51 protein-coding genes, 1 pseudogene and 1 riboswitch (1 of these 53 running past the window's edge) are annotated in these 57,671 nt (G+C 41.8%); of the genes and pseudogenes, 30 read left to right on the top strand and 22 right to left on the bottom strand.

The window, feature by feature from the left end:
- From SJ312_RS21415 to nudC, 4 genes are all read right to left on the bottom strand, one after another.
- A protein-coding gene (locus SJ312_RS21415; protein ID WP_004264521.1) for a YjaG family protein crosses the window boundary here: on the bottom strand, positions 1 to 55 show its start. Its footprint begins 533 nt before the window's first position; only the first 55 of its 588 coding nucleotides appear in the window; its start codon is at positions 53 to 55; its stop codon lies beyond the left edge, outside the window.
- A 74-nt stretch (positions 56 to 129) separates the two neighbouring features.
- On the bottom strand, positions 130 to 801 hold the full coding sequence (gene nfi / locus SJ312_RS21410; protein ID WP_050763795.1) for a deoxyribonuclease V: 672 nt from the start codon (positions 799 to 801) through the stop codon (positions 130 to 132).
- 109 nt (positions 802 to 910) lie between these two features.
- On the bottom strand, positions 911 to 1,975 hold the full coding sequence (gene hemE, locus SJ312_RS21405; protein ID WP_004264519.1) for a uroporphyrinogen decarboxylase: 1,065 nt from the start codon (positions 1,973 to 1,975) through the stop codon (positions 911 to 913).
- Positions 1,976 to 2,067: 92 nt separating this feature from the next.
- A complete protein-coding gene (gene nudC, locus SJ312_RS21400; RefSeq protein WP_004264517.1) occupies positions 2,068 to 2,859 on the bottom strand; it encodes an NAD(+) diphosphatase in 792 nt (263 codons plus the stop codon).
- Positions 2,860 to 3,108: 249 nt separating this feature from the next.
- Here nudC and SJ312_RS21395 point away from each other — a divergent pair, with 249 nt between their 5' ends.
- The 16 genes from SJ312_RS21395 (at position 3,109) to SJ312_RS21320 (ending at position 19,297) form a co-directional block, all read left to right on the top strand.
- Positions 3,109 to 4,161, top strand: a complete 1,053-nt coding sequence (locus SJ312_RS21395) for an ABC transporter substrate-binding protein (protein WP_110592639.1) — start codon at positions 3,109 to 3,111, stop codon at positions 4,159 to 4,161.
- Positions 4,162 to 4,189: 28 nt separating this feature from the next.
- Positions 4,190 to 5,005: an alkaline phosphatase family protein gene (locus SJ312_RS21390; RefSeq protein WP_110592640.1), complete on the top strand. Its 816-nt coding sequence runs from the start codon at positions 4,190 to 4,192 to the stop codon at positions 5,003 to 5,005.
- Positions 5,005 to 5,907: an ABC transporter permease gene (locus SJ312_RS21385; RefSeq protein WP_004264514.1), complete on the top strand. Its 903-nt coding sequence runs from the start codon at positions 5,005 to 5,007 to the stop codon at positions 5,905 to 5,907. The genes SJ312_RS21390 and SJ312_RS21385 overlap by 1 nt, the downstream gene beginning before the upstream one ends.
- On the top strand, positions 5,897 to 6,727 hold the full coding sequence (locus SJ312_RS21380) for an ABC transporter permease (protein ID WP_004264512.1): 831 nt from the start codon (positions 5,897 to 5,899) through the stop codon (positions 6,725 to 6,727). The genes SJ312_RS21385 and SJ312_RS21380 overlap by 11 nt, the downstream gene beginning before the upstream one ends.
- A complete protein-coding gene (locus tag SJ312_RS21375) occupies positions 6,727 to 7,743 on the top strand; it encodes an ABC transporter ATP-binding protein (RefSeq protein WP_094962818.1) in 1,017 nt (338 codons plus the stop codon). The genes SJ312_RS21380 and SJ312_RS21375 overlap by 1 nt, the downstream gene beginning before the upstream one ends.
- Positions 7,744 to 7,761: 18 nt before the next feature.
- Complete coding sequence (locus SJ312_RS21370; RefSeq protein ID WP_319868333.1) at positions 7,762 to 8,424, top strand: HAD family hydrolase; 663 nt, start codon at positions 7,762 to 7,764, stop codon at positions 8,422 to 8,424.
- Between the two features lie 374 nt (positions 8,425 to 8,798).
- Positions 8,799 to 8,910: riboswitch (TPP riboswitch) on the top strand.
- A 144-nt stretch (positions 8,911 to 9,054) separates the two neighbouring features.
- Entirely contained in the window at positions 9,055 to 11,028 is a 1,974-nt protein-coding gene (gene thiC, locus SJ312_RS21365; protein WP_136135115.1) for a phosphomethylpyrimidine synthase ThiC, read from the top strand.
- Positions 11,012 to 11,695, top strand: coding sequence for a thiamine phosphate synthase (gene thiE / locus SJ312_RS21360; protein WP_153674192.1), 684 nt, complete (start codon positions 11,012 to 11,014; stop codon positions 11,693 to 11,695). The genes thiC and thiE overlap by 17 nt, the downstream gene beginning before the upstream one ends.
- Before the next feature lie 75 nt (positions 11,696 to 11,770).
- Positions 11,771 to 12,529 carry a HesA/MoeB/ThiF family protein gene (locus SJ312_RS21355; RefSeq protein WP_319868331.1) on the top strand — a complete coding sequence of 253 codons (759 nt, stop codon included), beginning with the start codon at positions 11,771 to 11,773 and terminating at the stop codon, positions 12,527 to 12,529.
- Complete coding sequence (thiS, locus tag SJ312_RS21350) at positions 12,517 to 12,717, top strand: sulfur carrier protein ThiS (protein WP_004264499.1); 201 nt, start codon at positions 12,517 to 12,519, stop codon at positions 12,715 to 12,717. The genes SJ312_RS21355 and thiS overlap by 13 nt, the downstream gene beginning before the upstream one ends.
- 2 nt (positions 12,718 to 12,719) lie before the next feature.
- Positions 12,720 to 13,490, top strand: a complete 771-nt coding sequence (locus tag SJ312_RS21345; protein ID WP_004264496.1) for a thiazole synthase — start codon at positions 12,720 to 12,722, stop codon at positions 13,488 to 13,490.
- A complete protein-coding gene (gene thiH, locus SJ312_RS21340) occupies positions 13,487 to 14,608 on the top strand; it encodes a 2-iminoacetate synthase ThiH (RefSeq protein ID WP_112307482.1) in 1,122 nt (373 codons plus the stop codon). Before SJ312_RS21345 ends, thiH begins: the two co-directional genes overlap by 4 nt.
- 331 nt (positions 14,609 to 14,939) lie before the next feature.
- The gene (locus tag SJ312_RS21335) at positions 14,940 to 16,742 is read left to right on the top strand and encodes an arylsulfotransferase family protein (protein WP_319868330.1); all 1,803 of its coding nucleotides are present in this window, start codon (positions 14,940 to 14,942) and stop codon (positions 16,740 to 16,742) included.
- Between the two features lie 12 nt (positions 16,743 to 16,754).
- Positions 16,755 to 17,513 carry an ABC transporter permease gene (locus SJ312_RS21330; RefSeq protein ID WP_319868329.1) on the top strand — a complete coding sequence of 253 codons (759 nt, stop codon included), beginning with the start codon at positions 16,755 to 16,757 and terminating at the stop codon, positions 17,511 to 17,513.
- 2 nt (positions 17,514 to 17,515) lie between these two features.
- Positions 17,516 to 18,283 (top strand): ABC transporter ATP-binding protein, encoded by a 768-nt coding sequence (locus SJ312_RS21325; protein ID WP_228677527.1) that lies wholly within the window; start codon positions 17,516 to 17,518, stop codon positions 18,281 to 18,283.
- A 12-nt stretch (positions 18,284 to 18,295) separates the two neighbouring features.
- Positions 18,296 to 19,297, top strand: coding sequence for an ABC transporter substrate-binding protein (locus SJ312_RS21320; protein ID WP_319868328.1), 1,002 nt, complete (start codon positions 18,296 to 18,298; stop codon positions 19,295 to 19,297).
- A gap of 80 nt (positions 19,298 to 19,377) precedes the next feature.
- Here SJ312_RS21320 and SJ312_RS21315 read toward each other — a convergent pair whose 3' ends face one another.
- The 6 genes from SJ312_RS21315 to SJ312_RS21290 all read right to left on the bottom strand — a co-directional run bounded on the left by SJ312_RS21315 (position 19,378) and on the right by SJ312_RS21290 (position 26,951).
- Positions 19,378 to 20,679: a uracil/xanthine transporter gene (locus SJ312_RS21315; protein WP_165880437.1), complete on the bottom strand. Its 1,302-nt coding sequence runs from the start codon at positions 20,677 to 20,679 to the stop codon at positions 19,378 to 19,380.
- 236 nt (positions 20,680 to 20,915) lie between these two features.
- Positions 20,916 to 21,497, bottom strand: a complete 582-nt coding sequence (locus SJ312_RS21310; protein ID WP_110592648.1) for a DJ-1/PfpI family protein — start codon at positions 21,495 to 21,497, stop codon at positions 20,916 to 20,918.
- A gap of 87 nt (positions 21,498 to 21,584) precedes the next feature.
- Positions 21,585 to 22,439 carry a tagatose bisphosphate family class II aldolase gene (locus tag SJ312_RS21305; RefSeq protein WP_036958871.1) on the bottom strand — a complete coding sequence of 285 codons (855 nt, stop codon included), beginning with the start codon at positions 22,437 to 22,439 and terminating at the stop codon, positions 21,585 to 21,587.
- A gap of 115 nt (positions 22,440 to 22,554) precedes the next feature.
- The gene (locus SJ312_RS21300; protein WP_004264467.1) at positions 22,555 to 24,021 is read right to left on the bottom strand and encodes a DUF2264 domain-containing protein; all 1,467 of its coding nucleotides are present in this window, start codon (positions 24,019 to 24,021) and stop codon (positions 22,555 to 22,557) included.
- Between the two features lie 63 nt (positions 24,022 to 24,084).
- Positions 24,085 to 25,692 (bottom strand): sulfatase, encoded by a 1,608-nt coding sequence (locus SJ312_RS21295; protein WP_094962829.1) that lies wholly within the window; start codon positions 25,690 to 25,692, stop codon positions 24,085 to 24,087.
- Between the two features lie 23 nt (positions 25,693 to 25,715).
- Positions 25,716 to 26,951 carry an anaerobic sulfatase maturase gene (locus SJ312_RS21290; protein ID WP_319868326.1) on the bottom strand — a complete coding sequence of 412 codons (1,236 nt, stop codon included), beginning with the start codon at positions 26,949 to 26,951 and terminating at the stop codon, positions 25,716 to 25,718.
- A 527-nt stretch (positions 26,952 to 27,478) separates the two neighbouring features.
- On the opposite strand from SJ312_RS21290, the gene agaR reads away from it, so the two are divergent.
- From agaR to SJ312_RS21235, 11 genes are all read left to right on the top strand, one after another.
- Positions 27,479 to 28,255 carry a transcriptional repressor AgaR gene (gene agaR / locus SJ312_RS21285; protein ID WP_036958927.1) on the top strand — a complete coding sequence of 259 codons (777 nt, stop codon included), beginning with the start codon at positions 27,479 to 27,481 and terminating at the stop codon, positions 28,253 to 28,255.
- Between the two features lie 51 nt (positions 28,256 to 28,306).
- Positions 28,307 to 29,590, top strand: coding sequence for a tagatose-bisphosphate aldolase subunit KbaZ (gene kbaZ, locus SJ312_RS21280; RefSeq protein ID WP_004264449.1), 1,284 nt, complete (start codon positions 28,307 to 28,309; stop codon positions 29,588 to 29,590).
- 8 nt (positions 29,591 to 29,598) lie between these two features.
- Positions 29,599 to 30,783, top strand: coding sequence for an SIS domain-containing protein (locus SJ312_RS21275; protein ID WP_004264442.1), 1,185 nt, complete (start codon positions 29,599 to 29,601; stop codon positions 30,781 to 30,783).
- Between the two features lie 34 nt (positions 30,784 to 30,817).
- A complete protein-coding gene (gene agaV, locus SJ312_RS21270; RefSeq protein WP_110592652.1) occupies positions 30,818 to 31,312 on the top strand; it encodes a PTS N-acetylgalactosamine transporter subunit IIB in 495 nt (164 codons plus the stop codon).
- A gap of 48 nt (positions 31,313 to 31,360) precedes the next feature.
- Entirely contained in the window at positions 31,361 to 32,128 is a 768-nt protein-coding gene (agaW, locus tag SJ312_RS21265; RefSeq protein WP_110592653.1) for a PTS N-acetylgalactosamine transporter subunit IIC, read from the top strand.
- Positions 32,118 to 33,005 carry a PTS system mannose/fructose/sorbose family transporter subunit IID gene (locus SJ312_RS21260; protein ID WP_036958865.1) on the top strand — a complete coding sequence of 296 codons (888 nt, stop codon included), beginning with the start codon at positions 32,118 to 32,120 and terminating at the stop codon, positions 33,003 to 33,005. Before agaW ends, SJ312_RS21260 begins: the two co-directional genes overlap by 11 nt.
- Before the next feature lie 62 nt (positions 33,006 to 33,067).
- Entirely contained in the window at positions 33,068 to 33,499 is a 432-nt protein-coding gene (agaF, locus tag SJ312_RS21255) for a PTS galactosamine/N-acetylgalactosamine transporter subunit IIA (RefSeq protein WP_096865040.1), read from the top strand.
- The gene (nagA, locus tag SJ312_RS21250; RefSeq protein WP_153674196.1) at positions 33,496 to 34,668 is read left to right on the top strand and encodes an N-acetylglucosamine-6-phosphate deacetylase; all 1,173 of its coding nucleotides are present in this window, start codon (positions 33,496 to 33,498) and stop codon (positions 34,666 to 34,668) included. Before agaF ends, nagA begins: the two co-directional genes overlap by 4 nt.
- A 37-nt stretch (positions 34,669 to 34,705) precedes the next feature.
- Positions 34,706 to 35,536: a 5-dehydro-4-deoxy-D-glucuronate isomerase gene (kduI, locus tag SJ312_RS21245; protein ID WP_096865042.1), complete on the top strand. Its 831-nt coding sequence runs from the start codon at positions 34,706 to 34,708 to the stop codon at positions 35,534 to 35,536.
- Between the two features lie 68 nt (positions 35,537 to 35,604).
- Complete coding sequence (gene kduD / locus SJ312_RS21240; protein WP_165880430.1) at positions 35,605 to 36,360, top strand: 2-dehydro-3-deoxy-D-gluconate 5-dehydrogenase KduD; 756 nt, start codon at positions 35,605 to 35,607, stop codon at positions 36,358 to 36,360.
- 17 nt (positions 36,361 to 36,377) lie between these two features.
- The gene (locus tag SJ312_RS21235) at positions 36,378 to 37,445 is read left to right on the top strand and encodes a glycoside hydrolase family 105 protein (RefSeq protein ID WP_165880428.1); all 1,068 of its coding nucleotides are present in this window, start codon (positions 36,378 to 36,380) and stop codon (positions 37,443 to 37,445) included.
- A gap of 174 nt (positions 37,446 to 37,619) precedes the next feature.
- On the opposite strand, the gene SJ312_RS21230 is transcribed toward SJ312_RS21235, so the two are convergent.
- Complete coding sequence (locus SJ312_RS21230) at positions 37,620 to 38,339, bottom strand: oligogalacturonate-specific porin KdgM family protein (RefSeq protein WP_004264412.1); 720 nt, start codon at positions 38,337 to 38,339, stop codon at positions 37,620 to 37,622.
- A gap of 124 nt (positions 38,340 to 38,463) precedes the next feature.
- On the bottom strand, positions 38,464 to 40,023 hold the full coding sequence (locus SJ312_RS21225) for a sulfatase-like hydrolase/transferase (RefSeq protein WP_004264409.1): 1,560 nt from the start codon (positions 40,021 to 40,023) through the stop codon (positions 38,464 to 38,466).
- A gap of 901 nt (positions 40,024 to 40,924) precedes the next feature.
- On the opposite strand from SJ312_RS21225, the gene pepT reads away from it, so the two are divergent.
- Positions 40,925 to 42,178 (top strand): peptidase T, encoded by a 1,254-nt coding sequence (gene pepT / locus SJ312_RS21220; RefSeq protein WP_110592656.1) that lies wholly within the window; start codon positions 40,925 to 40,927, stop codon positions 42,176 to 42,178.
- A complete protein-coding gene (gene dcuC / locus SJ312_RS21215; protein ID WP_004264398.1) occupies positions 42,175 to 43,548 on the top strand; it encodes a C4-dicarboxylate transporter DcuC in 1,374 nt (457 codons plus the stop codon). Before pepT ends, dcuC begins: the two co-directional genes overlap by 4 nt.
- A 71-nt stretch (positions 43,549 to 43,619) precedes the next feature.
- On the opposite strand, the gene SJ312_RS21210 is transcribed toward dcuC, so the two are convergent.
- The 9 genes from SJ312_RS21210 to secE form a co-directional block, all read right to left on the bottom strand.
- Positions 43,620 to 44,570: a VWA domain-containing protein gene (locus tag SJ312_RS21210; protein WP_110592657.1), complete on the bottom strand. Its 951-nt coding sequence runs from the start codon at positions 44,568 to 44,570 to the stop codon at positions 43,620 to 43,622.
- Positions 44,571 to 44,773: 203 nt separating this feature from the next.
- Complete coding sequence (gene rpoC, locus SJ312_RS21205) at positions 44,774 to 48,997, bottom strand: DNA-directed RNA polymerase subunit beta' (RefSeq protein WP_004264390.1); 4,224 nt, start codon at positions 48,995 to 48,997, stop codon at positions 44,774 to 44,776.
- A 108-nt stretch (positions 48,998 to 49,105) separates the two neighbouring features.
- On the bottom strand, positions 49,106 to 53,134 hold the full coding sequence (gene rpoB / locus SJ312_RS21200) for a DNA-directed RNA polymerase subunit beta (RefSeq protein ID WP_004264386.1): 4,029 nt from the start codon (positions 53,132 to 53,134) through the stop codon (positions 49,106 to 49,108).
- A 359-nt stretch (positions 53,135 to 53,493) separates the two neighbouring features.
- The gene (rplL, locus tag SJ312_RS21195) at positions 53,494 to 53,859 is read right to left on the bottom strand and encodes a 50S ribosomal protein L7/L12 (RefSeq protein WP_004264384.1); all 366 of its coding nucleotides are present in this window, start codon (positions 53,857 to 53,859) and stop codon (positions 53,494 to 53,496) included.
- Positions 53,860 to 53,919: 60 nt separating this feature from the next.
- The gene (rplJ, locus tag SJ312_RS21190) at positions 53,920 to 54,417 is read right to left on the bottom strand and encodes a 50S ribosomal protein L10 (protein WP_004264381.1); all 498 of its coding nucleotides are present in this window, start codon (positions 54,415 to 54,417) and stop codon (positions 53,920 to 53,922) included.
- A gap of 334 nt (positions 54,418 to 54,751) precedes the next feature.
- Positions 54,752 to 55,453, bottom strand: a complete 702-nt coding sequence (gene rplA / locus SJ312_RS21185) for a 50S ribosomal protein L1 (RefSeq protein WP_004264380.1) — start codon at positions 55,451 to 55,453, stop codon at positions 54,752 to 54,754.
- Positions 55,454 to 55,457: 4 nt separating this feature from the next.
- The gene (gene rplK, locus SJ312_RS21180; protein ID WP_004264379.1) at positions 55,458 to 55,886 is read right to left on the bottom strand and encodes a 50S ribosomal protein L11; all 429 of its coding nucleotides are present in this window, start codon (positions 55,884 to 55,886) and stop codon (positions 55,458 to 55,460) included.
- A 158-nt stretch (positions 55,887 to 56,044) separates the two neighbouring features.
- Positions 56,045 to 56,590 (bottom strand): transcription termination/antitermination protein NusG, encoded by a 546-nt coding sequence (gene nusG, locus SJ312_RS21175; protein ID WP_004264378.1) that lies wholly within the window; start codon positions 56,588 to 56,590, stop codon positions 56,045 to 56,047.
- Complete coding sequence (secE, locus tag SJ312_RS21170; RefSeq protein ID WP_004264377.1) at positions 56,591 to 56,977, bottom strand: preprotein translocase subunit SecE; 387 nt, start codon at positions 56,975 to 56,977, stop codon at positions 56,591 to 56,593.
- Positions 56,978 to 57,302: 325 nt separating this feature from the next.
- Between secE and SJ312_RS21165 the strand changes: the two genes are divergently transcribed.
- Positions 57,303 to 57,503, top strand: a complete 201-nt coding sequence (locus tag SJ312_RS21165) for a hypothetical protein (RefSeq protein WP_036958857.1) — start codon at positions 57,303 to 57,305, stop codon at positions 57,501 to 57,503.
- Positions 57,504 to 57,597: 94 nt separating this feature from the next.
- On the opposite strand, the pseudogene SJ312_RS21160 reads toward SJ312_RS21165, so the two are convergent.
- A pseudogene (locus SJ312_RS21160) lies at positions 57,598 to 57,671 on the bottom strand (elongation factor Tu); the annotation flags it as partial.

Below are 57,671 nucleotides of genomic sequence, written 5' to 3'. Positions count from 1 at the left end.
TATGTTGCCAGCTTTCTAATTTTTCCAACCTCAAATGAATGGGATTTCTTAACATAATTTCTGACTCATCAATCTTAATACTTCGCAGTTTACCTGAAAATCTGTCAATGCCACATATTTTGCTGATAATTAGCTGATTTTCTCATTCATTCGCTTAAAAAACGTTCGATTTGATGCAATTCCGTCAGCAAAACGCGTCGGTTCTGGCAACCGATAACCTTTTAGACACTGCTTTACCCACTCTAAGGAAGAGGAAAAACCTACTTTATGACCAGGTGAAACATATAATGGTTTGCAGCGTTTTTTGCTCCGCAATACCCAACCGAGTTGATTTTCACCTGCCATTAATGGCTGAACACTTTCGGGTTCTTCACTTAACTCAACCGCATCACCACATAAACGGCTTTTTGCAACGCCAATTGTGGCTATATTAGCTTGTAACCCAAAATGGCAGGCAACACCAAAGCGCCGTGGGTGTGCAATCCCTTGTCCATCTACGAGTACTAATTCAGGTTTATTTTGTATTTTTTCCCACGCCGCCATTAACCCAGGGACTTCACGAAAAGAAAGTAACCCCGGTATATAAGGCAATTGAGTCGGTATTCGTGCTATTTGATACTCAACAAGTTCTAACTGTGGCCAAGATAATACAGCTACCACTGCACGCGTAATAGCGCCTTGCTGTTCAAAGCCCACATCCGCTCCACCAATCAGTTTGAGTGGTGGAAGTTCATCATGCAAAATGATTTTTGAAGCTTGCCTAGTTTGTTCTTTTCGTAACAATTGAGTATCTAAAACCATCATGCGTCCATTGCTTATGAGATTAAATTATTCTTAATCATAGATGATAATGGTGTACTTACAAGATTCTATAAATACACCACAAACCTAGAAGATCAATAAACGATAATTATTGATGATATTGGCGGGATAAACGGTGAACTGCATCCACAAATGCACCTGCATGCTCAGGTGGAACATCCTGATGAATACCATGGCCTAAATTGAATACGTGCCCTTCACCTTGGCCGAAGCCAGATAGAATATTTTGCACTTCTTCTTCTATACGCGCAGGTGGTGCATATAACATGGATGGATCCATATTACCTTGTAAAGCGACTTTATCACCAACACGACGACGAGCATCAGCAATTTCAGTCGTCCAATCAAGGCCTAATGCATCGCAACCCGTTGCCGCCATTTCCTCTAACCACTGACCGCCACCTTTAGTAAATAAGGTGACAGGAACACGGCGACCATCATTTTCACGAATTAAGCCATCAATAATTTTATGCATATAATTCAGTGAAAACTGTAAATAATCACGCTTAGTTAACACCCCACCCCATGTATCAAAAATCATCACGGACTGTGCGCCTGCACGAATTTGAGCATTCAAGTATAAAATGACACTGTCCGCCAGTTTATCCAATAACAAATGTAATGTGTTCGGGTCTTCGTACATCATCTTTTTGATTTTAGTGAATGCTTTGCTACTGCCGCCTTCCACCATATAAGTCGCCAGTGTCCACGGGCTACCAGAGAAACCAATCAGTGGCACATTACCTTCAAGGGCTTTACGGATGGCACGAACGGCATCCATTACATAACCAAGTTCCATTTCAGGATCAGGAATAGGGATGTTTTTTACATCTGCCGCGCTCATAATCGGTTTATGAAAACGTGGGCCTTCACCCGTTTCGAAATATAACCCAAGCCCCATTGCATCGGGGATAGTGAGAATATCAGAAAATAAAATTGCAGCGTCTAATGGAAAACGACGTAATGGCTGTAATGTCACTTCACAAGCCAATTCGGTGTTTTTGCACAGAGCAATAAAATCACCAGCTTCAGCGCGAGTTGCTTTATATTCAGGCAGGTAACGCCCTGCTTGACGCATCATCCATACAGGGGTCACATCTACAGGCTGACGTAGCAAAGCACGTAGATAGCGGTCATTTTTTAACTCAGTCATTATTTACTCCATTATTATAAGTGGCCGCCGCAAATGGCTAAGAGCGAAGTTCATTATTGTATCATGTTAATGATAACAATATCAGCGCTGTGCTATTTTCCCGTTTCATAATCACTTTGACGACACAATGCGACCGTATCTTCAATCAAACGCCTAGCTATGGTGTCCGCGGGTGGGATCAAAGGCAGTTCATTGTAATGATACCAATTTGCGCTCACCAACTCCTTCGGGTCTACTTTAATATCACCACTCTCATAATCCGCGAGAAAGCCCATCATTAAAGAATGAGGAAAAGGCCATGGCTGTGAAGATACGTAACGAATATTCTTCACTTTTATATTGCTCTCTTCCATGACTTCGCGCATAACAGCCTCTTCTAGTGTTTCACCCACTTCAACAAAACCCGCTAATACGGTAAATAATGGATTTTGCGAATGGCGCCGGTGCTGAGCTAATAGAATATGGTCATCACGTCGGATCCCCACGATAATACAAGGGGCAATCTGCGGGTAATAGCGCTCATGGCAATGGTCACACAAACACGCCCATTCTGTTTCACTATGGCGCATTGCAGTACCACAATAGCCGCAATAACGATGAGAACGATAAAATTCCGCCAATTGCACACCTCGCCCAGCGAGACGAAATAAACCCTCATCTTGCGCAGCAACAATACGGGGAGATGCCATATCTGATGGCATTTTTTCGGCTATCAACCAGACAATTTCCCCTTGCCACTCACCAATTGGTGTCGCTATTTTTCCTTCTAACAAATAGTCCTTTGCCATGCCTCGTGGAATATCTCCATGAGGTAGCCACAAACGCCCGGAAAAACAGATAAACCACCAACCACTTTCAGTTCCTGATAATTTTAACTTATTCATTTTTCATATCTTTTGTTAGTTTTTATTGTCGAAAAAATAAATCTATTAATGACACAATACACTTCTTTGGCGCAATGTCATTCAAACGTTTGTTTCATTATTTTTCATTATCAATTTTGACACTTTTTAGACGTTCCATTCCATAAAATGTCTAAAAACTGTCATAAAAGGGTCAACTAACTGTCACCTCTTAAAATTAGGATGCTAAGTAACCAATACGGTTCACCGTTCTTCAAAAGTGAGAAAATAATGAAAACTATCGTTCCTGCGATTTTACTATCATTGACTGCATCCAGTGTGACATTAGCTGCTGATGCTAATTTAGCAGAGTTAATCGATGCAGCGAAAAAAGAAGGGCAAGTTTACAGCGTTGGAATGCCTGACTCTTGGGCTAATTGGAAAGGAACTTGGCAAGACTTAGCGACGCAATATGGGTTGAAGCATCAAGATACCGATATGAGCTCCGCCCAAGAAATTGCCAAATTTGCCGCAGAAAAAAATAATGCGACCGCAGATATTGGTGATGTAGGTGCCTCTTTTGGGCCTGTTGCCGTGCAAAAAGGTGTGACTCAACCTTATAAACCAACAACTTGGGCACAAATTCCTGATTGGGCAAAAGACAAAGACGGCCATTGGGCTTTAGCCTATACAGGGTCAATTGCTTTTATGATTAATAATGATCTAGTGAAAGATGCGCCGAAAAGCTGGGATGACCTATTAAAAGGAAAATATAAAGTCACCGTTGGGGATGTTGGAATCGCTGCACAAGCCAATAATGCTGTACTGGCCGCCGCATTTGCCCGTGGTGGTGACGAAAATAACCTAAAACCTGCCATTGAATTTTTTGCTGAACTCGCCAAACAAAAACGCCTATCCGTTAATGACCCAACTGTCGCAAATATCGAAAAAGGTGAAGTCGAAGTTGGCATCTTATGGGACTTTAACGCACTGAATTACCGTGATCAAATCAACCGCGATCGCTTTACGGTTGTGATCCCATCTGACGGTTCTGTCATTTCAGGTTACACCACTATCATCAATAAATTTGCCAAAAACCCAAATGCAGCAAAATTAGCTCGTGAATTTATTTTCAGTGACAAAGGCCAATTAAACCTTGCTGAAGGCTACGCTCGGCCAATTCGTGCACAATATCTAACATTACCTGACGATATTAAAGCCAAATTATTACCAGAAGAACAATATAAAAATGTTCAACCCATTAAGAATGCAGAAGGTTGGGAAAAATCGTCCCGTAATCTCCCTAAAATGTGGCAACAGCAAGTTTTGATCCACCAGCAGTAATTTAATGTATTGATTTTAGGAAAAGTTAATGTCTGAGAAAGTCATACTTGTTGTCCTAGACGGTTTAAGTTATTCAGTAGCCCATCATTGTATGGGCTATCTTAACGGCTTAATTAAAGCCGACAGTGCAACACTTTACCAATTAGAGTGCGAGCTTCCTTCGATGTCTCGCCCTTTATATGAGTGCATACTAACGGGAGTTCCTCCTGTCAAAAGCGGTATTGTAAATAACCAAATTATCCGTTTATCCCATTTTGACAGCATATTCTCTCTTGCGCGCCTTGCCGGCAAAACGACCGCCGCCGCCGCTTATTATTGGGTGAGTGAGCTGTATAACCGAGCGCCTTTCGTCGCAACAAGAGACCGTTTTACTCACGATGAATCGCTAGCTATCCAGCATGGCTGCTTTTATCAAGCAGACCATTACCCTGATGATCACTTATTTGTCGATGCGGAATATTTACGCACTCAATTTAACCCTGATTTTTTATTGATTCACCCTATGAATATAGACGACACCGGGCACAAGTTCGGTTTTGATTCGCCGCAATATCGTAATGCAGCACGCCATGCAGATATCATCCTGTCGAATTATATTCCTACATGGATTGAGCAAGGTTATCAAATCCTGATCACTAGTGATCATGGGATGAATAATGATCGTAGCCACGGAGGGACACTTCCTGAAGAGTGTTTAGTCCCATTGTTTGTCGTCGGTTCGCAATTTTCTCATCAACCCTGCGATATTGAGCAAACCGCGATTTGTGGAACCATCTGTCGTTTACTTGGTGCCAACTCTCTGGATAAACCTGTTTGTGATGCACTATTACGAGGAGGTTTGTAATGGCTGATATCCCTGCTTCCTGTGAGCAGACATTCCAACCACAGGGAAAAATTGCCATGTTAAAAAAACGCTTTGCTCGTTTTCATTGGCGCGCTGCACTGCTACTGCTACCATTCTTTGTACTATTTAGTTTATTCCAAATCGCCCCAATGATTTGGGTGCTCATTAATAGCTTTATCTACGAAGAAGCATGGTCATTAGGCAACTATCTTGAAGTATTCAATAATGATTTTTACTTGCAAGCGTTTGAAAATACCTTATGGCTTTCCATTATTTGCAGTGTAATTGGCTTATTCATTTCCAGTATCACGGCATTTTCCATTTATAAAATGCAAGGGAAAATTCGCCGGATAATGATTTCCTTCACCACCATGGCCAGTAATTTCAGCGGTGTTCCTCTTGCTTTCGCATTCATTATTATTTTGGGCTTCAATGGGGCGATTACCTTGCAGCTCAAGTCATGGGGGATTATCGAAGATTTCAATATATACAGCGCCAGCGGGTTAATGCTGTTGTATGTATATTTTCAGATCCCATTAGGTGTTCTGTTGCTTTATCCCGCCTTTGACGCACTAAAACCTGAATGGGAAGACGCAGCAAAAACGATGGGAGCAAGCAAACTAACCTATTGGCTAAAAGTTGCTATTCCGGTGCTTTCCCCTGCTCTACTTGGCACCTTTATTATCCTAATTGCTAATGCAATGGGCGCATACGCCAGTACCTATGCGTTAACAAGTGGTAATTACAACCTTGTGACTATCCGAATTGCCAGTTTAGTTTCCGGTGATTTATTTCTCGAGCCGAATATGGCTGCGGCTTTATCAATGTTACTTATCGCTATCTTAGCTTTTATCACGGCTATCCATCATTGGTTAATCAAGCGGAGCTACCATGCAAAATAATAATGCGATTAGCCCAGTTATAACCAATAGCAATAAACCCTCTGGATTATTGCTTCATAAGTTAGTTCTAATCAGTGTTGCTAGCCTATTAGCGCTACCTATTATTGCCACATTTTTGTATTCCATCGCCAGCTCTTGGGGAGCCACTGTGCTACCTGATGCCTTGTCGATTAAATGGTATCTACAATTGTGGCAAGACCCGCGTTTTCTCATGGCATTTGGTCGTTCATTAATAATTTGCTTTGGTACGTTACTGGTTAGCACATTAATTATTTTACCCATGACGTTTGCGGTATTTTATCGGTTCCCTAAACTCAAAGGGATGATGGATTTACTCATTATTTTGCCTTTTGCGATCCCGCCTGTGGTCTCATCGGTGGGCTTGCTGCAAATATTTGCTGATGAACCATTCATGTTGGTTGGTACACCTTGGATCCTGATTGGTACTTATTTCACCATCACGTTACCTTTTATGTATCGTGCTCTTGCGAATAGCTTTCAAGGCATTAATTTACATGACTTAATGGATGCCGCGCATTTACTCGGTGCCAGTACCTTCCAAGCCTTTATGATGATTGTGTTACCCAATATTCGCAAAGGTATGTTGGTCTCATTATTAATTTCATTTTCATTTTTAATGGGTGAATTTGTGTTTGCCAATATCCTTGTAGGAACACGTTATGAAACCTTGCAAATCTATCTTTTCAATATGCGACAAACCAGCGGGCATTTCACTTCTGCTCTGGTGATGTCATATTTTCTGTTTACCTTATTGCTGACATGGTTAGCAATGCGATTAAATCGTTCAGGAGATGAATGATGAGTTATGTTATTGCGGAAAATTTAGCCAAGTCTTTTGGCACTAATCAAGTATTTGCTGATATTCAATTTACTATCGAAAAAGGCGAATTTATTACCCTACTTGGGCCAAGTGGTTGCGGCAAATCGACTTTATTACGTTGTATCGCAGGGCTTGAACAACTTAATCATGGTGAACTTTATATCAATCGCCAGAATGTAACCCACCAAGCCGCACAACAACGCGGTGTTGGCATGGTGTTCCAAAGTTATGCGTTATTTCCCAATATGACTGTGGTTGACAATATCGCGTTTGGTTTAAAAATGCGTAAATTTGATAGCCAAGCCAGATCTAAAGCGGTCGCTGAAGTGATTGAATTAGTTGAGTTACAAGGAAAAGAACAACAATTTCCCCATCAACTATCAGGGGGACAGCGCCAACGAGTAGCACTTGCAAGAGCATTAGTGATGAAACCGCAAATTTTGTTACTTGATGAGCCGCTTTCAGCTCTTGATGCACGGATTCGCAAACACTTACGCCAGCAAATTCGCCAAATTCAACGTGAATTAAGCTTAACTACCATTTTTGTTACTCATGACCAAGACGAAGCGATGATCATGTCCGATAGGATCTTTTTGATGAATAAAGGGCAGATCGTGCAAAGTGATACGGCAGAGAATATTTATACCCAACCAGCAACAGAATTTGTCGCTCGGTTTATGGGGCATTACAACCTTGTTGATTCCGAAAAGGCCAATACGATGTTAGGCCTTAATTTACAAGGTACACTTGCTATCCGCCCTGAGTCTATATATGTCAAAGAAGCGGGGCGCCAATACGGTAGCCATATTTCTCACCCTGTTGATGCCGTGATATTGGACCATCAGTTGCTTGGCAATATTATTCGTTATAGTGTGAATACCCCTGCAGGTGATATGACGGTGGATTTACTTAACCGCTCATCTGAGCGTTTATTTGAACCTGGAACTCGCCTTGAACTTATGTTTAATAAAAATGAAATTCGCACACTTAGTTAATAAGTAGATAGGAATATAATGCAAAACCGACTGGCCATTTTTGACTTAGATGATACGTTAATTCAAGGTGATAGCAGTGTATTGTGGACACAATATTTGTGGGACAAGCAAATCATTAGCGACCCACAATTTGTGGAGGCAGATAAAGCCATGATGGCGCAGTATAATGCAGGCACTTTGGATATGCCGACTTACCTGCATTTTAACCTACAAACCCTCGCCAATGTAAAAGCTGAGCAAGTGGATATCTGGTTGGATGATTTCGTACAAAACGTGATTTTACCGCGAGTCTACCCTGACGCCATTAGAACGATCGCAAATTATCGAGCTAAGGGGCTGCCAATTATTGTGATCTCCGCAACCGTTTCATTTATTGTGAAAAAAATTGCTGCGAAACTAGGTGCGGATGTCGCGATGGGGATCGATATCAAACAACAAGATGGTTGCTACACCACAGAGATCGACGGTATTCCAACCTTTAAGGAAGGTAAAGTCAAACGCCTATTAGCTTGGGTCCGTCACCAACCGATCACTGATGCCTATGTGTATTTCTACACCGATTCCGCCAACGATCTCCCGATGTGCCAATTTGCCGATGAAGTATTTATTATCAACGGTGACGAACGCCTAACGCAAGCCGCACTCGAACACAATTGGCCACAATATACTTGGGGTTTGTAAGCCCAATTTTAATTTCAAACTTGGTTTTAATTTTGGTTTTAACTAACTAATCTTTTCAAAGGTTCCTCTAAATTATTCGTGCTAGAGGAAGGAGATAAATAGAATTATCCCGATGAGCATACATAAGTATGTGACTTGGGTAGCCGAGAGCAGCCAACGCACTTATCGCTTGAAGAATGACGAGGAAGCACTTATTCCTTGAAAAATAACAAGGAAATAACCTTATTCCATTTTACTTTCCTCTAAATTATTCAAGTGAGAAGAAGGCGGCAAATGAGGATATCCCAAGGAGCATACATAAGTATGTGACTTGGGTAGCCGAGAGCAGCCAACGCACTTATCGCTTGAAGAATAACGAGGAAAGCTTATACTGAAATCTCTTGTCGGAGTGCCTAGTATGCAATGCATCAGGCTGAGACCGTTAATTCGGGATCCGCGGAACCTGATCGGGTTAATACCCGCGAAGGGAACAAGAGTAATCACTCAGCGTTAGTTTATCACCTCACATTTGGTGAAAAATTAGCCGCAACGTCTTTTTATTACTCCTCCGAACTCCTGACAAGCAACTTTCTTTCGATAAACCCGCTACACATAAAACTGTGATAGCCGTGACAATGTCAGGAAATTGCTATGTCCAATAATACAGAACAAAATATCATCCCTACTGCTGATTTATCGCCACAAGCAGCCCCCGCTCGTACCCGTAAAGCTCAACGTGATGCCGCTGAAAATTTTATTAATACCGTTTCTGGCGTTTCGTTTCCTAATTCACAGCGCATTTATTTACAAGGTTCTAGAGACGATATCCAAGTCCCGATGCGAGAAATCCAACTCTCTCAAACCTTGATTGGTGGCGATAAAGATAACCCACAATTTGAAGATAACGAACCTGTTCCTATCTATGATACATCTGGCCCTTACGGCGACCCAGTTTCTGAATTAAATGTGCATAAAGGCCTTAAAAAAATTCGTGCGCCATGGATAAGTGAACGAGCTGATACCGTACCTGTCGAAAATTTAAGTTCCGATTTTACCCAACAACGCCTTGCTGATGCAGGTCTTGATCATCTGCGCTTTAACAACCGCCCCCACCCATTAAAAGCCCAAACTAACAAGTGTGTTACTCAATTACACTATGCACGTAAAGGCATCGTAACCCCTGAAATGGAGTTTATTGCAATCCGCGAAAATATGGGGCGTGAACGTATTCGTGGTGAAGTTTTATTGCAACAACACCCAGGCCAAGGCTTTGGCGCAAATTTACCGGAGAATATTACCCCTGAATTTGTTCGCCAAGAAGTGGCGGCAGGTCGCGCCATTATCCCAGCCAATATCAACCATCCTGAATCAGAACCAATGATTATTGGCCGTAATTTCTTGGTTAAAGTTAATGCTAATATTGGTAATTCATCGGTCACCTCATCTATTGAAGAAGAAGTCGAAAAACTGATTTGGTCAACACGCTGGGGGGCAGATACCGTCATGGATTTATCCACTGGGCGTTATATCCACGAAACCCGCGAATGGATTTTACGTAACAGCCCAGTGCCTATTGGCACGGTTCCGATTTATCAAGCGCTCGAAAAAGTAAACGGTGTCGCCGAAAATCTCACGTGGGAAATGTTCCGTGACACATTATTAGAGCAAGCAGAGCAAGGCGTCGATTACTTCACTATCCATGCCGGCGTATTACTACGCTATGTACCGATGACCGCCAAGCGCCTAACAGGGATCGTCTCTCGCGGTGGCTCCATCATGGCCAAATGGTGCTTGTCTCATCACCAAGAAAACTTCCTGTATGAGCACTTCCGTGAAATCTGTGAAATTTGTGCCGCTTACGACGTTTCCTTATCATTAGGGGATGGCCTGCGCCCAGGTTCAATCCAAGACGCCAACGATGAAGCACAATTTGCCGAATTACATACCCTTGGTGAGTTAACCAAAATTGCGTGGGAATATGATGTCCAAGTCATGATCGAAGGCCCTGGCCACGTACCAATGCAAATGATCCGCCGTAATATGACGGAAGAATTGGAACATTGCCACGAAGCGCCATTCTATACCTTAGGCCCACTCACAACCGATATTGCTCCGGGTTATGACCACTTTACTTCTGGTATTGGTGCCGCCATGATCGGCTGGTTTGGCTGTGCAATGTTATGCTATGTCACCCCGAAAGAACACTTGGGATTGCCGAATAAAGACGATGTTAAACAAGGGCTAATCACTTATAAGATTGCAGCCCACGCCGCTGACCTTGCTAAAGGGCACCCTGGTGCACAGATCCGTGATAACGCCATGTCCAAAGCCCGTTTTGAATTTCGCTGGGAAGACCAATTTAACTTGGCATTAGACCCTGAAACTGCTCGCAAATATCACGATGAAACCTTACCACAAGCCTCTGGGAAAATTGCCCATTTCTGTTCTATGTGCGGACCGAAATTCTGTTCAATGAAGATTTCCCAAGAAGTTCGTGACTACGCGGCACAAAAAGAAGCCGGTATGGAACAGATGTCAGAAGCCTTCCGTGCTCATGGCAGCGAGCTCTACCATGGTGCTGAAATTGTGAACGCAGAGGTGGATGAAAATGCCAAAATTGCCTAGTGCTATATCTATTCCAAATACTATATCTATCCCAAATAGTCCTTTTCCTGCGACCGAGCAACGCCTTGGGCTTTACCCCGTTGTGGATTCCGTTGAATGGATTGAACGCTTGCTTAATGCAGGTGTTTCCACCATCCAATTGCGCATCAAAGACAAACCTGATGCCGATGTTCGTGATGATATTCAACAAGCGATTGCGCTAGGAAAAAAACATAACGCACGTTTATTTATTAATGATTACTGGCGCTTAGCGGTCGAGTTGGGTGCTTATGGCGTACATTTGGGCCAAGAAGATTTGGAAACTACCGATTTATTAGCAATCCACCAAGCGGGCTTACGGTTAGGAATATCAACGCACGATGAGCACGAACTGGCTATCGCGAAATCCGTGCGTCCTTCTTACATTGCTATGGGGCATATCTTTCCAACACAAACGAAAGAAATGCCTTCTTCGCCTCAGGGTTTAGAAACGCTTAAAGCCATGGTGGAAGCAACGCCTGATTACCCAACTGTCGCCATTGGTGGAATTTCTATTGATAAAGTCCCCGCAGTGCTAGCAACTGGGGTAGGTAGTGTTGCGCTGGTCAGTGCGATTACCAAAGCCGATGATTGGCGCGCTGCAACAGAAACGTTGTTGGATTTAATTGAGCGAAATACTGCCAACTAGCCAATTTTTAATCACATAACTCGCCCTGCTTTATCATCATAAAACAGGGTGAGTGATGATTTAAGGAATTCAATCATGTTAGGTGACCAAGAATTCATGCGTTACAGCCGTCAGCTACTACTCGAAGACATTAGTCCCGAGGGGCAACAAAAACTCAAAAATAGCAAAGTCCTCATTGTCGGCTTAGGGGGGTTAGGCTCCCCCGCGTCCCTTTATTTAACGGGGGCTGGTGTCGGCGAATTGTGGCTAGCTGACCACGATGACTTGCACGTTTCTAACTTACAACGGCAGGTACTTTACGATACCGATGATATCGGCCAGCCAAAAGCCCAGCTTGCCGCAGATAGGCTGCATCGGCTCAATCCATTGGTAAGAACCCATGTTGTCGCACAGAAGTTGGATGTCGAGACTTTAATTCCTTTAGCTGAACAAGTCGATTTAGTGCTTGATTGCTGCGATAACATGGCCACTCGCCATGCGGTCAATACCGCTTGTGTCATGACCAATACAACCTTAGTTAGCGGTAGTGCGGTTGGGTTTGGCGGCCAATTAATGGTACTTGAGCCGCCATTTAGCACCGGTTGCTATGCCTGTTTATATCCAGACCAAGATGAACCTGAGCGCAACTGCCGCACTGCCGGGGTATTAGGGCCTGTAGTTGGAATTATCGGCACGTTGCAAGCACTAGAAGCCATTAAATTACTTGTCGGCCTTCCCTCTTCACTGAGCGGTAAATTGCGTTTATTTGATGGGAAACAGCAACAATGGAATACATTGCAATTAACGCCGTCATTGCAATGTCCAATCTGTCGGGAAGAAACATGCATATCATAATTAACGACCAACCTATGGAATTCGACGCCCCACTGACGGTTAATCAATTATTTTCCACTCTCAACCGGCCAATAGTGGGAACTGCACTTGCTATCAACCAAGTGATCATTCCGAAGAGTCAGTGGGATTCACATCTCATTAATGACCAAGACAATATCTTGTTATTTCAAGCTATCGCTGGGGGCTAATAATGTTAAAAATCGCAGATTTAACTTTTCACTCACGCCTGTTTACTGGAACAGGTAAATTTGCCAGCGCCAACCTAATGCAAGACGCCATTGAAGCATCCGGCAGTCAATTGGTGACAATGGCAATGAAACGTATTGACTTACGTGGGCAAGATGATGGTATTTTACAGCCACTGCAAGAATTGGGTGTGAAGCTATTACCGAATACCTCCGGTGCGAAAAATGCCCAAGAGGCGGTATTTGCAGCGCGCCTAGCTCGAGAAGCCCTCGGTACCAATTGGGTCAAACTTGAGATCCATCCAGATATGCGTTATTTGCTACCCGATCCCATCGAGACATTACTCGCCGCTGAGCAGCTCGTTAAAGAGGGATTTGTTGTATTGCCTTATTGCAGCGCAGATCCAGTACTTTGTCGTCGTTTGGAAGAAGTAGGCTGTGCCGCTGTGATGCCATTAGGCTCACCGATTGGCACAAACAAAGGCTTAGCAACTAAAGAAATGCTCCGTATCATTATTGAACAAGCTTCTGTGCCTGTCGTCGTAGATGCCGGAATTGGTGCGCCAAGCCATGCGGCAGAAGCCATCGAAATGGGTGCCGATGCCGTTTTAGTCAATACCGCAATCGCGGTAGCGAAGCAACCTGCACTTATGGCAAAAGCGTTTAAACTCGCGGTCGAAGCCGCTGAGTTAGCTTATCAAAGCGGGTTAGCTGCGCCGAAGCAACAGGCGCAAGCGTCCAGCCCATTGACCCGTTTTTTAGGAGCCTTATCATGATCCCAAGTTTCCAAGAACGCTTACAAGCACTGGATTGGGACGATACGACACTACGGATAAACAGTAAAACACCTGTCGATGTGGAACACGCTTTGGCGACAGATATGCTCACACTCGATGATTTTATGGCGCTGCTTTCCCCTGCTGCCCGTCCCTATATTGAGCTGATGGCACAAAAAGCCCAGAAACTCACCCGCCAACGCTTTGGCCATGCTGTTGGCTTTTACGTGCCACTTTATTTATCGAACCTATGCGCAAACGATTGTACTTATTGCGGTTTCTCGATGAGTAATAAAATTAAGCGAAAAACGCTAAATGACGCTGAAATCATCAATGAGTGCGAAACCATTCGCAAAATTGGTTTTGATAGCTTATTACTGGTTACAGGGGAGCACCAAAGTAAAGTGGGTATGGACTACTTCCGCCACACATTCCCCATCATTCGCCCTTATTTCAGTTCGTTAATGATGGAAGTGCAGCCACTAAGCACAGATGAATATAAGGAGTTGAAAACTTTGGGGTTAGACGGTGTGATGGTTTATCAAGAAACCTACCATGAGCCCACGTATCAACTACATCATCTCAAAGGTAAAAAGCAGGATTTTCACTGGCGCCTAGCCACTCCAGAACGTTTAGGAGAAGCAGGTATAGATAAAATCGGCCTTGGCGCGTTAATTGGTTTATCAAACAGTTGGCGTACCGATTGCTATATGGTTGCAGAACATTTGTTGTACTTACAGCAATACTACTGGCAAAGTCGTTATTCTATCTCTTTTCCTCGCTTGCGCCCTTGTGCAGGTGGCGTTGAACCAGCATCACTGATGAATGAAGCCGAATTAGTGCAATTGATTTGTGCTTTTCGCCTACTGGCGCCGAATGTCGAGCTTTCACTCTCAACCCGTGAATCACCTTATTTCCGTGATCACGTGGTGCCATTGGCAATTAACAACGTCAGTGCCGGCTCAAAAACCCAACCGGGTGGCTATGCAGATACCAAAGAAGAGCTAGAACAGTTTTCCCCAAATGATAACCGCAGTGCCGCTCAAGTCGCACATGCCCTTGTGCAAGCCGGTTTACAGCCCGTTTGGAAAGATTGGGATAGTTATTTAGGCCGTTAAATTTTACGGGCTAACGCAATGTTAGCCCGTAAATAACGATCAGTAAATGAATTAACATAATGTATAGTTTAATATCATTCATACTGTGTTACTGATCATAAGATATGAACAATACTCATACCATCACTAGGAAAAAATCAATTATATTTTTAACTTTTTGTATTAATTACGTATTATATTCTTATCACTTAATATTATAAATATAAGCACTTAATAGAACATTACTGTATTGTTCTATTAAGTTATAACACCATAATAAAAAATATTTCAAAAGCCATTACCTTTACACCATTATTCCACATAGAAAAAATTTACTATAGGAATATTTAATATGGGGCATCCAAGTATTTATCCTTCAGGAACTACTATTTTCAATAAAGAAAAAACATTTAGTGGTTATACCCTTTTTAACGCACCAGGAAAAGGTGCGCTATTAATTGATATGAATGGTCGAGAAGTGCATTTATGGCAAGGAGTTGATGGTTTCCCTAATAAAATTTTACCTGGTGGATATTTATTTGGTAGTCATGGTTTGCGATCACCTAAATATGGTGTTCAAGATCAAGTTGATTTAGTTCAATTTGATTGGGATGGTAACATTATATGGTCATTCAATAAATTAGAAAAAATACAAGATCCTAATCAAGAAATAATATGGATGGCAAGACAACATCATGATTTTCAACGTGATGGAAACCCTGTTGGTTATTATTCTCCTACATTAACATCACAAACCCATAGCGGAAATACTCTAATACTATGCCATCAAAATATTTACAAACCTGAAATATCAGATAAATGGCTACTTGATGATATTTTTATCGAAGTAGATTGGCAAGGTAATATTATCTGGCAATGGGCATTTAGCGATCACTTTTCAGAATTAAATTTCAGCGAAGAAGCTAGAAATGTTTTATATCGTGATCCAAATATGCGTAATGCTGGTGGAGGCATGGGAGATTATCTACATATTAATACCATGTCTCGTATAGGGCCAAATCTACATTATGATAATGGAGACGAACGTTTTCATCCTGATAACATTATTTGGGATTCTAGAGAAGCAAATATAATCGGAATAACTAGTCGAAAAACTGGAAAAATAGTTTGGCAATTAGGACCAGATTATAACGACAAACAAGTTCATCATCTTGGTTGGATTATCGGACCTCATCATGCTCATATTATACCTCATGGCCTCCCAGGTGCAGGAAATCTGTTAATTTTTGATAATGGAGGTTGGGCTGGTTATGGAGCACCAAACCCTTCATCTGTATATGGCTTAAAAAATGCATGGCGAGATAGTTCTCGAGTATTAGAAATAAACCCAGTTACTCTCGAAATTATTTGGCAACATGATGCAGAAAAACTAGGTTTTGCATCTCCCATGGATTCGAGTCGATTCTATAGCCCATATGTAAGTAGCGCTCAGCGTCTACCAAATGGTAATACTTTAATTACCGAAGGCTCAAATGGGCGATTGATTGAAATAACAGCTGAACATGAGATTGTGTGGGAATATGTCTCACCTTACTGGCGAGAAGGGAAAAAACGCAATAATATGATCTATCGTGCCTATAGAATCCCTTATGATTGGATCCCTCAATTAGATATACCTGAAGAAAATAGCATAGCACCTCTGGATGTCTCTCAATTTCGATTACCAAATGCAGCCCCTAAAGATACAATTACAAGAGTGTATATCGAAGGGATAATAAAACATAAAATTCCAGATGATGATATCTTATGTATTGCTCGCACTGGAGATAATCATTCCTCCAAAAAATCTGACATATTTTTCTTTTCCGATAAAATATATGAAATAGATAGTGAAACATTCTATTCAATTATTAATGAAAATAAAAATAATTTGATTTTCTTCGGTGCTAATTGGTGCAATAAATGTAAAGTATTGAATGAGTTATTACCTTCATTAGTGAAACTTTACTCAATAAATAAAATCAATTATCTCTCTGTAGATAATTCTGTTGAAATTCTTCAAAAGTATTCACTTAGAAGTATACCTATTATTGCAGTCTCAAATAATGGGAAATTAGTGGATAAACTCGTTGGATTACAGGATACAAAAACATATGTGAGCTTCCTCAATCAATATTTCGATAAAATAAGTTGAGGTTTATATATCATGTTGAAAAACAGTTTTTATTTACTTCTACTTCCAGTCATTATTTTTACAATTTGGTATATTACAACAACAATTGGAGGTGTTTCTCCTGTTATTTTTCCATCTATTCCGCAAGCATGGCATTCTTTGAATTTCCAATTATATTCTGGGCAATTATGGCAAGATTTATCAATTAGTTTATCCCGAGTATTAATAGCCTTTGCTATCGCTGCTATTTTTGCTTTTTTTCTTGGTATTATCATGGCATTGTCGCTACGAACAAACCAAATTTTCAACCTGGCATTAAATGCTATACGTCAAATTCCTCCACTAGCATGGATACCATTATTAATTTTATGGTTTGGGATTGGTGAAGTAACTAAAATTATTCTTATTATAAAAAGTGCCTTTTTCCCTATATTACTAAGTACCATCAATGGAATACAAACGACACCTATGACTTATATTGAATTAGGTAATCTTTATCAATTCAATATCTGGCAAAAATTACGAAAAATTTATATTCCATCACTACTTCCCAACCTATTTACAGGTTTAAGGCTTGCAATGGGGTTATCTTGGGCAACAGTCGTTGCAGCAGAAATGATCGCAGCTAACTCAGGTATTGGCTATCGCATCAATGATGCCCGAATTATGCTAGATTCTCCAGTCGTTATAGTGGGTATTCTTGTTATCGGTATAGTCGGTTTATTATTAGATAAGATTTTATTAATTATATCTTATTACCTGCTGCCATGGTTAAGAACAGAAAGGAAATAAATATGCTGTCAATCAAAAATGGATTTAAAAACTTTACTATCAATAATAAGTTACTTCCTGTTTTAGAAGATATTAACCTTCAAGTTCAACAAGGTGAATTTATTGCTATCGTTGGCCATAGTGGTTGTGGGAAAAGTACTTTACTACGCATAATTGCAGGCTTAAACCAATTCAATAGTGGAAGTGTATTATTTAAAAATAAAGAGATAACCGAACCAAATATAGAAAGAGGAATGGTTTTTCAAGAAAATAGGCTTCTACCTTGGTTAACAATTGCTGATAATATCGCTTTCGGATTAGACCATATAGATAAAAAAACGAAGAAAATTTTAGTTGAAAATTATTTAAAACTCGTAAACTTGACTGAGTTTGCTAATGCTTATCCTAAACAACTCTCAGGAGGAATGGCACAACGTGCAGCAATTGCCCGTACAATAATCACCCAACCTGAACTATTGTTATTGGATGAACCGCTTGGCGCACTTGATGCTTTAACCAAAATTGAAATGCAACGAGAGATTTTATCTATCAAACAAGAAAAGCAACTGACGATGATTTTAGTTACCCATGATATTGAAGAGGCAATATATTTGGGAAATCGAGTAATTATAATGTCATCCCGCCCTGGAAACATAAAAAAAATAATTGATATTAATCTTCCTTATCCACGAAATCGAGGTAGTTCTGATTTCGCATATTATAAGAGAATTATTCTTCAAGAATTTTTTGATAATTCTGCAGAACTTTTTTCAAGTGAATATGAAATCTAGAAGGAACATATCATGACATTATTAAATTATATCAAATTTCCTATCATAGTATTAATTTCCTTCATTTTAGTTGGTTGTGGGGATGAAAGGCTACCTGACAGTAAAAATAATGAAAAAATTGTTCGTATTGGTACAGCAGATAATAATGGTCGTTTAAGTGGTTTGCTCGGTTTAGCAAAACAGCTAGGATATCTTGAAGAAGAGCTACAAAAAGTTGATTACCAATATTCCATTTCTGGTTTTGCAGGAGCAGGTCCAGCCGTCAATGAAGGCCTAGCGACAAATGCTATTGATATTGCTGTTTATGCTGATTTTCCGGGAATTATAGCCACATCGAGAGGTGTTCCCTTAAAATTAATCATGTCAGAGGATTCTTCCATCAATGCTAATATCGCAGTAAGAAAAGAGAGCAATATTCACTCGTTAGCTGACCTTAAAGGCAAGAAAGTTGCATTACCACGAGGAACGTATATGCAACGGTATTTCACGCTATTTATTGAACAACAAGGATATAAATTATCTGACTTCAATATTATTCAAATGACAAATGATGCTGAATCCGCATTATTAAACGGAGCAATTGATGCGATGGTATGGACTGAGCAAAGTACCGCCCGTTTAGAAAATAAATCTCCGACGATTACAACACTTTATTCAACCCGTACTGAACCTGAACTCTCAGGTATTTCTGTTATCGTAGGGCGAGAAGCATTCATAAATCAAAATGAGAAGGTGATTAAAGCAATGAATATTGCTTTATTAAAAGCAAGTAAATATGCGCAAAATGACCCCGATCAGGCAGAAATTTTACTTGCTAAAGAAAGCGATACTAATATTGAAATCATAAAAAAAATACATGATTTTCATAGTATAGATAGTTTTTCTAAACGCTATTCCGTTAATATTACTGATAATGACATCCGTAAGTTAAAGCAAACTCAACAATTTTTGATTGATAACAAAATTATCACTAAGCCTATTGATATAAAAAATTGGGTTTATACTAAAAAATAAACGCCCAAATGAAATCACATCCCTTTTAATTTCTTTTCTAGCAAAGATTTTCCTTCATCTTTGCTTTTTTTATCAAAACATTAAGCAATGTTATCCCACTTGATCGTATTTTCTAAAATAAGTGCCAATATAATGCCCATGAGTAACCCATTACCTAGTAAAGAACTAAACATTGTTGGCAAAGAATTTAATACCGCAGCAGGTGCTGACATCAAAAAGATGCCAATAAAAATAGGTAATGCGAGGCGATAAATATTACGTGCATTCAGTTTCATATCCGCAAGAAATGAAAATGAAGAAAATAGCAGCGGCAAATAAGTCGCTAACATAACCGCGCTACCAATGGCTAACGGCAAAGAGCGGAAAAATTGAGTCAATACCGCAATGCCCCCCACACATAAGAAAATAAGGCTGCCAATAGTAAAAGAGATACGTGAACTGTCTTTTGTTTGAGTAATTAGACCAATAGATGAGACAAACGGTGAAAAAGGCACTACGCCTATCGGCGCTGCTAATATTGTTACAACCCCTGACATCATAAAACTACGCCGATATAAGGATTTAACGGGTAATGAATTGGGATAAAAAACATCAGTTCCTCGCATCGCTCCAAACGTATTGGATGTGTTTAATATTCCAGCCAAAATCGCTGTCAGCACAATACTTATATTGATTTCATCGGATCTACCTAATGGAAATAACACCCATTGCCCTGATGAAACAGGTGATATCGTGCTGCCAAATAACCCACTATAAGCAAGCCATCCGGTAATTGTTCCAATCAATAATGCATATTTACTGATACTCATAGGTAAATAAATGATCATTGCGATGACAAATATCAGTACTGCGAGGGCTAAAAAGAAGACAGGATAATTAACTGTAATATTTTCACTGCCAACACCAAATGGTAGTCCTAACATCCCTTTTAAAAAAATAGTGACCAGTTGAGCACCAAGTAAAAACATAAACACCACAAGCACTCCCGGCTTGAACAAACCAGCTAACCAACCACCAAGACCGCTTAAACCAATAAAAATGGTAATAATCCCAGACAGAAAAATCCCTATAGCCAAGCTCCATCCTATCGTCTCAAGAGAAGTTCCTTGCATAGATTCTGACAAGGTTACGGTTAAAATTGTTGCCCACCACAGCCCAGTTGGCCCTTCCATCACAGAGCGTTTATGGCCTATAAACGCTTGCAACAAGCAAGCCAGAGCCGTTAATAAAAAAGCATATTGGGTTATAACAAACGTGGTTTGTGGTGATAAATGAAACGCAGATTGTAAAGTCGGGGGAATAACAACCGTATTACAAAAGATAAAAAAGAACCATTGAAAACCAGAAATAATATTATTTTTTGTAATAGCAATATTCCGCATATTCATTCCTTACCGGCGATTATGTATCTGACCAGCTTAATGTTTATAACGAAAAATTTCTAATTTAAATCCAGCTGTTATAATACTGATAAATTACAATTAATTCTTATCATGATGAGAACTAGCTTCATACACTATTAACTCTGATTTTTGATCATTATTCTGCTATCTAATATTAATAAAGCGGGAAAAAATATCATTCCCGCTTTATTTTTTATCTTGATCACCGATAAAAGTTATAGATAGGGAAGTGGCCAATGTTTAAAATATATATGCTTAGCTTGCCAATCCACTTTATCAACATTGTCAGCCAGCAAATGTTTTGCGACGGTAAATGCAAATTCAAAGCTTACACCAAGCCCTTTTGCACTGATAAATTTTCCGTCAATAACAACATCTTGGTCAACATAAATGCCATCACCAAATTTCTCAGCCAACTTGTCCCCTGTACTATAATGCCTTCCTTCCAGTAACCCATGAGCTGCTAATACTTTCGCACCTGAAGAACATAGCGCACAAATATACTTATCCTCATTTATATGCCGCCGAAGGAAATCAACTACTTTTTCATTCGCATACAAACGGTCAGTTCCTTTTGGCCCACCAGGCATCATCACTGCATCATAAGTATGGGATAACTTTTCGACTAACAGATAATCTGCACTAATTTTAGTACCAAAATACGTATTTAAAATAAGCGAATCCATGCAAGATAAGACATCGACATGAATATCTAACCGACGCATGATATCAATGAAAACGACCGCTTCCCCTTCCTCGAAGCCATCTGCGAGCAAAACAGCAACTTGTTTCATAATATTCCTTTTATTTTCAAAACAATTTATTGCGGACTATCAACAATAAATTTGGGTTATACCCCAGCAAATCTAGATGATTTTTACTTGTTAAAGTGTTCCATCACTTTTGCAAACACGAATTTTATCCATCACCACCGCTTTCATCGCTGCCTTTCCTGGAACCAGATAATGGCGAGGGTCAGTAGCTTCTGGGTTCTCAATGAAATACTGCTTGATTGCATCAGAAAACGCGATTTTTAGCTCTGTCGCGACATTGACTTTACAAATTCCAAGCTCAATACAATGCCTGACATCTGCATCAGGGATCCCCGAAGCACCATGAAGAACTAAAGGCAAATTCGTTTTCTTACGGATTGCGTCCAGCCTAGCAAAATCCAAATGAGGCTCACTTTTATACATGCCGTGAGCGGTTCCAATTGCAACAGCTAAGGAATCAATACCAGTTCTTTGAATAAAAGTAATCGCAGCGTCAGGGTCAGTGAAAAGTGCATCTGCGGCATCAACAACTAAGTCATCTTCTTGCCCCCCTAGACGCCCCAGCTCAGCCTCAACTGTGCAGTCCCATTGATGGCAAAAATCAACAACCCGTTTAACTATTTGAATATTTTCTTCAAACGGAAAATGAGAAGCATCAATCATCGCAGAGCGCACACCCGCGGAGACTTTCTGGAAAATATCTGGAATATCTTCATGATGATCTAGATGCAAAGCCACTGGGACTTTATAGCGCTCAGCCGCTTGCTGGCAAATAGCTATCAAGTAGTCACTTCCTGCATAAGAAAACGTACTCGGGGTTCCTGCTAAAATAACAGGAGATGCCATTTCTGCAGCAGTTTCCATAACAACTTGAATGGTTTCTAAATTATGAATATTAAATGCAGGAACTGCATAGCCTCCCAGTTGGGCTCTGTTCAACATATTACGGGTAGATACCAAGTACATAATCGCCTCTAAACTTTCGATTGATTTCGAATAATATTAAACGAAAGAAACAGAAAGGTAAAAGATCTAAATCACATTTCTATTCCTTTCGTACTGAAAGCAAATGAAAGGAAGATTAGAAGTAGTGAGTCATTTTAGAGCTATAACTTGTCACTCCTTTACGTAACAAGTTGTTTTTAGGTCGTTTTGATTGGCCTAGTAGCGTTTCAATTACTTTCTGAGAGCATAATTGTTTCTCTAAGCGGCGCGTCAATGGGGATTGCTGTTTGAGGTAATCTTCACGAAATATCACGGTGACCTCTTGTGTTTCTTTCACACCAATAACCGTTACCGCAATTGATGGTATTTCGAAATGAAAGTCTGAGCTTTCAACTGGCAGTGGGCTACAAGGGCTATCCCAAAGTTGAATTCGATTACCACAATACAAAGCAATAATTACAGCACGTAATGACCAAAAACTACTCGCAGGACCACTGTAATTATCGACTAGGCGGGCATCATAGCTAAATAAACCTTGAGTTGGCGCTCCCGCTTTTAAGGCACCATGACCAATAAAATAACGCAAAGTACTTTCTAGTGCGTTTTTAGCCTCCCCCACACTCACAGCATCCCCACCTAAATCAACACCGGCTAATAAAGGCGCGGACACCGCGAGGCGATAACATGCACTGCGGCCAAAAAATGGAATGCCTTGCGGTGTCATAAAATAACGATAATGATGGTTAAACTGATTTAATGAACTACGAATGAATTCATCATCGAAGTGGGGGCAAATTTGGTTCAGCCAATATAATGAATAGTAAAAGCCCCATGCATTATAGTAATCAAAGTTACCTTTCGCGCCATCCCGAAACCAGCCATCACCCACGTAAAATTGTTTCACTCTTTCATACCGCCACATTGCAATGGTATCTCGACCTGTGAGAGCTCGGATCACAAATTGCACGGTAAGAGGGAAAAGGTGCCAGTTGTTATCAACGATATCGCAATGATTAACCTGTTCGAACCACTCAATAATGCGTTGTTGCGCAGAGTTATCCAATTTATCCCATACCCACTCACGACTCAACCAGAGAGTCAGCGCTAAATCTGCAGATTCACAAATTTTTTGGTCATAATTTTCAAGCCTTCCCCAATAGCCTTTATGAGCAGGGTCTGTACCATGTAAAAATGCATTTTTGATGATTTCAGAAAGGTCAATTGATGCTAAATTTAACCCATTCAATATTGCTTTTTGGCTGTGAACTAGCCATGAAGCAAGTAAAGGCAGTACCCTACTAACCCCTTCTAGGGCATCTGTCCGCACCGTTTGCTGGCCTGGGCTGCCAGGATAGTATGCGTGAGAGTAACCCCATGTTTGATAATGAACAAAAGCTTCCGTGGTATAGCGCACTAATAATTCGCAAAGAACTGAAAGTGGCTGATTTTCATCTTGAAAGGCTTTGATGATGTGGTTATCGTTACATTGATAGGCTGACTTTCTAATTAATCTTCGAATGATATTCTCTTTGAATAACTTCTGATAAATTTTTATATCTGGGTGCTCATAAGGCAGCTTTGGGCGTTCAGTCGGTATTGTCATACGTGTTTCTCTATGATGCAAACTGGCGCATCCTTGCGCGCAGATTAGAACAAAAGTTTGTATTTATTTTGCTGATTCAATCAGGACTTGGTAACGGTCTTGTCCCCATACGACAGGTTTTGGTTTATCTTTAATCCATTGATAATAAGCAGATTTCAACTCTTTTACTTTTTCTGGGTATTGAGCTGCTAAATTATTCGATTCGGCTGGATTTTGTTTATCATTGAATAATTGGAGCTGGTTAGAACCATCATCATAAAAATAAAGCGCCCATTCCCCATCACGGATAGCCCATGAGCCTTTCGATAGTTTTTCTAAATTAGGGTTGTTTGGAATTTCTTTGCGTTGATAAGTGATCCATTCATGGTAGCCATGCCAAAAATCTTGGTTTTCTTCGCTGTAATGTTTCGTCCCTGGACCTGTCCAATACAGATAGTCATGTGGTGACTTTTCTGTTTTACCCGTTAATAGTGGCATAATATTTTTGCCTTCTACTTTCATGCTATCGGGTATGGTGATCCCTGCACTTTGTAATGCAGTTGGTAAGATATCAATCGCAGAAACCATCGCATCACTGTGTTTACCTGCGGGAATATGCCCCGGCCAATAAGCAACAAATGGAACGCGTACGCCACCATTAAACATTTGCCCTTTAAAGCCTTTATCCATCGCATTCATTGGCATTGGCGACTCATGCACCGCACCATTGTCAGAAATAAAGAAAATTAGCGTATTATCTAATTCACCATTTTCCTTTAGTGTATTGATAATTTTACCTATTCCCTCATCGGCCGCATTTAGCGCAGCAAAATATTTGTCGGCTTCAACATTACCAGTATTGAATTTATCCATGTATTTCGCTGGTGAAGCTTCTTCTAATGGGATGTGTGGTACGCTGTATGAAAGATTGATAAAGAAAGGTTTGTCTTTGTGCCCATCAATGAAATTAATGGCTTCATCCGTTAACAAATGCGTGGTATAGCCAGGAGCTGGCACATTTTCACCATTTCGCCACATTGCGGGGGAGTTCCAAAGTGCCGCCCCTGATGCATAGAAACTATATGCATAATCGAAACCTCTTTCATGAGGTGCGAAACCTGGCTCCGGTGTCGAAATCATATTATCGTGATAATCGCGAGTTTGCTTTTCTGGTGCAATTTTAGGTTTTTTCAATACCTTCGCATTATGCCATTTTCCAATACTGGCGGTGGCATAGCCATTTTCTTGGAATAATGCGGGTAATAGTTTGATATCTTGAGGAATACCTAACATCGCATCATCGTTACTGTAAGTGCCAAAACTTGCAGGAGAGCGCCCAGTAAAAATACCCGCTCGTGATGGGCCACAAACAGGATGAGCCACAAATGCATTGGTCATCTTAATTCCGCCTGCAGCCATGTCCGCAACATTTGGCATCGCCGTTCTGGCCGCTTCCACCATCTTATTAATATCACCTTGATAACGCTGTGGTGATGGGCGCTGCGCAAGCTCTTTGACATCAAGGCTATCAAGCACAAAATCGAGCTGCCCTGTTCCTAAGTCATCCATAATAATCAGTAAAACATTCGGCTTTTCCGGTGTACCACCTGCATTCGCTGCAATGGGAGGTACTAAGCTACTTGCTGCTATCAGCCCTGCCAATAGGCTTTTCTTCATAGAAGGTAATCTCACAAAAATATCTCCAGATAATATTATTATTGCTTATAAGCACGCTGTATTGTGCCAAGTGCATCACTAGCTAAAGCACCACCAGATATCGCTTGACGCATTAACTGCATACCTAAAGCGGTATGATGAAAAATCTTTTTATATGAACGACATAAATAGTTATGGCGATATTTTTCACCTTCTATCGCCGTGATCCGGTGCTTAGGGCAGCCGCCATAACAAAGGCTTTGAACCTCACAGCGCTGGCAAAGACTCGTTAGCTTGTCATATTTATTTTGCCCAAAACGGACTTGCTGCTTAGAAGAAACAATACGGGAAAGGGAGTGTTGTTGTACGTTACCTAACCGATTGGCAGGATACACATAGTGATCACAGGAGTAGACATCCCCATTAGATTCAATAATCAGCGCTTGCCCACACGTTTTAGATTGCACACAGGTTGATGCCGGATAGCCCATCCAAGTGCCTAATAAGCTATCAAATAGACGAATATAAATTTTGCCAATGTCTCCTTGGTGGATCCATTCATCAAAAACATCAGCCATAAACTGCCCATATCCCTCAGCGGGTACTGAAAATGGTGCCATCGCGGCATTTGGCCCAGGGGCATAATGGCCACCTTGAGTATGTGGAAAGCGCCTATCCACCTCAACAATGGGGATGAACTGAAAGAAAGTGGAACCCAATGCTTTCAAAGCTCGATACGTTTCTTTTCCTTTTCGCCAATTTTGGTCATTAACAACGGTTAAGGTATTAAATTCAACACCATATTCAATCAGGAGCTGAATCGCTTTCTTCACACGCTCAAAAGTTGGGTTACCATTAACGGAAATTCGATATTTATCATGAACAGCTTCTAAGCCATCAATAGATACACCGATTAAAAAACCGTGGTCTGCAAAAAACTGCGCCCATTGTCGGTTAATCGCAATAGCATTAGTTTGCACACTATTCGTGATGATTTTTCCTTGGGCATATTGCTTTTGGTACTTAACAACACGCTCAAAAAATTCTAGCCCTGCAAGGGTTGGCTCCCCACCTTGCCATGAAAAGTCTACCTGTTCACCAGCATGGGACTGGATATAGTCTTTGATATAACGACGTAGTACGTTATCAGGCATAACGTCATGCTGGTCTTCCTTTGGTTGCTCGTGAAACACATTTTCTTTTTCAAGATAAAAACAGTATTCGCATTTAATATTGCAGCGATAACTGGTGGGTTTCGCCATCATATGAAAATAAGTGGGTTGGTTTGCAGGCATTTAAATTAATCCGAAACAGTCAGGTTATTTTTATAGCATTACGCAAAACACGAAAAACCAAAAGAGATTGAAATCACAAAATCAAAAAATGAAAGAATTTGAAAGCGTTTAATTTGAGTCAGAAACGTTGAAAAGCATATAAATAACACACAGTAGCCCAGTAACTTTTGTTTTTGCTTTAAAGAAACTTCTATTCCTTTCGAACTTCAATTACCACCATCGCACTTTATGCCAATTTTTGAGCTTATATTTAGCGAATTTTTTGCAAATATTGCTAATATTTATGCAAAACACAGGGGTTGCTTAGTAAAAGTACAATTATTGCTACTTTATTGATTGGATACTTTCTTATTCGAAGATATGATATTTAAAATTTGAAAATATCCGTAAGCAAACAACACACAAATCGAAACTTTGTGAAAGAGATCAAAAGTTTTGTTTTTTTTCGTTGTCGGTATTTTTTAGCGTAGTAAACTTAATTCGAAATCAAATGAAAGAAAATCATTTGATTTCGTAAGGAGATGAAAGTGAAAGCGGCAGTTGAACGGCGCATGGAAATCCTCGACATGATTAACCAACAAGGTAAAGCACGAGTCGAAGATTTAGCCGAAATATTTAAAGTTTCAAGTGTCACCATCCGTAGCGATTTAAGCTTTCTTGAAAAGAATGGTTATGTGGTCCGCTCCCATGGGGCAGCAATTCCAAATACTGGGTTTATTGCTGAACTTAGCATCCATGAAAAACGTGGGCAGAATGCGGGCACAAAAACATTAATAGGGAAAGCAGCCGCCGCGCTCATTAATGATGGCGATACGATCATTTTAGACTCGGGGACAACGACACGAGAAATTGCGACACACTTAAAGTCGCGGGATAGCGTCGTTGTCATGACTAACGGTTTAGATGTCGCAATGGAGTTAGCAACAGCCGCTGGCGTTGATGTACTAATGACTGGCGGCGCATTGCGCAAAAATGCTTTATCGTTTTCTGGCTCACAAGCAGAAAATAGCCTCAGAAATTATCGTTTTGACAAGGTTTTTCTTGGGGTTGATGGGTTCGATTTACGCGTTGGTATCACGACACACAATGAACAGGAAGCTAGCCTTAACCGGTTAATGTGTGAAATCTCGGAAACTGTTATTGCGGTTGCTGATTCTACGAAATTTGGTAAGCGCAGCTGTCATATGATCCGTGAATTCGCTGATATTGATGTTTTGGTGACAGACTCTGGGATCCCTGATGAATATGTCCAAGAGTTGAAAAACCATAAAATTGAAGTAATCATCGTCGATAAAGAGCAATAATTCGCTAACTCCATTAACAATACAACCGTGTTGATTGTGGAGTTAGTATTAATGCATCCTTTAGAAAAGATTGTTCAGCAAAATAAACTTGGTAAACAGAATGGCATTTATTCTGTTTGCTCAGCCCACCCATTTGTTATTGAAGCTTCATTGCACCAAGCGCTGGATAATGATTCCTTTCTTTTAATTGAAGCCACATCCAATCAAGTTGACCAATTTGGTGGCTATACGGGTATGACTCCGGCTGACTTTTTCAATTATGTGGTTGAGAAAGCAGAAAAAATCAATTTTCCTCTAAATAAGCTAATTCTTGGTGGTGACCATTTAGGTCCTAACCGTTGGCAAGGGCTTAATGCCGCTGACGCCATGGATAATGCCGATATCCTAATTGAACATTACGTTGCCGCAGGGTTCAAAAAAATCCACCTTGATTGCAGTATGTCCTGTGCAGATGACCCTGTTCCACTCACGGATGAAATCGTTGCACAACGTGCCGCCCGACTCGCAGTTATTGCAGAAAAAACCGCCAAAGAAAAATTTGGCTACAGCGATATCGTTTATGTTATTGGTACGGAAGTCCCCGTACCAGGTGGAGCAACTGAAGCGCTTGAAGGTGTTGAAGTCACAGACCCACAAGCCGCGAGAAAAACCTTAGACTGCCATGCGAAAGCGTTCGAAAAAGCAGGTGTCGGTGACTGCTGGACACGTGTTATTGGCCTCGTCGTCCAACCTGGCGTGGAATTTGACCATACCGGTGTTATTGATTATCAACCCGAAAAAGCACAAGCATTAAGTAAAGTTGTTGATGACTACCCTCATCTTGTTTTTGAAGCACACTCAACCGATTACCAAACACCAGATGCTTATAAGCAACTCGTTCAAGACCACTTTGCTATTTTAAAAGTGGGCCCGGCTTTAACATTTGCTATGCGAGAAGCCCTCTATTCTCTGTGTGAAATTGAGAATGAAATGTTCCCAGCAGAACAGTGTTCTCACTTAAAAGAGAAAATGGAACAGTTGATGTGCCGTGAGCCCGAATTTTGGCAAAAATACTACCATGGTGATGCCCAGCAGCAAGCTTTTGCACGCGTTTATAGTTTTAGTGACCGTATTCGTTATTACTGGCCTGATAAAGAAATTAACCAAGCCATAGAAACGCTGATGGCTAACTTATCTTCAAAACCGATCCCGTTACCACTTTTAAGCCAATACATGCCACATCAATTCCAACAATTAAGAGAAGGCATGATCGATGGCTCAGCGAAATCCTTTATTTTTGCAAAAATTCGCGACGTACTTTCGGTATATGCCGATGCATGTAAATTTAGTCACTGAGGTTTGACATGGAATATTTAAGCTATCAAACACCTGAACTCGAAAAGCTAAACGCATTCTGGACAGCAAAAGAAATTGAGCAACAACCTGAATGCTGGGAAAAAACAAACCAGCTAATACAAGAACAACGTGCTGAAATTGATACATTTTTAGCTAAAGTGCTTCAGGCACCAGACGCACGCATTATCATGACGGGAGCTGGAACATCGGCTTTCGCAGGCCGCGCCCTTGCCCCCGTTCTAACAGGCCATTTAAAACGCCGTATTGATGCCATTGCCACCACGGATCTAGTCGCCGACCCAAAAGAATATTTAGCGGAAAACGTACCAACGTTACTAATTTCTTTTGCTCGCTCTGGCAATAGTCCCGAGAGTGTTGCTGCTCTTAATGTGGCAGAAAAATGCCTAACTCAGTGTTACCACTTAGTTTTAACCTGCAACGAGCAAGGGCAGCTATATCGTTATTGCCAAAATAATACCAATGCATTAGCCATTTTAATGCCAGAAGAATCAAATGACCGTTCATTAGCAATGACGTCAAGCTTTTCATCCATGATGATGGCTGCGCTGTGTATTTTCTTAACCGAATCCTTCTATTTGAATGAAATTAAACCCTATTTCCAAGATTATCACGACAGTTACACTCAGTTTAACCGCCGTATCCGTGAAGATTATGCAGGTAAATTTAAACGAGTCATTTATTTAGGTAGTGGTGGCTTACAAGGCCTTGCACAAGAAGCTGCCCTAAAAATGTTGGAATTAACGGCTGGTAAGGTCGTTGCTAACTTTGACACGCCTTTAGGGTTTCGCCATGGACCGAAATCTATCGTCAATAAAGAAACGTTAGTCGTGCTGTTTCTGTCAAACGATAAATACACCAGACAGTATGAGACTGACTTATTAAGAGAGGTAATTCACGATAATGCTTCAGCAAAAGTGATCGCGGTCACCTCCTCTTCTGATGACACACAAATAGAGGAAAGTTTCGTTTATATTAAAAAAATGGAGCAGTGCTCAGACTCAGCCCTATTTTTTCCTTATTTAATGTTAGCGCAGGCCTTTGCATTCCATAGTTCCATTGCACTGGGGAATACACCAGATAACCCATCTCCAACTGGAGAAATTAATCGGGTTGTTCAAGGTGTCACTATTTACCCGTTCTCATATCAAGAAGATGGCTTCATGCCTTCTTAATGATAAATATAGCTAATAATAAGAGAGCAATTATATGCACGCACCAAATATTGTCTGGACCCGAATCGATGAGCGTTTATTACATGGGCAAATTCGAATCACTTGGGGTAAACACACTGAAGCAAATTTAATTCTTGTCGCTAATGATGATGCTGCGGAAGGTCCTAATTCTGCTTTTATGCAAGCAGGGATGAAAGCGTCCGCAGGTGGAGAATATGCCGTCCGATTTTTCTCTATCGAAAAAACCATCGATGTCATTCACAAAGCGTCTCCTCGTCAAAAAATCTTTATTCTTTGCAATAACCCAACAGATGTTGCTCGCCTTGTCGAAGGTGGAGTTCCTATCACTCACTGCAACGTTGGCAATATGCATTTCCATGAAGGAAAACGCCAAATTGCCAAAACAGTGTCTGTGGATGAGCGCGACTTAGAAGCATTTCGTCGGCTTGTCGACAAAGGAGTAGCTTGCACAATTCAAAATACTCCAGACCAAACCCCCGTTAATGTTCTTACTCTCGCAACAGCATAAGCAGATTGAGATAACAACTTAACACTAAGGCGTTTAAGGAAAACTATTATGATTTATGAAGCTTCTCTCGTGGCTTTATGGGCCTTCTTTTGCGGTATAGATAAGTATGACGTTGCACTCAATATCCATCGTCCACTGATCACAGGGCCTGTTGTCGGCCTGATTATGGGTGATATGCAAGTCGGTTTAATTGCGGGTGCAACATTAGAATTAGCTTGGCTGGGGCTTGTTCCAAATGCAGGGGCTCAGCCACCTGATGTTACCTTAGGCACTATCGCCGCCGTTGCATTCGCCATTATGACCAATCAATCACCAGCGGTAGCAATGGGAATTGGTATGCCAATTGCCGTTCTCATGCAAATGATCATTATCGGCTTTTTTGCAATCACCGCATTCACTATGGGGAAAGCTGATCGCTACGCTGAAAAAGCCGATGCGGCGGGGATCTCCCGGTTACTAATCGCCACAATTACCGTTCGTTCTTTACTCTACGCGATCGTCGCCTTTGTAACGGTTTACTTCGGTGAACACGCGGCACAGTGGATTGATGAAAATACACCAAAAGTACTCCTCGAAGGCTTAGGTATTGGCGCCAAAATGGTTCCAGCAATTGGCTTCGCGATGTTGTTGAAAATCATGTGGTCAAAAGAAGTGGCTGGTGTGTTCTTTGTTGGTTTCGTTATGACCACTTATCTCAAACTGCCAATTATGGCAGTAGCAATACTCGGCGCATCTGCGGCAGCCCTGTATTACTTCTTCAGCGGTAACAACAAGAATAACTCACAACAAAATGAGGATTTTGAAGATGGTATCTGATAACAAGACAGCAGTAGAAACCAAAAACTTACCAGTGGAATCCTACGTTGATGGCATTGATGAGTACCAAGATACCACTGTCCGCAAAGTCATCACGAAAGGCGATCTATGGCGTTGTGCATTTCGCGGGCTATTTATGGAAGGTAACTTTAACTTTGAACGTATGCAGGGGGGAGGCTTTGCATTCTCCATCATCCCAGCCCTACGCAAAATTCATGGTAATAACAAACGCGATTATGCAACTGCACTGAAAAATCACTTACAGTTTTTCAATGCGAGTCCAAAATTATTTACTTTCTTACTTGGTACTGCCGTTGCCATGGAAGAGAACAAAGAGAAGCCTTCTACTGTCAACGTCATGAAAGTAGCAGGTATGGGGCCAACAGGTGGAATCGGCGATGCTATCGACCATATGACATTGATGCCACTGACTTTAGCATTAGGTGCATCTATCGCAATGGAAGGCTCAATTGCCGGCCCATTTGTTTTCTTCTTTTTGTACCAAATTGTTCACTTTTTTGTCTATTTTGGCTTGATGTTCATGGGATATCGCGCAGGTACTGCGGCGATGGTTAACATGAGCGACGCAACAGAAAAATTAGCGAAAGCCGCCAACATCATGGGGATTTTTGTGATTGGGGCACTTTCCGCCACTTTCATAAAAGTACAAACCACCGCTGCTGTTGAGGTAGGTGGCAAGGTGGTCGAACTACAAACCGCCTTGTTCGACAAAATCATGCCTAACTTACTCCCTCTGTGCCTTGTCTTTTTGATGTTCAAAATGGTGAAAGGGACAGGTTTCTGGGCAAAACCGCCGGTGCTTATCTTCTCTGTCTTGGCCTTCGGTGTTATTGGCCATGTACTCGGTGTGATGTAACAGAATCGTATTAAATTGTTTTTAGGTGGGTAGCCAAGTTACCCACCAGCAAGGAGTTATCAATGATTGGTTTGATTGTTTCTGGGCACATTAATTTTGCGAGCGGTATGGCTTCCGCTGTCAAAGCCATCGCAGGTGAACAGGAAAATATGGTGTTTATTGATTTTGTTGAAACCCTTTCTCCCGACGAATTGGAACAACAAATGCGAGCAGCAATGAGTGCCATGAATTGTGAACAAATACTTTTTCTCACCGACCTTCCTGGTGGAACCCCTTGTAACCGCGCTATGGCAATTATGATGGAAGATAAATCCGTTGAAGTTTTAGCTGGCGTTAATCTACCGATGATTGTCAATGCGGCATTGGAACGTGAAGGGGTTGGTGCAAAAGAACTTCTTTCTATCTTACACGATATTGGCACGAGTAGTATTCAAGATCTACGCCAACAACTGGCTATGATGTCAGAGCCTGAATGTGAAGAAGATGGCCTATGAAACAGCAATATGCCATTTTAGCGGATCGTACCTTTACACCTGAGGGAATTCGCTATCAGCAGTATGTTCGAGTGTGCAACGGTGTTATACAGGAAATTACGGATACCGCCCCCGAACACTGCCCAGTCATCCGTCTTGAAGGGCGCTCCTTACTACCGGGGTTTGTTGATATCCATATTCATGGTCGTGCTGGCGCAGACGTCATGGATGCAAGCCAACAAGGGTTGCAAACCATCGCTGATGCATTAGTCAAAACTGGTGTTGTGGCTTGGGTGGGAACCACCGTCACCGCACCAATGGATGATATCAAACGCGCACTCACCCAAGTGAGTGACTTTATCGCCAAGCCGCAAACATCAGGAGCCCAGTTAGTCGGCAGTTTTTTAGAAGGCCCTTACTTCACTGAACGTCATCGAGGCTCACATCCTGTTAAGTACTTAAAATCGCCGACCATTCATGAATTGGAAGACCTTGTGCAATGTGCTAATCACACACTTTTGCGAGTTGCTGTTGCACCTGAAGCAGAAGGTGCCATTGAGGCTATTGATTGGTTAGTACAACACAATATTAAGACCAGTGTTGCACATACTGCCGCTGATTTCATACAAACCAGTCTCGCATTTTCACATGGTGCAGATTGTGGCGTACATCTTTATAACGGCATGACGGGTTTACATCATAGAGAGCCCGGTTGCTGTGGTTCAGTGTTGTACCACGATGTCCTTGCGGAGCTGATTGCCGATGGCATTCATGTTCACCCCGTCATGATGCAGCTAGCTTATCGAATGAAAGGTTATCAGCAGCTCGCTTTAATTACGGATTGTATGCGAGCTGGTGGGCTACCGGATGGTGATTATGCCCTTGGGGCACAGACGGTGAAGGTCACTCAAGGGCAAGCTCGCACAGCTGATGGCTCTCTTGCGGGTAGTACATGTAGCCTTGATAACGCATTGCGCAACATGGTGCAACTCGCGCATGTTCCTGAATGGGAAGCCGTACAAATGGCTACTTCGGTTCCCGCTCAATACCTTGGAATCGATGACCAATTTGGTTACATCCGAGTTGGGGCTCAAGCTAATTTTGCCGTTGTTGATAACAATTTTTATCTAACAGACACATTCATCAGAGGTGAACACGTTCACTCTGTATTCGGGGATACCGACCATTAAAGTCGGTTACCTATCAGTAAATCATGAGGTATTTATAATGGAAATTCGTCAACCAATTCACAGTGAGCATGCAAAAACACTTGATACTGAAGGCTTACGCAAACAGTTCCTGATCGAGAATTTGTTCCGTGAAGGGGAAATGAATCTCACTTATAGCCATATCGACCGCATTATTGTGGGTGGCATTGTTCCAACACAAAAGCCACTCGCTCTAATGGCAGGAAAAGCATTAGGCGTTGAGTTCTTTCTTGAGCGTCGTGAGCTGGGTGCAATTAATATTGGGGGCGCAGGTCAAGTTATCGTTGATGGCCAATCCTATGATATCGCACCAAAAGAAGCTATTTATATTGGTATGGGAGCCAAATCTGTCGAGTTTATCAGTACTGATGCGATTACCCCTGCACGTTTTTATATGAACTGTGCACCTGCACACCATACCTACCCAACACGCAAAATTACTATCGAACAAGCTTCACCAGAAAAATTAGGTAATGTAGAGAATTGTAACGTTCGTACCATCTATAAATTCTTACACCCATCTATTTTACCAACCTGCCAATTATCAATGGGCATGACAGTACTCGAGCCCGGTAGCTTATGGAATACCATGCCATGCCATACCCATGAACGTCGCATGGAAGTGTATCTGTATTTCAATATGAAAGAAGACAACGTTGTTTTCCATTATATGGGTGAGCCTTCGGAAACACGCCACATTGTTGTTCGTAATGAACAAGCCGTCATTAGCCCAAGTTGGTCTATTCACTCAGGCGTGGGAACTGCTGCTTATACATTTATTTGGGGAATGGTTGGCGAAAATCAGGTGTTCCACGATATGGATCATGTCGCCATGAAAGATCTGAAATAACCCTTTTATCTTTTTTAACATAATAAAAAACGATGTGGCAGTACTGTCACATCGTAAGTGAGGTACAGATGAACTTATTTGATTTAACAGGAAAAATTGCGATTGTCACTGGATGTAATACCGGTTTAGGTCAAGGAATGGCAATTGGTTTAGCCCAAGCAGGCGCAGATATTGTTGGAGTTGGCATCCAAGATGCTCCTGATACACGCGCTCAAGTCGAAGCTTTAGGCCGTAAGTTTCACTACATTATTATGAATTTAATGGAACAAGACGGGTTACAAACTTTGGTTGATGATGCGGTATCCGCCATGGGCCATATTGATATCCTTGTCAATAATGCGGGTATTATTCGCCGTGAAGACTTATTAGAGTTTAGTGAAAAAGATTGGGACGATGTGATTAATATTAATCAAAAAACCTTATTCTTTTTATCTCAACGTGTTGCACGCCAATTCGTGAAGCAAGGTAATGGTGGGAAAATTATTAATATTGCCTCAATGCTCTCGTTCCAAGGTGGTATTCGGGTTCCATCTTACACTGCAAGTAAGTCAGCCGTCATGGGACTCACTCGTGCTCTCGCTACTGAGCTTTCCCAATACAACATTAATGTGAATGCGATTGCCCCAGGTTACATGGCAACAGACAACACGGCAGCACTGCGCGCTGATGCGGATCGCAACGCAGCTATCTTAGAGCGCATTCCTGCGGGCCGTTGGGGAACTCCTGAGGATTTAGCAGGGCCAGCCATCTTTTTAGCCTCCAAAGCAAGTGACTATATTAATGGTTATACCATTGCTGTTGATGGTGGCTGGTTAGCTCGCTAACTCATCTGGAGAAAATAATGGAACAATCATCATTACCAAAACCATTACAACGTAATACGGTTTTAGATGATATGAAACGGGTTTACCGTTATCAATCAAAAAACCAAGTACGCAGTGTACTTCGTCGTAGTGGCAAAACCCGTTTTATTAAAGATACGGACTGGGAACGTGGTGTTCTGTGGTCTTGTGTTGCTGCTGCATGGCAAGCAACACAGGATAACGAATATCTCGCTGGTGTATTGGATTACACATTACATACTGGATTTCGTACAGGACCTAACCCACGTTTTGCCGATGACCATGTCTGTACTCAAGCCTATTTAGCTGTAAGTTCGCAATTTGATCATCCAGAAGTCCTTGAACCCACTATTAATGCATTCAACCTTATGTTAGTAGAGCCAAAACCAGGTCGAGAAGACTGGTGGTGGTGTGATGCACTCTTCATGGCTCCCCCTGCTTTTGCCGCGTTATCAGCTAAAACAAATGACAATCGCTACTTAGACTACATGCATACCGCTTATTGGGATGCGATAGAACATTTGCGTGATCCTGAAACTGGCTTAATTTATCGCGATTATCGCTACATTCCTGATGGCAAGGGTGGTGAATTACGTGAAAAAAATGGTGAAAAAGTATTTTGGAGCCGAGGTATTGGTTGGGTCATTGCGTCTATCCCACGTATTTTACAATCGTTACCTAAAGAGTTCCCTGCCCGCCAGCAATATGTAAATTTATTTACCGAGCTAATGGAAACTGTCATTCAATACCAACAAGAAGATGGTTTCTGGCGCACTAGTTTACTTGATCCCCAAAGCTTCCCTGCCCCTGAAAGTAGTGCCACTGCATTATTTTGCTATGGATTAGCGTGGGGCTTAAACCAAGGTTTACTGGAAGAAGCACGCTACCTGCCTCTGCTCGAAAAATCATGGTGTGCACTACAAAGCTGTATTCACCCCAATGGAATGCTAGGTTGGGTACAGCTTCCGGCGTTCAACCCACGAGATGTCAAATATGACCATAATATGGATTATGGAGCTGGAGCCTATTTATTAGCAGCAAGTGAAGTTATTAAACTCAAAATTTAATTCATTACAGCCCGATTTACCATTGCTCAAGTTGTCATTTCATTACTTTCTTTTGGCCAATTTATTGGCCATTTTTCTTATTTTTCAGTATTTATTCTTTTCTCTTCTTTGCAAACCGGCAATAAAAAACCCACGATCACTCGTGGGCAAATATATATTTATATGAAAATGATATTACCAAGTATATTGAATACCCACACGGAATCGTGTTTGACGGTCACTTGAAAACCTATTTTCTTTCACATTGCCCACTTCAACAAATGGGCGCCATAACGCACCATCATCTGCTTTAATATCATAACGAAGGCGAACGTTGTGTTGATAATCGAATTTTTTATCATTGTAAAGAGGTTGAGCGTTGTCAGCCATTTCCCACATTAAATCCAATTGATACTGTAAATCTAAGTTACCCCATTTGTAACCTATCCAGCTATCAAACTCTTGGATTTTAGAGTGATAATTACTGCCATTTTCTCCTACTTGACCATAATCCCACACTTTCCATTTATAACGGCCTTGTAAACGAATACCATTATCGAATGTATAATTTAAACGGACATAAGGAACATAAACTAAACCTAATTTATCGAAATCAAGAGAAGCACCGACAAGCCCCACTAAATTTGGATTCAATTTTGTATAATAAAAAGCTGAAAATTCCGAACCATCAATTTTCATTGCGTCATAAGCACCATCTTTATTTCCATAGCGTGCATCTAACTCAAATCCAATATTTTTCCCTGTATCCAAAAAAGCTTTAATTCTATCTCCGCTTTTCCCTGATGCGTCTAAATATTGATGACGATATTCAATTGTTGTTTTATAGTTATTTGCGAGAGCATATTGTGATGAAATTGAAAATAATACTGCACTAGCAATAATTAATTTTTTCATTATCTTTATTCCAAAGCTGTGTACTATTTAAGCACGAGGATAGTGATTCCCTGTTTTATTAGAGAATAATATTTTCATTTTTTTTATTAATGCCACCTAGTTTATTAGGTGGCAAAAAAATGATTTATTTAACTTCACAAGCTGAAACTTTTTTATTTAATTTATTTGTTGTTGCTGTAATAAACTCTGTTGGTCTCCAAGAATCACCGGTTTTTTCTAACCACGGTATAAGCTCTTCTTTAATTAATTTATCAATAATGGGTTTGTTCTCATCTGCCACATTTTTCATTTGATAAGGATCATTTACATTATCATAAAGCGTATATTTCAGTGGTTGCCCATCCTGACGGTCAATAACCAATGTATGTGTTTTCGTTCTCACGCCACGTTTACCAAACGAAGGTTCACCATACGGAATAAATAAATAAAGTTGAGAGTTAGCGACTTCCCCCTCACCAGTGACTACACGTTCAGCTAAATTACTTCCTTCAACTGAGCCAGGGATCCATTGCTCTAACCCCAACAAACCTAGAATCGTTGGGTAGATATCCGGCGCTGACATTAATGCATCATCTTGCCCTGGTTGAATTTTACCCGGTAACCGAAACATCATCGGAACACGCATCGACTCATCATAAGGGTTATTTTTTGTCGGCTGGCCATTTGCACCAAGACAACTACCATGATCAGAGAAAAAAACAACCAATGTATTATCCGCAAGACCTTGTTTTTCAAGCTCATCAACGATGCGACCAAATTGTTCATCAACGCCGTTTACCATCGCCAGATATTCTTTGAAATATTGAGGTCCATAGCCTTCTTGGTATTCCACATCCCATTTAACATTTGGCCGAGTATTTAACTCTTGCGAGGTTTTTCCTTTATAGGCATCGAGATACTTTTGTGGAACTTGGTCATACGGTGAATGCGGAGGGTTCATAGAAACAACCAGCGCAAATGGCTTGGTATTATCACGGTACTGCCCATTTTTATTTTGTAAGAATTTTATGGCCATATCCGCTTCGTGCTCTGGTCCCCATTGGTCTACATAAATCGGTTTTTCCCGTGGTGTATTATTGGCCCAATACATCGGTTTCATATGCAGATCATATGTGCCGTAGGAGTACCAAAAATCAAAGCCATGGCGGCGGTTTGGAGCAGCCCATTCATTCCAATAACGACCTTCCATTGGGTTATTATAGCTTTCAATAAAAGGTGCATATGGCGCATCTAAATGCCATTTACCAATATACCCCGTGCTGTAATCCAATGATTTCAAAACATCAGACCAACAATTGGCATAAGGTGATAAATCAATCCCTACCTTTCCACCATAATCATGTGCGTTGCCTGTAATACCGTTACGAACAGGATATTGCCCAGTCATAAACATGCCACGGAATGGGGAACATAATGGGTAATTGGATGCCATCTGCGTCATGACTTTCGCTTGTTTGGCAAACTTATTTAAATTAGGGGTAATTGACGGATCTTCTCCCATAAATTGTAATGCGTGGGCACGCATCTCATCAGGGAATACTATCAATAAGTTAGGAGCGTTATCGGGTCGGTAAGGCTTAATATTTGAAGGTTTTCCATCATTGGCTAAAATGGGACTAGAAACCGACATTGCTGCACCGCTGGCTGCTAATCCTTTTATAAAGGTTCTGCGCGAAACAGTCATTGCTTCATCCTCTTTTATTTACGTTTTCTTTCGTTTTTGATTAATACATATTATTTATACTTTTGCATAATATCAAAAAGTAAGTGATCGAAAATATCAAAATTCAAGTGGAGATCACAAAAAGTAATCAATTCGTAGAAAATAAGTCAATTGCCCCACAATAAAGATATGATGAAAACTTATGACAATCAAAAGTAACATGCTGATTTTTAATAAAAATAAATAATTCAGAGATGCTGGGCACAGAAGTGGGATTTTGCTTGAGAATTACATATCAAATGACGAAGAAACACCTGCAATCAAATCTTCATTTGCTTTCAATGAAAAAAGTAGAGGTAATACGAAACAAGACAAAAGAAAATTTTTATCACCATCCTGCAAAAAACAGTTAGTATAAGAGTCATTATAAAATTGATTCAATTATCTAAATGAAAGGCAAAGAAATAAAATATCAAAATATGATTTTAAGCATTCATTCCATCTAATTTTCTATTAATTTTGCTAATTAAAATTTTTTATTTCTAGGAAAAATTATCTTTTGAACATCTAACAGCAATATATATTAATTAAATTTAAGATAGGATAAGCTTAAAATAAGGTGTTAAATAAAAAACACATCACGAAAGAATATTCTTACGATTTAATATCAATAATTTAACAATATTATTTAAGATGAAAAATAAGGCAGGAGTAAAGTCGTCCATTTTAATTCATTATTCGAATAATGCCACTATTAATTATCAATTTTATATTCTCACTAGCATTTCTTAGAAAAATTCAACAGGTCTGATATTCAGAATATCTTTAATTGTGATACAAGAATAATACTGTGAAATTAAATTACAGCCACAGATATAACTAATGTAAAATGCATTCTATAAGATGCTGGGGAATAAAAAGAATGAATATTGTTGAGCGGTTTATTTCTTATACCAAAATTAACACCACCACTGATAGGGAAAAGGGTGCGGCAGGAATTATGCCTTCCTCAGAAGGACAACGCGTCCTTGCGAAACAGCTGGTCCAAGAGTTAGAAGCTCTGGGCGTTGAAGATATTAAGCTGCGTGACACAGCTATTGTCACCGCAACTTTGCCTTCCAATCTTGATTATGATGTCCCAACCGTCGCTTTCTTCGGCCATTTAGACACTAGCGCAGAACAAACCAATGATACTAAAGCACAAATTTTGCCATACACCGGTGAAGATTTATGCATGAATAAAGAACTTAATATTTATCTACGTAAGAGTGAGTTCCCTGAATTAGTGAATTACATTGGTGATGACATAATTGTCACTGATGGAACTAGCCTATTAGGTGCTGACGATAAAGCGGCAATTGCCTCTATCATGGATATGCTGCAATACTTTAAGCAAAATCCAGAAATTAAGCACGGCACCATTAAAATTGGTTTCGTTCCAGATGAAGAGCAAGGCCTCCGTGGCGCAAAAGTCTTTGATGTTAAAGAGTTTGGTGCTGATTTTGCCTATACTTTGGACTGCTGCGGTATCGGTGAACTGGTGTATGAAAACTGGAACGCAGGTGATGCCGAAATCATCTTTACGGGTAAATCGGCTCATCCAATGTCCGCAAAAGGCAAACTGGTTAACTCATTATTAATGGCACAAAAATTTATTACCATGTTACCGGGTGGTGAAGCTCCTGAGTATACCGATGGACGCGAAGGCTATTATTGGGTGAAACAAATGTCAGGTAACAGCGCCCGTACTGTTTTAAAAATGGATGTGCGTGATTTTACCGAAGACGGCTATCGCAAACGTATGGCTTTCTTAAAACAATTAGCAGAGAGCTGCGAAAGCCTTTGGGGAAGCGAAAGTGTTGTTTGTAAGCTATCAGACCGCTACTCTAACGTTTACAATAGCCTACAAGGTGATAACCGTTACCCTATTGATATTGCCGTTGATGCCTACCAAGCTTGTGGTATCACACCAAAAGTCATTCCTATGCGTGGGGGTTATGATGGAGCTGCATTATCGCAAAATGGATTGCCTTGCCCTAATATCTTCACAGGCGCACATAACTTCCATTCAATCTATGAATATTTACCCGTTAAATCCCTACATGCCGCCAGCGATGTATTAAAACAAGTGGTACAAATCACCGCAGAACGCTTCAAACCAGGAGCTAAAGCATGATCCCAATTCTAACGGTTCTGATTATCGTTGTTTTGGTTGCGCGATTTATTTTAAAGGGGTACAAAGCTGAGCCAGTACTATTAATCGCTGGCTTAGTATTGATGATATTCACCCTAGCCCTTGGCTGGGGTCCAATCCTCCCTAAAAATGTCGCCACCACTGGTATCACTTGGCTCGACCCATTTGAAGTCATGCGAGATTTATTCAGTAGCCGCGCAGCGGATCTCGGTTTAATGATCATGGCATTGATGGGCTTTGCGCACTATATGGACCATATCGGTGCCAATGAAGCGGTAGTACGTGTTGCAACTAAACCACTGAAAAATATGCGTTCACCTTATGTACTGCTATTTTTCTCTTTCTTGCTGGCAAGTATCTTGCAATTAGCTATCCCATCAGCAACAGGCTTAGCCGTATTATTAATGGGAACCATGTTCCCAATTATGATTGGTTTGGGATTATCACCTGCTTCTGCGGCTGGGGTTATCGCAACTTCTCTTGGGGTGGCTTATACACCAACCGCGATTGATGCCATTCGTGGTGCGAAAGCGGTCGATATGTCTGTCGTTGAGTATGTGCTTTACTATCAAGGGCCAGCGGCATTAGCCACTGTATTGGTCGTCGGTATTACCCATATTTTCTGGCAACGTCACTGTGACCGAAAACAAGGTTTCGTACCTGAAATTGGTAAAGCCGTTCAGTCACATGAAAAAGAAGAAATTACTAAGTCAGTTCCTGGATATTATGCACTTCTTCCTATGCTCCCCATTATTATGGCGGTGGGAACGTCCAATTTGTTCTTTTCCGGTATTCACTTAGATGTTGTGACTATCGTGCTGATTGCGATGGCCATTTGCATGGTGATTGAAACACTTCGCGTACGTAATTTTAAAGCGGTTTGTAATGGCTTCCAAACATTTCTAAATGGTATGGGTCATGCATTCAGTAATGTGGTTGGCTTATTGGTTGCCGCTGGAGTGTTCGCTCATGGTATTAAAGTCAGTGGAGCAATTGACCAACTGATTTTAGGTGCTGAATCCGTCGGCTTGCCACCATTTGCCATGGCGATTGTGTTCGCACTCGTCACACTTGCCGCTGCTATTATTATGGGTTCAGGTAATGCGCCATTCCTCGCGTTCGTTGAGTTAATCCCACAAATTGCACATAGTATGGGCGTTAACCCTATTGCAATGATTTTACCAATGCAACAAGCCTCACACATGGGCCGAGGTATGTCCCCAGTCGCGGGGGTAATCATTGCCGTATCCAGTGGTGCAAAACTGCAGCCATTTGATGTGGTAAAACGAACCGCCGTGCCGCTGATGGTAGGTTTTGTGGCTCACTGTGCGATCATTGGTATTTTTTACTAATTACTATATTTACCATTCACATAATTAAAGCGGGAAATATTCCCGCTTTTACTTTTTCTAGCTAACCAATTCTAATGTTTACACTGACAATCTGAGGGGTCATCATGCTTGGGATCAGGGCAGCAAGAATCTATGGTCTTTTTTATAATATCAGACAATGTATTCACAGTATTTATAATGAGTGGCAAGTTTTCACAGACAGAATCACACTCTGAAAGCCTTCGATCTGGTTTGGCTGGTGGTATTAAGCTATCACATAATATTTCCTGTAAAACCAACGAGAAATTTGCAATCCCTGTGGTGTAAATGTACGCACGTCCGTCGGTTTCTTTGGCTAGTCGTTCATACTCCCTCGTCACGTTATCTCTATCAGCAAGAGTCGGAAAACGATCTAGATTTGTTGGGCTATCATCCGGTGTACCTTGGTAGGTATACACCTTAATTCCTCTTTCTTGAGCGACAGATATGGCTTCATTATTTTTTGCAATCGCAGCACGAGTAAGAATTCCACCGCCACCTTCCATCCCTTCATCACCCAGCACAAAAATAGCCCTACGCGCATCATCTCGCCAATCAAAGTGTTTACTAATATCAATAACCGCACGACATAAATCTTCTTTATTTCCAGCATGATCTCGTCCATCGGATTCTTTAAACGGTAATCTTGCTTGTAAATCCCTTTCGTTCGCACCGATCTTAATTAAATATTCACTGGCAGATTGATCAAACTTCGTATTTGCCCAAGTCCCTTCGATACCTAAAAATGTCGCCCGAAGGTGAGATGGACACTTTGCTGATGCCGCCTCAATCGTCGCATCAATCTGTTTACTTAAATCCCCTGCTTCATCAGACATTGAGCCACTAGTATCAATAACAACAACTAAATCTAATGCAATTTGCCCATTTCCCGTCACTATCTGAGATGTATTTATGGCCCCTAATGAGTCTGATAATATTCCATGATAAGCCGAGAGATTAGCTTGATTCACATCAACCTGTTCATTTGTCTTTTTTTTATCCATCGCATATTCCTATTAAATAATTTAAAAATAATTTTTATTACCGTTTATTTTTAGCCAAGCAATTTATTATTCATTTTTTTTACTGCTGGATATATTTTAAAAATAGAAATACGCGTTACATATTCAGATAAACCTAAGACATAAAAAAAGCCAGTACCTTTCGGCACTGGCTTTTGTCAGGCGTTTTACAGTGAAATCAGAAATTAGTTCTGGTTGTCACTGCTAAAACCTGCATTTAACAGCTCAGCTAAGTTTGCTGTTGCTTCGTCTGCACTGACTTGTGGTGCATCCACAACGTCGTTCAGATGACGGCGGCGGATACGGTCTTGGTGATACGCAAAACCAGTACCTGCTGGGATCAGGCGTCCAACAATTACGTTTTCTTTCAGACCACGTAATTCGTCACGTTTACCCGCAACTGCGGCTTCAGTCAGTACGCGTGTCGTTTCTTGGAACGATGCTGCTGAGATAAAGGATTCTGTTGCCAGAGATGCCTTAGTAATACCCAACAGATCACGAGCAAAGTTCGCTGGAATTTTGCCTTCTTGTTCCAGTTTACGGTTAGAAACTTTAACACGTGAGTACTCGACTTGTTCACCTTCGAGGAATTCAGAACTTCCTGCATCCGCGATAGTCACTTTACGCAGCATCTGACGAACGATAACTTCAATGTGTTTATCGTTAATCTTAACGCCTTGTAAGCGGTAAACTTCCTGAACCTCATTAGTGATATAACGCGTAACAGCATGGACACCACGCAGACGCAGAATATCATGTGGAGATTCTGGACCATCGGAAACCACGTCACCACGTTCAACGATCTCACCTTCGAACACGTTGAGTTGACGCCATTTAGGGATCATCTCTTCGTACGGATCGCTACCATCTAATGGTGTGATAACCAGACGACGTTTCCCTTTGGTTTCTTTACCAAACGAGATAATACCGCTGATTTCAGCCAAGATTGCAGGCTCTTTCGGACGACGTGCTTCGAACAAGTCAGCTACGCGTGGTAGACCACCCGTGATATCTTTAGTACCCACAGATTCTTGTGGAATACGCGCTAAGGTATCACCGACGTTGATTGCGATGCCATCATCTAACTGAACAATTGCTTTACCCGGTAAGAAGTACTGAGCAGGCATGTCCGTGTTAGGAATAAGAACATCGTTACCATTTGCGTCAATAACACGTAGTGCAGGACGCAGGTCTTTACCACCACTGGTACGTTCCGCAGTATCCAGAACAACGATTGAAGACAGACCGGTTAATTCGTCAGTCTGACGCGTCATTGTTTGGCCATCAAGCATGTCAGAGAAGCTGATAATACCCGATACTTCACTGACAACTGGCATTGTATGTGGATCCCAGTTCGCAACAGTTTCACCGCCCGTTACTGCATCGCCATCGCCTTTCGTCAAGTGCGCACCGTAAGGGACTTTATAGCTTTCTTTCGTACGACCGAATTCGTCAATTAGGCGCAATTCTGTATTACGTGAAGTAATAACCAGTTTGCCTTCTGAGTTCGTAACGAATTTCGCGTTAACCAGTTTCAGAGTACCTGTGTTACGGACCTGAATGCTAGATTCTGCCGCCGCACGAGATGCCGCACCCCCGATATGGAACGTACGCATCGTTAACTGTGTACCCGGCTCACCGATTGACTGTGCCGCGATAACCCCGATAGCTTCACCTTTGTTGATGATATGACCACGAGCAAGGTCACGACCATAACAGTGAGCACACACACCGAAGTCAGTTTCACAACTTACAACTGAACGAACTTTAACGCTGTCGACTGAGTTAGCTTCTAACAGGTCACACAGTTTTTCGTGCAGTAATGTATTACGTGGAACCAGAATGTCTGCCGTTCCTGGGATCAGGATATCTTCTGCAGTCACACGACCCAGTACACGCTCACGCAGTGGCTCTTTAACGTCGCCACCCTCGATAACCGGAGTCATCAGGATACCTTCGTGAGTTCCACAGTCGTCTTCAGTCACAACCAAGTCCTGTGCAACGTCAACTAAACGACGAGTCAGATAACCGGAGTTCGCTGTTTTCAATGCGGTATCGGCAAGACCTTTACGCGCACCGTGCGTAGAAATAAAGTACTGGAGAACGTTCAGACCTTCACGGAAGTTCGCCGTGATTGGTGTTTCGATGATGGAACCATCTGGCTTAGCCATCAGACCACGCATACCTGCTAGCTGACGAATCTGAGCTGCAGAACCACGAGCACCGGAGTCGGCCATCATAAAGATACTGTTGAAAGAAACTTGTTGTTCTTCGACGCCATCACGGTTAATAACCGCTTCAGTCGACAAGTTTTCCATCATCGCTTTAGCAACACGTTCGTTTGCTGCTGCCCAGATATCGATAACTTTGTTGTAACGTTCGCCTGCTGTAACCAGACCAGACTGGAACTGTTCCTGAATTTCTGCAACTTCGGCTTCTGCTTCGGCGATGATCCCAGCTTTTTTCTCTGGAATAACCATATCGTCGATACCAACTGATGCACCAGAACGTGCCGCATAGGCAAAACCGGTATACATGATTTGGTCAGCAAAAATAACAGTAGGCTTCAGGCCCAGAACACGGTAACAGGTGTTCAGCATTTTGGAGATAGCTTTCTTACCTAACGCTTGGTTTACCAGAGCATAAGGCAGACCTTTCGGTACGATCATCCATAAAATTGCACGACCAACAGTGGTGTCAACTAAACCAGTGTTGATTGTAATGTTACCTTCCGAATCTTTTACTTCTTCAGTGATACGGACTTTAACCCGGGCATGCAGTGACGCATGACCTGAACGGTAAACACGCTCAGCTTCTTTAGGACCGGCTAATACCATGCCCTCGCCTTTCGCGTTTACGCAGTCACGTGTCATGTAGTAAAGACCCAATACAACGTCCTGAGAAGGAACGATGATCGGCTCACCACTTGCAGGTGACAGGATGTTGTTAGTCGACATCATCAACGCACGTGCTTCTAACTGAGCTTCCAGAGTCAGAGGAACGTGTACCGCCATTTGGTCTCCATCGAAGTCGGCGTTGTATGCCGCACAAACGAGTGGGTGCAATTGGATAGCTTTACCTTCGATAAGAATAGGTTCGAAAGCTTGGATACCCAGACGGTGAAGTGTTGGTGCACGGTTCAGCATGACTGGGTGTTCACGGATAACTTCATCCAAGATATCCCAAACAACCGCTTCTTCGCGCTCAACCATTTTCTTCGCAGCTTTAATGGTTGTTGCCAGACCACGTAATTCTAATTTGCCATAGATAAATGGTTTGAATAACTCAAGAGCCATTTTCTTCGGCAGACCGCACTGATGCAGGCGCAGGTATGGACCTACGGTGATAACAGAACGACCTGAGTAGTCAACACGCTTACCAAGTAAGTTCTGACGGAAACGACCTTGTTTACCTTTGATCATATCAGCCAAAGATTTCAGAGGACGTTTGTTAGAACCAGTGATTGCGCGACCACGACGACCGTTATCTAACAGGGCGTCAACCGCTTCTTGCAACATACGTTTTTCGTTACGTACGATGATGTCTGGCGCAGCCAGATCCAGAAGACGTTTCAGACGGTTATTACGGTTGATTACGCGACGATACAGATCGTTCAGATCTGATGTTGCGAAACGACCACCATCCAGTGGAACTAATGGACGCAGATCCGGTGGTAATACTGGTAATACGTTTAAGATCATCCACTCTGGTTTGTTACCAGATTGAATAAATGCTTCCAGCAGTTTGATACGCTTAGTCAGCTTCTTACGCTTAGTTTCAGAGTTAGTTTCATTTAACTCTTCGCGCAGCGTTTCACACTCGTTCTCAAGATCGAGGTTTTTCAGCAGGCCTTGGATAGCTTCGGCACCCATTTTCGCATCAAATTCGTCACCGAACTCTTCCAGCGCATCTAAATATTGCTCTTCTGTCAGAATCTGTGCACGCTCAAGGCTAGTCATACCGCCTTCAACAACTACATATGATTCAAAGTACAGAACGCGTTCGATATCACGCAGTGGCATATCAAGCAGCAAGCCGATACGGGATGGCAGTGATTTTAAGAACCAAATGTGTGCAGTCGGAGATGCAAGTTCAATGTGACCCATGCGCTCACGACGGACTTTGGTCTGTGTAACTTCTACGCCACACTTCTCACAAATCACACCGCGGTGTTTTAAACGTTTGTACTTACCGCACAGACATTCATAGTCTTTTACTGGCCCGAAAATACGCGCACAGAAAAGACCGTCACGCTCAGGTTTGAACGTACGGTAGTTAATGGTTTCTGGCTTTTTAACTTCACCGAATGACCATGAACGGATCATATCAGGTGATGCCAGAGCAATCTTGATAGCATCAAACTCTTCGGTCTTGGTTTGCGCTTTCAGAAACTTTATTAAGTCTTTCACAAAATGCTCCTGTCGGAGTTAGACCTGTCAGGTGAGTATTCAAAGACACTCTCCCCAAATCCCAGTGCTTACATGTGCCGGAAAGCAAGCTTTCCGGCATAAAACGAATTACTCGTCTTCCAGCTCGATGTTGATACCCAGTGAACGGATTTCTTTCAGCAATACGTTGAAAGATTCCGGCATACCAGGTTCCATCTGATGGCTACCATCGACGATGTTTTTATACATCTTCGTACGGCCGTTAACGTCATCCGATTTAACTGTAAGCATTTCTTGAAGAGTATAGGCTGCACCGTATGCTTCCAGTGCCCACACTTCCATCTCCCCGAAACGCTGACCACCGAACTGCGCTTTACCACCCAGCGGTTGCTGAGTAACCAAGCTGTAAGAACCTGTTGAACGGGCATGCATCTTATCGTCAACCAAGTGGTTCAGTTTCAGCATGTACATGTAGCCGACAGTAACTTGACGCTCAAAACGCTCGCCAGTACGACCATCGAATAATGTAATCTGACCTGAAGTCGGCAGACCGCCCAGTTTCAGCAGTTCTTTGATTTCTTTCTCTTTCGCACCATCAAATACTGGTGTTGCAATTGGCATACCTTTTTTCAGGTTCTCAGCCAAACGCATAACTTCTTCGTCAGTGAAAGTGTTCAAATCAACTTTCTGGCGTGGATCATCACCTAAATCGTATGCTTTTTGGATAAACTCACGCAGTTTGGCAACTTCTTCTTGCTGTTTAAGCATAGCATTGATTTTCTCACCAATACCTTTCGCTGCCATCCCTAAGTGGGTTTCCAAAATCTGACCGATGTTCATACGTGATGGTACGCCCAGCGGGTTCAGAACGATATCAACTGGGTTACCGTTTTCATCGTAAGGCATGTCTTCAACTGGGTTGATTTTTGAGATAACACCTTTGTTACCATGGCGACCCGCCATTTTATCACCCGGTTGGATCTGACGTTTAACAGCCAGATAAACCTTAACAATTTTCAGTACACCCGGTGCTAAGTCATCACCTTGAGTAATTTTACGACGTTTTGCATCGAGTTTTTTCTCGAACTCAGATTTCAGTTCGTCATACTGTTCAGCTAATTGCTCTAACTGGTTTTGCTTCTCTTCGTCTGCTAAAGATAACTCTAACCAACGGTCGCGAGGCAGTTTGTCCAGTTTTTCAGCTTCAATTCCGCCGTTAACCAGTACAGAACGGATACGTGCAAACAGGCCAGCTTCGAAAATACGCAGCTCTTCTGTTAAGTCTTTCTTCGCATCACGTAACTGAGTTTCTTCGATCTCTAATGCACGTTTGTCTTTCTCTACACCGTCACGGGTAAATACTTGTACGTCAATAACCGTACCAGATACACCGTTAGGAACACGTAAAGAAGAGTCTTTAACGTCTGATGCTTTTTCACCGAAGATAGCACGCAACAGTTTCTCTTCTGGAGTCAGTTGAGTTTCACCTTTAGGTGTTACTTTACCAACCAGAATGTCGCCGCCTTTCACTTCCGCACCAATATACACGATACCGGATTCGTCAAGTTTAGACAGAGCAGCTTCACCGACGTTTGGAATATCTGCAGTGATTTCTTCAGGCCCTAATTTAGTGTCACGAGACACACAAGAGAGCTCTTGAATATGAATAGTTGTGAAACGGTCTTCTTGAACAACACGCTCAGAAACTAAGATGGAGTCTTCGAAGTTATAACCATTCCATGGCATGAATGCCACGCGCATGTTTTGACCAAGTGCTAATTCGCCGAGGTCTGTTGAAGGACCATCCGCTAACACGTCACCACGTTCAACAGGTTCACCTAAAGATACACAAGGCATCTGGCTAATACAGGTGTTCTGGTTAGAACGGGTATATTTAGTCAGGTTATAAATATCGATTCCAGCTTCGCCTGGGTACATCTCATCTTCGTTAACTTTGATAACGATACGAGAAGCATCAACGTACTGAACCGAACCACCACGTCTTGCAACAGCAGTAACACCAGAGTCAACCGCTACTGCACGTTCCATACCTGTACCAACTAATGGTTTGTCGGCACGTAAAGTAGGAACCGCTTGACGTTGCATGTTCGCACCCATCAATGCACGGTTGGCGTCATCGTGTTCAAGGAATGGGATCAGTGACGCACCAACAGAAACAACCTGTTGAGTCGAAACGTCCATATATTCAACCTGTTCACGGCTGAATAAGCTTGATTCACCTTTGTTACGGCAAGTAATCAGTTCTTCAACAAAGCTACCATCATCACCTAAAACGGTATTCGCCTGAGCAATGATGAAGTTACCTTCTTCAATTGCAGACAAATAATGGATTTCGTCTGTTACTAAGCCATCGCGGACTAAACGGTATGGGGTTTCTAAGAAACCGTACTCATTGGTCTGTGCATAAACAGATAATGAGTTGATCAGACCGATGTTTGGACCTTCAGGCGTTTCGATTGGACAAACGCGACCGTAGTGAGTTGGGTGAACGTCACGTACTTCGAAGCCCGCACGCTCACGAGTCAGACCACCTGGGCCTAACGCAGAGATACGACGCTTGTGCGTAATTTCAGACAGCGGGTTGTTCTGGTCCATAAATTGGGACAGCTGGCTGGAACCAAAGAACTCTTTAACTGCGGCTGAAATTGGTTTCGCGTTGATCATATCTTGTGGCATTAATGCATCGAGGTCGCCCAGAGAAAGACGCTCTTTCACTGCACGCTCAACACGAACCAGACCGACACGGAATTGGTTCTCTGCCATTTCACCAACGGAACGAATACGACGGTTACCTAAGTGGTCGATATCATCCACTTCGCCTTTACCGTTACGGATATCGATGAGTTTACGCATAACATCAATGATGTCTTCTTCACTCAGGATACCTGAACCTTCGATTTCTTCACGGTTCAGTGAACGGTTGAACTTCATGCGACCTACTGCAGACAAGTCGTAACGATCTTCAGAGAAGAATAAGTTATCAAACAGGTTTTCAGCGGCTTCACGGGTTGGTGGCTCACCAGGACGCATCATGCGGTAGATTTCTACCAATGCACTCAGACGATCGTTAGTTGGGTCGACACGAACGGTTTCAGAAATGTAAGCACCATGGTCTAAGTCATTGGTAAACAATGTTTCGATTGTTTTATGACCAGACTGGCTCAGACGTGCCAACATATCTAAAGAAAGTTCCATGTTCGCTGCACAAATCAGCTCACCAGTACTTTCATCAATATAGTCTCTAGCAACGACTTTACCTGCGATATATTCAACAGGAACTTCGATGCTATTCACTTCTTCTTTTTCTAACTGACGAATGTGACGTGCAGTGATACGGCGGCCTTTTTCTACATAGACTTTACCGTTCGCTTCGATATCAAATGAAGCTGTCTCACCACGTAAACGCTCAGGAACCAGCGTCATCATCAGTTTATTATCACGGATTTGGAATACAGTTTTTTCGAAGAACAGATTTAAGATTTCTTCGGTATTGTAATCCATTGCACGCAGAATAATGGTCGCAGGTAATTTACGGCGACGGTCAATACGTACAAACAGGTTATCTTTCGGGTCAAATTCGAAATCAAGCCATGAACCACGGTAAGGGATAATACGTGCGTTATATAGCACTTTACCTGAAGAGTGTGTTTTACCTTTATCGCTGTCGAAGAATACACCAGGACTACGGTGTAACTGAGAAACGATAACACGCTCAGTACCGTTGATAACGAAAGTTCCGTTTTCAGTCATGAGTGGAATTTCACCCATGTAGACTTCTTGTTCTTTGATGTCTTTAACAGTTCCTTCCGGTGCTTCACGCTCATAAACGATGAGACGCAATTTCACACGTAAAGGCGCAGAGTAAGTTACACCGCGAATTTGACATTCTTTAACATCAAAAACAGGCTCGCCTAAACGATAGCTGACATATTGTAATTCAGCATTACCGCTGTAGCTCTGAATTGGAAACACAGAACGGAAAGCTGCTTCCAGCCCATTCTGGCCATCTGGATCTTGCTCGATAAACTTCTGGAACGAGTCAAGTTGGATAGAAAGGAGATAAGGTATGTCCAAAACTTGTGGACGCTTACCAAAGTCCTTACGGATACGTTTTTTCTCGGTATAGGAGTAAACCATAGGTTTCCTCAGCTCGTTGATCAGTGACCCAAGTGGTTAGCTCTTAGTATAAGAGACTGAACCGCAACGCGTTTTTTTATAAGAAACGGAAAATGAATACTTTCCTTAATACTCATTGCTATTACTCTTAAATCATTTCATTGCGTTGCCATTGCTACCGAGCTACCCGAGCGGGTCGTAGCGAAGAACACAGTATATTAAGTCGTCAATAGAAAGAAGTATTGGAGGGTTGTTGTTAACATTAAAACTGCGTGAAAAGCTGTTAACACCCATCACGCTTTACAGCGCAAAAAGGCTGGTGATTAAAAAATCACCAGCCGTCAGCCTAATTAGATTAGGCTGCGTTCTTGTAATTGAACTTATTTAAGTTCAACAGAAGCGCCTGCTTCTTCAAGAGATTTTTTCAGAGCTTCAGCTTCGTCTTTGCTCGCGCCTTCTTTGATGGTCGCTGGAGCAGACTCTACCATATCTTTAGCTTCTTTCAGGCCAAGACCGGTTGCGCCACGAACTGCTTTGATAACTGCAACTTTGTTACCGCCAACAGCTGACAGTACAACGTCAAATTCAGTTTTTTCTTCAGCAGCTTCAGCTGGGCCCGCAGCAACAGCAACAGCTGCAGCAGCAGAAACGCCGAATTTTTCTTCCATCATAGTAATCAGTTCAACAACGTCCATTACAGACATTTCTGCAACTGCATCAAGGATTTGGTCTTTAGTGATAGACATAACAAGTGTTCCTAAAATTCAGAAATAGTTTATACGTTAAAAAGCAACGAAGGAAAGGGCTTATGCAGCTTCTTTCTGATCGCGCAGAGCAGCCAGAGTACGAACCAATTTGCCGGCAGCGGCTTCTTTCATGGTTGACATCAGGCGTGCGATTGCTTCATCGTAAGTTGGGAGAGTTGCCAGACGATCGATATCTTTCGCTTGGATTAACTCACCTTCAAAGGCCGCAGCTTTAATCTCAAATGCTGGATTCGCTTTCGCGAACTCTTTGAACAGACGAGCGCCAGCGCCCGGGTGTTCGTTAGAGAAAGCAATTAAGGTTGGACCGACAAACACGTCTTTCAGTACATCGTAAGAAGTACCTTCAACAGCACGACGAATCAGTGTGTTACGAACAACACGGATATAAACGCCTGCTTCGCGACCTGCTTTACGCAGTTCAGTCATTTTTGCTACAGTTACGCCGCGTGAATCAGCAACAACTGCAGAAAGCGCGCCTTTGGCTACTTCGCTGACTTCAGCAACAATCGCTTGTTTGTCTTGAAGATTTAGTGCCATTAGCTTCTTGCTCCTGGATTAACCGGGAAAACCCGGGACTCACATCACTCAAACACAACATTATGTAAGAGCGCTAAAACACGGTGAGCAGAATAGAATCCAGAATTAAATTCTAGGTATCTCTGTCACCGTCTACGCAGGTAAATTAAGTAGCTATTATAACTAATAAACCACACCTGCGGTCTTGGACGGGGTCTGGAAAGGCCAGACTCCATACCGAAATTCGTGGTTTGTTGGATACATTTTGTGTACCCAACAAACTCAAGGCGTCAAATTTTATACAAATTTGACGCAAAGGTAAAGCCTAATTACCAATTAGCCGAAGCTATCGCAATTAAACTGTCGCTGACAGACCAGCTTGGTCAACAGCAACACCTGCACCCATAGTGGTGGACAGGCTAACTTTCTTGATGAAAACACCTTTAGCAGAAGCTGGTTTTGCTTTTTTCAGCGCGATCAGCAGTGCTTCTAAGTTTTCTTTCAGTTTGTTAGCGTCGAAATCAACTTTACCAATAGTGGTGTGGATGATTCCGTTTTTGTCATTACGGTAACGAACCTGACCTGCTTTAGCATTGTTAACTGCTTCAGCAACGTTTGGAGTTACAGTACCAACTTTCGGGTTTGGCATCAGACCACGTGGGCCTAAAACTTGACCTAATTGGCCAACAACGCGCATTGCATCTGGAGAAGCAATAACAACGTCAAAGTCCATTTCACCAGCTTTGATTTTATCAGCCAGATCTTCCATACCTACCAGTTCAGCACCTGCAGCTTTAGCAGCTTCAGCGTTTGCGCCTTGTGCGAACACAGCAACGCGAACTGAACGGCCAGTACCGTGTGGCAGTACAGTTGCACCGCGAACGTTTTGGTCAGATTTACGAGCATCGATGCCCAGGTTGATAGCTACGTCAACGCTTTCTACGAATTTAGCAGTTGCTAATTCTTTCAGCAGTGCAACGGCTTCATTGATGTCATACTGTTTAGTTGCATCAACTTTTTCACGGATATTGCGCATGCGCTTAGTCAGTTTAGCCATTGTCTTAGTCCTCCACTACCAGGCCCATGGAACGAGCAGTACCTTCAATTGAACGCATCATTGCGTCAACATCAGCACCAGTCATGTCCGCAGCTTTAGTTTCAGCGATTTCGCGAATCTGAGCAGAGGTCACTTTACCAACTTTGTCTTTGTTCGGCTTACCTGAACCAGACTTAACGCCAGCTGCTTTTTTCAGAAGAACTGCTGCAGGTGGAGTTTTGGTAACGAAAGTGAAAGAACGGTCTGCGTAAACAGTAATAACAACAGGAATTGGTAAACCTTTTTCCAGGCTGTCTGTTTTTGCGTTGAACGCTTTACAGAATTCCATGATGTTAACACCTTGTTGACCCAGTGCTGGACCAACCGGTGGACTTGGGTTCGCCATACCAGCTGCAACTTGCAGCTTAACGTAGGCTTGAACTTTCTTAGCCATGATATTTCCTCTAGATGGGTGATAGCGCCTTACGGTTTGCAAGGCTCCCCGTTACATTAAACATGCCCCGCACATTAATTTGCGCCGAACATAAAAACAAAAGGCGCGAAATTGTAGTCAAATTTCACGCCTTTTGCAAGTCAGTTTTGTCGTTTAGATTAGGCTTTTTCTACCTGACCAAAATCCAATTCGACTGGAGTTGCACGACCGAAGATAGAAACAGACACTTTCAAGCGGCTCTTTTCATAATCAATTTCTTCAACCACACCGTTAAAGTCAGCAAACGGACCTTCGCTAACACGAACCATTTCACCCGGTTCAAACAGTGTTTTCGGACGTGGTTTATCACCAACTTGTTGTAAGCGGTTCATGATAGCATCAACTTCTTTATCGCTAATTGGCGCTGGACGATCTGACGTCCCGCCAATGAACCCCATTACACGCGGTACACTACGCACTAAGTGCCAAGAGTCATCATTCATGACCATTTGGACTAAGACATAGCCTGGGAAGAATTTACGTTCACTCTTACGGCGCTGACCGCTACGGATTTCAACAACTTCTTCTGTTGGAACCATAACTTCGCCAAAAGAATCTTCCATAGCATGTAATTTGATATGTTCACGTAAAGATTGTGCTACGCGACCTTCAAAACCAGAGAATGCCTGAATGACATACCAGCGCTTTTTAGGTGAATCGGACATTTAGAATAACCTCAGGCTTGTAATAAATGAAACTAAACGCACCAGGATACCATCTAGTCCCCACAGTATTAATGACATTACAGCCGTTACTGCAGCAACAATTAAAGTAGTTTGTAATGTTTCCTGGCGAGTAGGCCAAATGACTTTTCTCATCTCGACGCGAGCTTCGCGTGCAAACGCCAGTGTTGCTTTACCTTTTGTGGTCCATAAAGCGACAGCACCTGCAATAGCGACAACAGCCACAACTGCAAAAGCACGCAGCGCGAGATTATATTGACGGAAGTAATAATTACCAACAATAGCAATTATTAATAAGGCACAGACAATGATCCACTTGAAGATGTCTGCACTGCGTCCACTTCCTTGAGCTTCGCTATTCGCACTCATAATTCAACCTGTTACCATGAAGTATGTACAAAGCTTGCTTGTTTACAAAGGTAAGACAACCAAGCCAAACCAATAGAATATGCCAACATATCCCTCAATTACTACAAACTAAGCCTGCAAAAATTTGATAGGGATATCAATAGCATCACCTGCGATCTAAAAAGTAATTAGCCTTGTTAATGGAGGTAATTAGCGTTATTCGTTCTGCAAAAATAACAAGTTGCAGTAACATTTTATTTCGCAAGTACTACGTGTACGTCAGTACTATCACTTTACAAGTGCTACCCATTTCACAAGTGCTATTCCATTTTGCAGGAATTTCAGCATGCCCAGTAAATTTTTTAACTACACCAATCAAGAAAGTGACTTTCTTTTTGTGGCAGCAGTAAAATATACCATATCTTCCGAGCAAAACCTTAATAAATCTCATATAACTGCGCAAAGTAGCCCGCACAGTTATCAATTCGTTGTTTCAGAGCCTATCTCACCAATAATTATACAAATGATTGATGAGATAGGTTCTTAATTTTGCAACGTCTGAATTTTGCAACGTATAAAAAGGACGTCTATTAGACGCCCTTTTTTACTAAGTGGTTCTTTCTTATTCAGAAAGAGCGGTATTATGCAATAATTTTTGCAACAACACCCGCACCTACAGTACGGCCACCTTCACGGATTGCGAAACGTAAACCGT

This window comes from Providencia sp. CIM-Carb-044, from assembly GCF_033901115.1.
GTDB lineage: Bacteria > Pseudomonadota > Gammaproteobacteria > Enterobacterales > Enterobacteriaceae > Providencia > Providencia hangzhouensis.
The sequence above is the reverse complement of the archived record's forward strand: the minus strand, read 5'-3'. Positions and strand labels throughout refer to the sequence as shown.

Excerpts from the sequence above, each read along its gene's own strand:
- SJ312_RS21225 (WP_004264409.1), bottom strand. The coding sequence starts at position 40,023 with ATGACTGTTTCGCGCAGAACCTTTATAAAAGGATTAGCAGCCAGCGGT.
- hemE (WP_004264519.1), bottom strand. The coding sequence starts at position 1,975 with ATGACTGAGTTAAAAAATGACCGCTATCTACGTGCTTTGCTACGTCAG.
- SJ312_RS21230 (WP_004264412.1), bottom strand. The coding sequence starts at position 38,339 with ATGAAAAAATTAATTATTGCTAGTGCAGTATTATTTTCAATTTCATCA.
- SJ312_RS21165 (WP_036958857.1), top strand. The coding sequence starts at position 57,303 with ATGCCCAGTAAATTTTTTAACTACACCAATCAAGAAAGTGACTTTCTT.
- SJ312_RS21385 (WP_004264514.1), top strand. The coding sequence starts at position 5,005 with ATGGCTGATATCCCTGCTTCCTGTGAGCAGACATTCCAACCACAGGGA.
- nudC (WP_004264517.1), bottom strand. The coding sequence starts at position 2,859 with ATGAATAAGTTAAAATTATCAGGAACTGAAAGTGGTTGGTGGTTTATC.
- SJ312_RS21315 (WP_165880437.1), bottom strand. The coding sequence starts at position 20,679 with ATGCGGAATATTGCTATTACAAAAAATAATATTATTTCTGGTTTTCAA.
- secE (WP_004264377.1), bottom strand. The coding sequence starts at position 56,977 with ATGAGTGCGAATAGCGAAGCTCAAGGAAGTGGACGCAGTGCAGACATC.
- kduI (WP_096865042.1), top strand. The coding sequence starts at position 34,706 with ATGGAAATTCGTCAACCAATTCACAGTGAGCATGCAAAAACACTTGAT.
- SJ312_RS21260 (WP_036958865.1), top strand. The coding sequence starts at position 32,118 with ATGGTATCTGATAACAAGACAGCAGTAGAAACCAAAAACTTACCAGTG.
- nagA (WP_153674196.1), top strand. The coding sequence starts at position 33,496 with ATGAAACAGCAATATGCCATTTTAGCGGATCGTACCTTTACACCTGAG.
- SJ312_RS21320 (WP_319868328.1), top strand. The coding sequence starts at position 18,296 with ATGACATTATTAAATTATATCAAATTTCCTATCATAGTATTAATTTCC.
- rplK (WP_004264379.1), bottom strand. The coding sequence starts at position 55,886 with ATGGCTAAGAAAGTTCAAGCCTACGTTAAGCTGCAAGTTGCAGCTGGT.
- pepT (WP_110592656.1), top strand. The coding sequence starts at position 40,925 with ATGAATATTGTTGAGCGGTTTATTTCTTATACCAAAATTAACACCACC.
- kduD (WP_165880430.1), top strand. The coding sequence starts at position 35,605 with ATGAACTTATTTGATTTAACAGGAAAAATTGCGATTGTCACTGGATGT.
- SJ312_RS21380 (WP_004264512.1), top strand. The coding sequence starts at position 5,897 with ATGCAAAATAATAATGCGATTAGCCCAGTTATAACCAATAGCAATAAA.
- SJ312_RS21335 (WP_319868330.1), top strand. The coding sequence starts at position 14,940 with ATGGGGCATCCAAGTATTTATCCTTCAGGAACTACTATTTTCAATAAA.
- SJ312_RS21325 (WP_228677527.1), top strand. The coding sequence starts at position 17,516 with ATGCTGTCAATCAAAAATGGATTTAAAAACTTTACTATCAATAATAAG.
- SJ312_RS21345 (WP_004264496.1), top strand. The coding sequence starts at position 12,720 with ATGTTAAAAATCGCAGATTTAACTTTTCACTCACGCCTGTTTACTGGA.
- thiS (WP_004264499.1), top strand. The coding sequence starts at position 12,517 with ATGCATATCATAATTAACGACCAACCTATGGAATTCGACGCCCCACTG.
- SJ312_RS21300 (WP_004264467.1), bottom strand. The coding sequence starts at position 24,021 with ATGACAATACCGACTGAACGCCCAAAGCTGCCTTATGAGCACCCAGAT.
- SJ312_RS21395 (WP_110592639.1), top strand. The coding sequence starts at position 3,109 with ATGAAAACTATCGTTCCTGCGATTTTACTATCATTGACTGCATCCAGT.
- agaF (WP_096865040.1), top strand. The coding sequence starts at position 33,068 with ATGATTGGTTTGATTGTTTCTGGGCACATTAATTTTGCGAGCGGTATG.
- SJ312_RS21355 (WP_319868331.1), top strand. The coding sequence starts at position 11,771 with ATGTTAGGTGACCAAGAATTCATGCGTTACAGCCGTCAGCTACTACTC.
- rpoB (WP_004264386.1), bottom strand. The coding sequence starts at position 53,134 with ATGGTTTACTCCTATACCGAGAAAAAACGTATCCGTAAGGACTTTGGT.
- SJ312_RS21370 (WP_319868333.1), top strand. The coding sequence starts at position 7,762 with ATGCAAAACCGACTGGCCATTTTTGACTTAGATGATACGTTAATTCAA.
- SJ312_RS21275 (WP_004264442.1), top strand. The coding sequence starts at position 29,599 with ATGGAATATTTAAGCTATCAAACACCTGAACTCGAAAAGCTAAACGCA.
- SJ312_RS21390 (WP_110592640.1), top strand. The coding sequence starts at position 4,190 with ATGTCTGAGAAAGTCATACTTGTTGTCCTAGACGGTTTAAGTTATTCA.
- thiC (WP_136135115.1), top strand. The coding sequence starts at position 9,055 with ATGTCCAATAATACAGAACAAAATATCATCCCTACTGCTGATTTATCG.
- nusG (WP_004264378.1), bottom strand. The coding sequence starts at position 56,590 with ATGTCCGATTCACCTAAAAAGCGCTGGTATGTCATTCAGGCATTCTCT.
- SJ312_RS21210 (WP_110592657.1), bottom strand. The coding sequence starts at position 44,570 with ATGGATAAAAAAAAGACAAATGAACAGGTTGATGTGAATCAAGCTAAT.
- SJ312_RS21235 (WP_165880428.1), top strand. The coding sequence starts at position 36,378 with ATGGAACAATCATCATTACCAAAACCATTACAACGTAATACGGTTTTA.
- rplJ (WP_004264381.1), bottom strand. The coding sequence starts at position 54,417 with ATGGCACTAAATCTTCAAGACAAACAAGCGATTGTTGCTGAAGTCAGC.
- agaV (WP_110592652.1), top strand. The coding sequence starts at position 30,818 with ATGCACGCACCAAATATTGTCTGGACCCGAATCGATGAGCGTTTATTA.
- SJ312_RS21305 (WP_036958871.1), bottom strand. The coding sequence starts at position 22,439 with ATGTACTTGGTATCTACCCGTAATATGTTGAACAGAGCCCAACTGGGA.
- SJ312_RS21330 (WP_319868329.1), top strand. The coding sequence starts at position 16,755 with ATGTTGAAAAACAGTTTTTATTTACTTCTACTTCCAGTCATTATTTTT.
- agaW (WP_110592653.1), top strand. The coding sequence starts at position 31,361 with ATGATTTATGAAGCTTCTCTCGTGGCTTTATGGGCCTTCTTTTGCGGT.
- thiH (WP_112307482.1), top strand. The coding sequence starts at position 13,487 with ATGATCCCAAGTTTCCAAGAACGCTTACAAGCACTGGATTGGGACGAT.
- SJ312_RS21375 (WP_094962818.1), top strand. The coding sequence starts at position 6,727 with ATGAGTTATGTTATTGCGGAAAATTTAGCCAAGTCTTTTGGCACTAAT.
- thiE (WP_153674192.1), top strand. The coding sequence starts at position 11,012 with ATGCCAAAATTGCCTAGTGCTATATCTATTCCAAATACTATATCTATC.
- SJ312_RS21290 (WP_319868326.1), bottom strand. The coding sequence starts at position 26,951 with ATGCCTGCAAACCAACCCACTTATTTTCATATGATGGCGAAACCCACC.
- rplL (WP_004264384.1), bottom strand. The coding sequence starts at position 53,859 with ATGTCTATCACTAAAGACCAAATCCTTGATGCAGTTGCAGAAATGTCT.
- kbaZ (WP_004264449.1), top strand. The coding sequence starts at position 28,307 with ATGCATCCTTTAGAAAAGATTGTTCAGCAAAATAAACTTGGTAAACAG.
- nfi (WP_050763795.1), bottom strand. The coding sequence starts at position 801 with ATGGTTTTAGATACTCAATTGTTACGAAAAGAACAAACTAGGCAAGCT.
- rplA (WP_004264380.1), bottom strand. The coding sequence starts at position 55,453 with ATGGCTAAACTGACTAAGCGCATGCGCAATATCCGTGAAAAAGTTGAT.
- dcuC (WP_004264398.1), top strand. The coding sequence starts at position 42,175 with ATGATCCCAATTCTAACGGTTCTGATTATCGTTGTTTTGGTTGCGCGA.